Source organism: Blastococcus sp. SYSU D00868 (assembly GCF_054050575.1).
The window spans coordinates 1-42559 of record NZ_JBJGZO010000039.1 but is presented as its reverse complement, the minus strand read 5'-3'; the positions used below and the strand labels follow the sequence as shown (position 1 = coordinate 42559).

Here is a 42559-nt window from a genome sequence, read left to right as displayed (position 1 = left end):
CCGCTGACGCGTGCCGAGCGGAGACGCTCGAGCGCGGGAACCGCACTCGAGCGACCCGCTCAGGCGGCCGGGGTGGGCTGCAGCTGCTCGGCGTCCGGGTCGACCTCGGGGCCGGCGAACTGGGCGGCGTGCAGGCGGGCGTAGGCGCCGCCGCGGGCCAGCAGCTCCTCGTGCGACCCCTGCTCCACGATCGCGCCCGCCTCCATGACCAGGATCAGGTCGGCGTCGCGGATGGTCGACAGCCGGTGGGCGATGACGAAGCTGGTCCGGCCCTCGCGCAGCGCGCTCATCGCCCGCTGCACGAGCAGCTCGGTGCGGGTGTCGACCGAGCTGGTCGCCTCGTCGAGGATCAGGACGGCGGGGCGGGCGAGGAACGCCCGGGCGATGGTGATCAGCTGTTTCTGGCCGACGCTGAGCGCGCCGCCGTCGTCGCCGATCGCCGTGTCGTAGCCGTCGGGCAGCGTGTGCACGAAGTGGTCGACCAGCGCCGCCCGCGCGGCGTCCCGGATCTCGTCGTCGCTCGCGCCGGGCCGGCCGTAGGCGATGTTGTCGCGGATCGTGCCGGAGAACAGCCAGGTGTCCTGCAGGACCATGCCCATCCGGGACCGGAGGTCGGCCCGGCTCATCGTGGCGACGTCGACGCCGTCGAGGGTGATCCGGCCGCCGTCGAGCTCGTAGAACCGCTCGACGAGGTTGACCAGCGTCGTCTTGCCGGCACCGGTGGGTCCGACGATGGCGACGGTCTGACCGGGCTCGACGACCAGCGACAGGTCGCGGATGAGCGGCTTCCCCGGCTCGTAGCCGAAGGAGACGGCGTCGAACTCCAGCCGCCCGCGGGTGGGCCCGGACGACGGCCGGTCGACCGGCTCGGCCGACTCCTCCTCGGCGTCGAGCAGGTCGAACACCCGCTCGGCGCTGGCCACCCCGGACTGCGCCACGGCGGCGATCGAGCCGAGCTGGCTCAGCGGCTGGGTGTACTGCCGGGAGTACTGGATGAAGGCCTGCAGGTCGCCCAGCGACAGCGACCCGTTCAGCATCAGCAGCCCGCCGACGACGGCGATGCCGACGTAGACGAGGTTGCCCAGGAACATCGTCACCGGCATGAGCACGCCGCTGACGAACTGGGCGCCGAAGCCGGCGCGGAACAGCCGCTCGTTCTCCGCGGTGAACCGCGCCTCGACCTCGTCCTGGCGGCCGAAGACCTTGACCAGCGCGTGCCCGCTGAACGCCTCCTCGATCTGCCCGTTCAGCGCGCCGGTGCGCTTCCACTGCTCGCGGAACAGCGGCTGCGACCGCCGCGCCACCAGTCGCGCGGCCAGCAGGCTGAGCGGGACGGCGACCAGGGCGACCAGGGCGAGCACGGGCGAGATGACGAACATGATCGCGACGATGCCGACCACCGTGAGGACGGAGGTGACGGCCTGGTTGATCGTCTGCTGCAGGGCCTGGGAGACGTTGTCGATGTCGTTGGTGACCCGGCTGAGCAGCTCGCCGCGGGGCCGGCGGTCGAAGTAGCTCAGCGGCAGCCGGTGGATCTTCGCCTCGGCGTCGGCGCGCAGCCGGGACACCGTCCGCTGGGTGACGCCGTTGAGGACGTACGCCTGGGCCAGGGACAGCAGCGACGCGGTCACGTAGATCGCCAGGACCAGCAGCAGCACGCGCGCCAGCGCGCCGGTGTCGATCCCGTCGCCGGGGCGGAAGTCCAGCGGGCGCAGGAGGTCGGCCGCGGTGTCCTGCCCGCGCGCCTCCAGCGCGGCGATCGCCTCGTCCCGGCTCAGCCCGGCCGGGAGGTCCCGGGTGAGGGCGCCCTGGAACACGATGTCGGTGGCCCGGCCGAGCACCTTGGGGCCGATGACCATCAGCACGACGCTGCCCACGGCCAGGGTGAGCACGAGCGCCACCCACAGCCGCTCCGGGCGCAGCCGGCCCAGCAGGCGCCGGGCCGAGGGGAGGAACGCCTTCGGCTTCTCCACCGGGGCGCCGGAGCCGAACGGTCCGCCGCCGGGCCGGCCGCCGGGTGCCGGGCGGGCGGCCGCCGGCGCGGGACGGGGTGCGCTCATGCCGGCTGCTCCTCGGGCAGGGCCTGGCTGGCCACGATCTCGGCGTACTCGGGACAGGTCTCCAGCAGCTCGGCGTGGGTGCCGCAGCCCACCACGGCGCCGTCGTCGAGGACGACGATCAGGTCGGCGTCGAGCACCGTGGCGATGCGCTGGGCGACCACGACGACCGTGGCGCCGCCGACCTCGCGGGCCAGCGCCGCGCGCAGCCGGGCGTCGGTGGCGGTGTCCAGCGCGGAGAAGGCGTCGTCGAACAGGTACACCTGCGGCCGTGCCACCAGCGCGCGGGCGATGCCCAGCCGCTGGCGCTGCCCGCCCGAGAGGTTGGTGCCGCCCTGGGTCACCGGCGCCTCCAGCTGCTCGGGCAGGGCGCGGACGAAGTCGGCGGCCTGCGCGATCTCCAGCGCCGCCCACAGGTCCTCGTCCGGGGCGTTGGGCCGGCCGTAGCGCAGGTTGCTCGCCACGGTCCCGCTGAACAGGAAGGCCTTCTGCTCGACCAGCCCGACCCGCGACCACAGGTGCGCCGGCGCCAGGTCGCGGACGTCGACGCCGTCGACCAGGACCGCGCCGGCGGTCACGTCGACCAGCCGCGGGACCAGCCCGACCAGCGTCGTCTTCCCGGCGCCGGTGCTGCCGACGATCGCCGTCATCCGGCCCGGGGCGGCGGTGAAGGACACGTCCCGGAGCACGGGCCGCTCCGCGCCGGGGTAGGCGAAGGTCGCGCCGCGCAGCTCGACCGCGCCGGTCGGTTCGGCCGGCACCACCGGGGCCACGGGAGGCAGCACGGTCGGCTCCGTGTCCAGCACCTCGCGGATCCGCCCGGCCGACACGGCGGCCCGCGGGAGCATGAGCGCCAGCAGCGACGCGAGCATCACCGCGGTCAGGATCTGCACGAGGTAGCTGAGGAAGGCGATGAGCGAGCCGACCTGCAGGTCGCCGGACTGCACGCGGGCCGCGCCGAACCAGACCACGGCCACGCTGGTGACGTTCAGGACCAGGGTGACCAGCGGGAAGATGCCGGCGAACAGCCGCCCCGCCCGCAGCGCGGAGTCGGTCACCGCGGCGTTGGCGTCGGCGAAGCGCGCGGTCTCCTGCGGCTCGCGGACGAAGGCGCGGATCACCCGGATGCCCGTCAGCTGCTCGCGCAGCACCCGGTTGACCGTGTCGATGCGCACCTGGAGCCGCTCGAAGTGCGGCCGCATCCGGGACGTGACCAGCAGGACGGCGGCGAGCATCACCGGGACGGCGACGGCGATGACCCAGGAGAGCCCGGGATCCTCGCGGACGGCGAAGACGACGCCGCCGATCGCCAGGATCGGGGTCGGCACGAGCATCGTGCAGGCCATCAGCACGAGCATCTGCACCTGCTGGACGTCGTTGGTCGAGCGGGTGATCAGCGACGGCGCGCCGAAGGTCGCCATCTCGCGGCTGGAGAACGAGCCCACCCGGCGGAAGAGCGCCAGCCGGACATCGCGGCCGAGCAGCATCGCCGTCCGGGCGCCGAACCACGTGGCGGCCACGGCGGCGGCGATCTGCAGCAGCGTGACGCCGAGCATCAGGCCGCCCAGGGTGAGCACCCGGCCGATGTCCCCGGCGGCGACGCCCTCGTCGATGATGTCGGCGTTGAGGGTGGGCAGGTAGAGGTTGGCCACCGACTGGACCGCCTGGAAGGCGACCACCCCGGCGAGCAGGCCCCGCGAGGGGCGGAGGAACCGGCGCAGGAGCGCGATCAGCACGTCAGGACCCGCCGTCCCCGGGGGTGAGCACCCCGTGCGTGACGAGCCGGACCAGGTCGTCGACGGTGAGGCCGGCGAACTCGCCGGCCAGGTGCGGCAGCGTCGTGCCCAGGGCCACCAGCAGCAGGAACTGGCCGACCGTCTCGGCGGGGACGGCCAGGCGGGCGGCGTCGGGCGCCAGCAGGTCGGCGAGGGGCTCGAGCCACCGGCGGTCCCCGCGGTCGACGGTGATCTCCGGGCCCGGCTGCTCCCGGACGGCGGTCAGGACGCCGACCACCCCGCGCAGGCGCTCCTGGACCAGCAGGAGGACGGTGCGCAGCTTCTCCTCGACCGGCAGCGTCCGGGGCACCGCGGCCAGGGCGTCGGCGAAGCGCTGCGGCTCGAAGTACCGCTCGATCGCGGCCTGGATCAGCGCCTCCTTGGTGCCGAACGCCCGGAAGATCGTGCCCTCGGCGACCCCGCAGGCCTCGGCGATCTGCCGGGTCGAGATGGCGCGCCCGTGCGCCTGGACGAGGGGGATCACGCCGTCGAGGAGGGCCGCGCGCCGCTCGTGGGGCGCGAGCCGGGGGGCGCGGACCCGTGCCGGCGCGTTCGGGGGAGAGGACACGGGCGAAGCATAATGAGTGAACACTCATCACGGCCAGCTCCGGCCGCCCCGCGGGCGCGCCGGACCGTCGTCCCTCAGGGGACGGGGGACAGCCCCCAGGTCCCGGTGACCGACTCGCCGGGCTGCAACCGGCGGACGGCCTCGCCGGTGGCGAAGGCGTTCGGCGGGCAGGTCATGGGCTCGACCGCCAGTCCGCGGCGACGCCGCTCCCCGGGGATCGTGTCGCCGGTGTAGAGCTGGAGGTAGCCGTAGTACTCGTCCATCCAGAGGACGGCGCCCGTGCCGTCGGGGCGGGTGAAGCGGACCGTCGCCCGGCCGTGGGTGTCGCGCTCGAGGTCGGTGAAGCAGTGGTCGAGGACCAGGTCGCCGATGGGACGGGCGGCGCGCAGGTCGGCAGGGGTCCCGGCGACGGAGGAGCGGCCCGTCGGGATGCCGCGGGGGTCGGCCTCCAGGCGGGTGGCCCCGGGCGAGACGAGGGTGCAGTCGTCGACCAGCAGCCCCGGACCGCCGACGAGGTAGGGGTGGTGCCCCTCGCCGTAGGGCAGCGGCACCGCGCCGTCGTTCGTGGCCGTCGTCGTCACGGTCAGGCCGTCGTCGGTGAGCTCGTAGGCGACCTGCAGGCGCAGGGTGAAGGGATACCCCGGCTGCGGGTGCAGCAGGTGCTCCAGGGTGAGGCGCGCCGGGCCGCGGTCGAGCACCGTCCACGGCACGAACCGGACCAGCCCGTGGATGGCGGTCGCCCTCTCCGGTTCGGTGAGCGCGAGCTGCTGCTCGACGCCGTCCCAGCGGTAGCGGCCGTCGGCGACGCGGTTGGGCCACGGCGCCAGCACGTGCCCGCGGACGTGCTGTGCCATCTCGTCGGCGCCGTAGCCGTCGAGCAGCTCGCGTCCGCCATGCCGGTAGGAGCGCAGTCCTCCCCCGACCTCGACGACGGTGACCTCCCCGGCTCCGTGTGCGAGGACGAACTGCTCACCGGTGGGACGGACGGGCACGCGGGCTCCTCGATCGGCCGAGCTGGGGACGGTCGGCTGCCGGCGCCGACCGACCGCAAACCTAGGCTCCCGGCCTCCTGTCACGGCCCGGCGCGGACGCCCCTCGGCTCCTTGCGCCCGTCGCTACGCTCGCCAGCGCCACCCGGTGTGACCCACGTCGCAGGACCGCGCCGGTGCGGGTGGACCGGCTACGTCCGTGCTCGTGAGGAGTTCCGCATGAGGATCCGTGTCGACGGCGAGGTCTGCCAGGGCCACACGCTGTGCGCGATGTCGGCGCCCGACCTGTTCGTGCTGAGCGAGGAGGACGGCCACGCCTCCGCCGTCTCCGAGGAGGTCCCCGCCGGCGCGGAGGAGCGCGCCCGGGAGGCCGTCCGCTCCTGCCCGGAACAGGCGATCCTCGTGCTCAGCGACGAGCCGGCCGAGGCCGTGCGGTGAGCGTCGACGAACGGACGACGACCCCCTCCCGGACGCCCGAGGAGGACAAGGCGGCCCGGCGGATCGAGCTCAACCGGTACAGCCCCGACCTGCGGCTGCACTTCGAGGACTGGGCGCGGAAGCTGCACGCCGGCCCCCGGATCGCCTGGAACGACACCCACGGCGGGTACTGGTTCGTCAACGGCGCGCAGGAGGTGTTCGACGTCGCCCGCCGCGCCGACGTCCTGTCCAACGACGCCATCCGGTACGGCGGCATCGGCATCCCGGCCATGGACCCGGCCGCCCGCGGCGGGGTCATCGGCGGCTTCCTCGAGATGGACCCGCCCCGGCAGCGCTACCACCGCAACGCCCTCAACGCCTACCTCTCCCCGGCGGCCGTCGCCCGGTGGCAGCCGGTCATGGACGAGATCACCCGCGCCGCGATCGACGAGAAGATCGAGTCCGGCTCGATGGACTTCGTCGAGGACCTGGCCAACGTCGTCCCCGCGGTGCTGACCATGGGCCTGCTGGGCCTGCCGCTCGAGGACTGGGTGGTCTACAACGAGCCGTCGCACGCGGCGGTCTACACCCCGATCGACTCGCCGGACTGGCCGCGCGTGCAGGAGCTGAACGTGCAGATGGGCATGCGCACGTTCGAGCACATCCAGCGGGCGCGGACCGCCCCGCGGCCGGGCTTGCTGAACGCGGTGATCGAGGCCGACCTCGGCGACGGCCAGAAGGCCGACGACCTCGAGGTCGTCGGCGTCGTGGGGCTGCTCATCGGCGGCGGCTTCGACACCACGACCGCGCTCACGGCCCACGCGCTGGAGTGGCTCGGGGAGCACCCCGACCAGCGCGAGCGGCTGATCCGGGAGTGGGAGACGCTGCGCGACAGCGCCACCGAGGAGTTCCTGCGCTTCTACACCCCCGCCCAGGGCGACGGGCGCACGGTGACCCGGGACGAGGAGATCGACGGCGCCCTGCTCCGCGAGGGCGACCGGCTGTGGATCTCCTGGGCCATGGCCAACCGCGACGAGACCGTCTTCGAGGACGCGAACACCATCAGGCTGGACCGCACCGGCAACCGGCACACCAGCTTCGGCCTCGGCATCCACCGCTGCATCGGCTCCAACGTCGCCCGCGCGACCTTCAAGACGATGCTGAAGGCCGTGCTGGACCGGATGCCGGACTACGTCTGCGACCCGGCCGGCACCGTGCACTACGAGACCACGCAGGTGATCAACGGCATGCGGTTCCTGCCGGCCACCTTCACCCCGGGCAAGCGGCTCGGGCCCGGGCTGGAGGAGACGATCGCCGGCCTGCAGCGGGTCATCGACGAGCAGGGCCTGGCCGAGCCGGTGACCGCGCGGAAGGGGCGCACGGACGGCTAGGACCCGACGACCGTGTCGCGGTACGGGGACAGCACGACCGGGCCCATCAGGCCGGTCCGCTGCCAGTCCGGGGTCGAGTAGTTGCCGTTCCCCGTGGCCCGGACGGCGTTGAACATCGTCGTGGCCACCCGCACGGTCAGCACGTTCGGCCCCGGCCGCAGCCACCGGCCCAGGTCGATCCGGGCCCGATCGGACTGGTCCACGCCCACCGGGACGCCGTTCACCGCCACCCGCACGGTGTCGACGGCGTCGCCGAGGTCGAGGTGGGCGCCGTCGTCGTCGCCCCAGGTGGGCGGGAGGTCGACCGCGGCGGTGTAGACGCCGACCCCCGACGCGGTGGTCAGGTCGACCGGGTCGGCGATCTCCCGCCACGAGGGCAGCCGGCCGTCGTCGCCGGCCGTGATCGGGAACGCCGCGGCGTCGGTCTCCCGGCGGGTCCACTGCTCGTCGCCGGGCGTCCAGACCTGCGCCTGCAGCGTCCAGTCGGTCAGGCGGCGCGGCGGGGCCAGCCCGTCGAACTCGACGGTCACCCGGCGCCCGTCGCTCAGCTCGACTCCCGCGGTGCCGTCCCGGTCGCACCGGGCGACGAGCCGGCCCGCGTCGTCGACCAGGACCTCGGCGTCGCCGCCCACGGCGTGGACCTCCGGGGCCGGCCCGAGGCCGGCGGCCTCGCCGGCCAGCGCGACGACGACCGTGGCGTGCGGCGCGATCCGCACGGGCAGCCGCACGCGGTCCCCGTCGCGCACGTACCGCCCGGCGGGCGCGATCTGCCCGGTCCAGGCGTCCAGGACGTAGGGGGCGCCGTCCCCGGTCAGGGTCAGCTCGCCCTCGTACACGTCGGCCGACCGGTTGTAGACGACGTCGTACGTGACCCCGTCAGCCTCCCGGCGCACCAGCCCGAGCGCCGGGGTCGGCTCCTTCGGGGCGACCCGCGGGGAGATGCCGGCGGCCGCCAGGGAGCCGGGCAGCTCCGGCTCGGTGGCCACCGAGGTCACGGTCGGGAGGCCGAGCAGCTCGGCGGCGACGGCCCGGAGCCGGGCGCCGTCGGCGTCGGCCGGCTCCAGGCCCGTGCCCTCGGTCGGCGGCTCGCCCACGACGAAGACCCGCAGCCCCCGCCGCGCGAGGGCCAGCAGCTGCTCCAGGTCGCGCAGGGAGACGGTCCGCTGCTCGTGGAGCACCAACGCGCGGTGGGCGGAGCGGTCGGCGAAGACCCCGCCGCCGGGGTCCACCTCCGCGCCGTGCAGGAACGCCGGCGGCACGTACTCGTAGGTGTAGCCGGCGCAGGAGGTCGCCGAGTCGGTGCCGAGCATGTGCCGCGGCTCCTGCTGGTCGCTGACGGCCTGCCCGGCGAGGCCCAGGTCCTCGTACCAGACCCCGAGGTCCACGACGGCCCGCCCCTGGCGCAGCACCAGCTGGGTGCGGGCGAGGGCGTCGTTGACCCCGCGCTTGTCGGACCAGCTGGGCAGCCGGGGCCCGAAGTACTCGCCGGCATTGAGGACGCCGAAGATGTCCCACGGGTGGTAGCCCGGCCAGGAGCCGCCGCGGCCGTTCGAGCCCTCCTCCGCCTCGGGGGCGTCGCGGTAGGGGAACCCGTGCCACACGACCTGGTTCACCCCACCGGCGAACGCCTTGTACACGCTGTCCAGCAGCCCCTGCGCGTACTTGCCGCCGAGGGAGGACCCGTCGCCGCCCTCGGCCCAGCCGCCGGGGACGTTCGGGCCGGCCACGGTCGACCGGTACGCGCCGAAGAAGTTGGCGGCCAGCTCGGCGGAGACGATCGCCCGGCCGCCGAGGTGGGCCCCGGCGGACAGCACGCGGTGGTCCTGCTCGGCGCCGAACGGATTCGGGCTGCCGAAGTCCAGCGACTCGCCCTCGGGGATCCCAGCCGCCGCCGCGGCCACGCCCGAGGCCAGCGGCGGGCCGTACACCTGGACGCGGAACTGCAGTCCGTGGCCCTCCGCCCAGGCCTGCAGGGGGGCGACGTACCGCTCGACGTAGAGGTCGCTGAGCGTCTGCCGGTAGTCCTCCCGCAGCCGCGGGCCGAGGCCGGGGAGCTCGAAGGCCGGCTGCCCGGTCGCGTGGATGCCGGTGCCGAGCAGGGCGGGGAGGAGCGGCGTGGGGTCGTAGCCGCGCCGGGCGGTGAACTGCTCGAGCAGGTCCCAGGTCCACTTCTGCGTCTCGCCGAGCTCCAGGGAGTCCTCGAAGACGGCGCCGCGGCCGATCCGGCGCAGGTCGGCGCGCACCGCGTCGGTGAGGACGTGCGCGTCCCAGAAGTCGGCCTGGACGCGGACGCCGGCCTCGCTCCAGTGGTCGACGACGTAGTTGGGCTGGGTCGCGGTGAAGCCGTTGCGCTGGGCGACCAGGCCCGAGGCGGTGTGCAGCACGTCGATCACCACCCACGGGAGGTCGCCGTCGCCGGCGGGGACGGCGTGCTCCAGGGCGCCGTCCACCACCCGGCCGGTGACGTCCTGCACCGAGTCCGGGTCCAGGACCACCGGTCCACCCTCGGCCGGCGGCATCTCGGCGCACCGGGCGACCAGCGTGCGGACCCGGGTCGTCCGGGCGACGTCGACCACCGGCTCGTCGGCGAGGTGGGCGGAGGCGACGGGGGAGACGCCGAGCTCCGTGGGCTCCACCGTGCGGTCCCCGAGCGCGGTGACCGTGACCCGCTCGGCGTCCGGCCCCTCGCCGACGGTCACCGTGTCGCCCGCGGCGAAGCCGCCGACGTCGCGGACCACCAGGACCGTGTCGCCGGGCGACGCCGGCGCGCACAGCCGGGTGGTGACCGACGGCGGGTCCGCGGTGGGCGACGGGAGCGGTCCGGTGCGGGTGGTCCCCGGCGCGACCGTCTCCCAGCCGAACAGCAGCTGCTGTTCGGCCTCGGGTTGGTTGAAGCTGCACAGGGTCGGGACGGTCGGCGGGTACTGCGGCCCGAGGTTGAGGTCGACGGCCAGCCCCAGCTCGGCCGCCGCCGCGGTCACCACCTCGAGCGTGCGCGCCCAGCGTGGGGTGCCCCAGCCGTACTCGGCGAGGAACGCGTTGGTCTGGTGGCCCGCCCCGGCGACCACGAACGGCGCCACCTCGACGCCACCGGCACCGGCGTCGGCGAGCTGCTGCAGCTGCTCGCGCAGGACGGCGTGGTCGACGAAGGCCAGCGGCAGCCACCAGCGGTACATCGGGCGCACCACCGTGGGGGGCTGCGCGAAGGACTCCGGGGTCAGCGGCGGTCGGGACGGGTGTGGCGAGTCCGCCATCGGAGCGCTCCTGAGGGGTGGGGTCAGCGCGGGGGCATGCGGGAGCCGCCGTCGAAGCGGATGACCTCGCCGTTGAGGTAGGTGTTCTCGAGGACGGCGAGCGCCAGGTGCGCGAACTCCTCGGCCCGGCCGATGCGGTGCGGGAAGAGGATGTTGCGGGCCATGTACGCGATCGCCTCCGACGGTGCGGCGCCCATGATCGGGGTCTCGACGAGCCCGGGGGCGATGCAGCAGACCCGCACCCCGACGCCGGCGAGGTCGCGGGCGGCCGGCAGGGTCATGGCGGTGACGCCGCCCTTGGACGCCGCGTAGGCCAGCTGCCCCATCGCGCCGTCGAACGCCGCGATCGAGGCGACGTTGAGGACGACGCCGCGCTCGCCGTCCTCGCCCGGCTCCGTGGCGGCCATCGCCGCCGCGGCCAGGCGCAGCACGTTGAACGTGCCCGTCAGGTTGACGGCCAGCGTGCGCAGCCAGAGGTCGAGGCCGTGCGGGGTCCCGTCGCCGCCGACCAGGCTCTCGGCGCTCGCGATGCCGGCGGAGTTGACCGCGATCCGCAGCGGCCGTCCCTTGCCGGTGGCCTCCTCGACCGCCGCCTTCACCGACGCCTCGTCGGTGACGTCGGTGCGGACGAAGGTCGTGGCGCCGCCGAGCTCGGCCGCGAGCGCCTGCCCCCGCTCGGCGTCGAGGTCGAGGATCGTGACCGCGGTGCCGCGGGCGGCCAGCGCCCGGACGGTGGCCTCGCCGAGGCCGGAGGCCCCGCCGGTGACGACGGCGGCGACGTCGAGGTCCTTCACGAGCAGCTCCCCTGGTCGGTCCGGCGCCGGGCGGCACCCGGAGAGACCCTGGGCCGGGCGCAGGCCCCGGGCGACCGGTTGCCAGGAGTTGCCACCGCCGGTCGCACCCCCGGCAACTCGCGGCAACGCGTTGCCGTGCTCCGCGCGGCCGTGCGCGACTGCTCGCCACGGACACATCCGGCGAGACACGAGGAGGAACCGCGGTGCTGCGTCCCCAGGACGGCCCGACGAGAGAGCGCAAGGACCTGGACGGGCTGTGGCGGTTCGCCGTCGACCCGCGCGGCGAGGGGCGCGCCGCCGGCTGGCAGCGCGGTCTCCCCGCCGGCGCGCTCGAGGTCCCCGTGCCGGCGAGCTACAACGACGTCTTCGCCGACGCCGCCATCCGCGACCACGTCGGCGACGCCTGGTACCAGACGACCGCATGGGTCCCCCGCGGCTGGGTGGGGCAGCGGATCGTGCTGCGGTTCGACGCGGCGACCCACCGCGCCGTCGTCTGGCTCGACGACGTGGAGGTCGTGCGGCACGAGGGCGGCTACACCCCGTTCGAGGTCGACGTCACCGAGCACGTCCGGCCGGGCGCCGAGGTCCGCGTCACCGCGGTGGTCGACAACGAGCTCACCTGGCAGACGATCCCGCCGGGCGTGCTCCTGGACGGCCCGAACGGGCGCCGGCAGACCTACTTCCACGACTTCTTCAACTACGCCGGCCTGCACCGGTCGGTGTGGCTCTACAGCACGCCGGTGGCGCACGTCCGCGACGTCACCGTGGTGACCGGGCTCGAGGGCTCCACCGGCACGGTCGACTACCGGGTCGAGGCCGCGGCGGCCGACGGGCTGGAGGTCCGCGCGGTGCTCACCGACGGCGGGGCCGAGGTGGCGCGCGCGACCGGTGCCGTCGGGACCCTGACCGTGCCCGACGTCCACCCCTGGCGGCCGGGGGAGGGCCACCTGTACGACCTCGACGCCCAGCTGGTCGACGGCGCGGGGGAGGTCGTCGACACCTACCGGCTCGCCGTCGGCATCCGCACCGTGCGGGTGGAGGGGACCCGGTTCCTGATCAACGGGGAGCCCTTCCACTTCACCGGCTTCGGCAAGCACGAGGACCTCCCCGTCCGGGGCAAGGGGCACGACGACGTCTTCCTGGTCCACGACTTCGCCCTGATGGACTGGATCGGGGCCAACTCCTTCCGGACGTCGCACTACCCGTACGCCGAGGAGGTGCTCGACCACGCCGACCGGCACGGCATCGTCGTCATCGACGAGACCGCCGCGGTCGGGCAGAACCTCGGCGTGATCGCCGGGCGCATCGGCGGGCAGGCCCCGCCGACGTTCTCGCCGGACACCGTCGACGACGTCGCCCGGCAGGCGCACGCCCAGGCGATCCGGGAGCTGGTCGCCCGGGACAGGAACCACCCCTGCGTCGTGCTGTGGAGCATCGCCAACGAGCCCGAGGCCGACACCCAGGCCGCCGCCGCGTACTTCGAGCCGCTGTTCGCGCTGACCCGCGAGCTGGACCCGACCCGACCGGTCGGCTACGCGAACATGAAGCTGGCACCGCCGGACCGGGACCTGGTGGGCCCGTTCGCCGACGTCCTCATGCTCAACCGCTACTACGGGTGGTACGACCACACCGGCGACCTGGCGGCCGCGGAGGACGCCCTGCGGACCGAGCTGCTGGCGTGGGCGGAGAAGGGCAAGCCGATCCTCATGACGGAGTACGGCGCCGACACCGCCGCCGGCCTGCACTCCGTGCTCCCGCTGCCGTGGAGCGAGGAGTACCAGGTGGACCTCCTGGAGACCTACCACCGGGTCTTCGACGAGGTCGACGCGGTCGTCGGCGAGCACGTCTGGAACTTCGCCGACTTCGCCACCCAGTCCGGCGTGTTCCGGGTCGACGGCAACAAGAAGGGCGTCTTCACCCGGGACCGTCGGCCGAAGGCCGCGGCCGCGGCGCTGCGGCGGCGGTGGCGCGGACCCGGTCCCTGGCGGGCCTGACACCACTCCCCGCCTCCCCGATGTCCCCGACGTACCGTCAGTGGGCTCCGGGGACCGGCGGGGGACCGTCCGTGCGGCCCCGCTGTGACCGGCACTACAACGGCGGCAACTCGTGGCAACCGATTCTCCGGGCGTTGCCCGGCTGCTTCCCTCATCCACGTCCAGCGGACACCTGCACCGAGGGCGGTCCCCGTCCGAACCGCGGGTTGAATCGATTCGATCCCCGCGGACGTCCACAGGGCTCACACGGGCATCACAAGGGAGTGGTCCATTGCTCACCCAGTCCACGCGCCGCCTTGCGGCGACGCGACGCATCACCGCGGTCCTGGGCGCCACGGCGATCCTCTCCACCGCGGCCTGCTCCGGGGGCTCCGACTCGTCCGGCGGCCCGTCGGGCGGCGGCGAGACGGGGGCGACCGACGCCACCATCGCGCTGGCCATCCAGGCGCAGCCCGCGTCGCTGGACACGGCGCAGCTGCAGGAGGGCCAGCAGGCCTACATCTGGGGCTCGGTCTACGACACGCTGCTCTACCTGGACAACGACGGCGTGGTGCAGCCGAACGCGGCGGAGAGCTGGGAGTACTCCGAGGACCTCCGGACCCTGACGCTGACGCTGCGGGAGGGGATGACGTTCACCAACGGCGCCCCGGTGAACGCGGAGGCCGCCCGCGCGACGCTGGAGCGCACCCGCACCACCCCCGGCACCCTGCAGGCGCGTCTGGCCTCGGTGGCGTCGGTCGAGGCGCCGGACGAGCGCACCGTCGTCCTCAACCTGTCCGAGCCCGACGGCTCCCTCCTCATCGGCCTGTCCACCGGCGCCGGCGTGATCGGCGACCCGGCCACCTTCGCGGACCCGGCGAGCGCGCTGGACCCCGTCGGCTCGGGCCCCTACGAGCTCGACGACGCGGCGACGTCCGCCGGGTCGACCTACGTGCTGCAGCGGCGCGAGGACTACTGGAACGCCGACGCCTACCCGTTCCAGACGGTCACCGTCCGGGTGATCCAGGACGCCACCGCCCAGTTCAACGCGCTGCTGGCCGGCGAGCTCAGCGCCGGCCGGGTGAACCCGGACCAGGAGGCGCAGGCCCAGGGGGCCGGCTTCACCCTCTCCGACCCGGTCCCGACCGCCAGCGCCAGCCTCCTGCTGCTCGACCGGGAGGGCACCATCCAGCCGGCCCTGGCCGACGTCCGGGTGCGCCAGGCGATCAACATGGCCCTCGACCGCGAGGGCTTCGTGCAGGCGCTGCTGCAGGGCAACGGCCAGCCGACCGAGCAGCTGTTCAGCCCCGGCGGGCAGGCCTTCGTCGAGGACCTCGTGGGCGAGTACGAGTACGACCCGGAGGGCGCCCGGGAGCTGCTGGCCGAGGCCGGCTACCCCGACGGCTTCTCGATGACCCTGCCCAGCACGGTGCTGTCCGGCACCTTCGAGCCCACCATCACGCAGCTGCTCGGCGACATCGGGATCGACGTCACCTGGGAGCCGCAGCCGCCGCAGAGCACCGCGGCCTCCATGCAGTCCGGGCGGTACCCGGCGGTCTTCTGGTTCGAGGGGATGGACCCGGCGCCGCGCCAGGTGCAGGGCCACTACACCGCGAACGCGACCGTGAACCCCTTCGGCAACCCGTTCCCGGAGATCGAGGGCTGGCTGGCCGAGGCCTCCGGCACGACGGACGCTGACCAGCAGCGGGAGCTGTACCAGGAGATCGGCACCTTCGCCGTCGAGGAGGCGCTCGACGCACCGATCGCCTTCGTGAACACCACGTGGGCCACCGCGGACGGCATCGAGTACCTCCAGACCGGAGCCAACGTGTTCAGCACCGTCCGGGCGTTCGGCGTCACCTCCTAGTTCCGCCGGTCCCGGGCGGCGGCCCGACCCGCCGCCCGGGACCCGGTCCCCCCGTCGAAGGAAGCTGCGATGACCCTCTACGTGCTGCGGCGCCTGGCCACCGGCCTGGTGCTCGCGGTCCTGGTCACCTTCATCACCTACCTGCTGCTGAGCCCGTCCTTCGACGACGTCGTGACCAACCGGCTCGGTCCGGCCGGGGGGACCCCCGAGGCCGCCGCCGCGCTGAAGGCCGACCTCGGGCTGGACCGGCCGCTCGTCGTCCAGTACCTCGACTGGCTGGGCGGGGTGGTCCGGGGGGACTTCGGCATCTCGTACTTCACCAGCCAGCCGGTGGGCGACGCGGTGGCCTCGCGGCTGGCGGTCACGCTGTCGATCGTGCTCGTCGCCCTGGCGATCAGCGTCGTGGTCAGCGTGGCGCTCGGCGTCCTCGCCGCCTCCCGCGGCGGGGTCGTGGACCGGGTCGTGCAGAGCGTGTCGCTGATCGGGCACCTCGTCCCGTCGCTGCTCATCGCCATCGGGCTCGTCTACCTCTTCTCCGTGCAGCTGGGCTGGCTCCCGGCGACGGGCTACACGCCGCTGTCGGAGGACCCGGTCGGGTGGCTGAAGAGCATCACCATCCCGGTGATCGCGCTCGTGGTCGGCGGCATCGCCAACCTGTCGGCGCAGATCCGCGGCGCGATGATCGACGAGCTGCACAAGGACTACGTCCGGACGCTGCGCACCCGCGGGATCGGCGCCCGGTCGATCCTGCTGCGCCACGTGCTCCGCAACGCCGCCGGGCCGGCCCTGACGGTGCTCTCCCTGGAGTTCCTCACGATGCTCGGCGGCGCGCTGATCATCGAGAGCGTGTTCGCGCTGCCGGGCTACGGCGCGTTCGCCTTCGCGTCGTCGCTGCAGGGCGACATCCCCGTGATCATGGGCATCACGCTCTTCGGTGTGCTCCTGGTGGTCGGGGTCAACCTGGTCACCGACCTGGTGAACGGCTGGCTCAACCCGAAGGCGAGGGTCCTGTGACCGAGGTCGGAGTTCTCGACGCGGAGGTCGCGCCGACGGCGGGACCGGTGGTCCCGACGAGCCGCCGGTCGGCCTGGCGCCGGCTGCTGCGCGACCCGCAGGCGGTCGTCACCGGCGGCGTCATCCTGGCCTTCGTGGTCCTCGGGCTGCTCGCCGACGTCATCCCGACGCACGGCCCGAACGAGGCGTCCCTGCAGGCGTTCAACGCGCCGGTCGGCACCGAGGGCTACCCGCTCGGCGCCGACAGCAGCGGGCGCGACATCCTGTCGCGGCTGCTGCACTCGATCAACACGAGCATGGTCTCGGGCCTGATCGGGGCGGGCGTCGCGCTGCTGGTCGGCGTCACCTTCGGGCTGATCGGCGGGTACTACGGGCCGAGGCTGCGGTCGACCACCGAGTGGGTCTTCGCCCTGATCCAGACCTTCCCCGGCCTGCTCCTGCTCATCGTCCTCATGCCGGTGACCAAGGGCGACTTCCGCTTCACCATGCTGATCTTCGGCTTCCTGCTCGCCCCGGGCATCTACCGGATCACCCGCAACCAGGTGCTCGGCGTGAAGAACGAGCTGTACGTCGACGCCGCGCGCGTCTCGGGGCTCACCGACCGGCGGATCCTCGGCCGGCACGTCCTGATGGCCGTCCGCGGCCCGGTCGTCATCGCCGCGGCGTTCATGTTCGGCACGGGCATCGCCGTCCAGTCGGGCCTGGCCTTCCTCGGCGTCGGGTCCAACCAGGTCCCCAGCTTCGGCGCGATGATCTCCGAGGGCTTCAAGAACCTGTACTCCGAGCCGCTGCAGTTCCTGTGGCCGAGCCTCGCCCTCGGCATCCTGACCGCGGCGCTGGTGCTGCTCGGCAACTCGCTGCGCGACGTGCTCCAGGGGGCCCGCCGGAAGCCGGCGAAGATCGTCCCGCCTGCGGTCGCGCGGGAGGCGGGGGCCGCCGCCGCGGGGGAGCGCGGGGACGACGGCGCCGTCCTGGTGGTCGAGGACCTCGCCATCGCCTACCCGACGCCCTCCGGTGAGCTGCGTGAGGTGGTGGACGGCGTCTCCCTGCGCCTGGCGCCGGGCGAGACGCTCGGCCTCGTGGGGGAGTCCGGCTCGGGCAAGACCCAGACCGCGTTCGCCACCCTCGGCGTGCTCCCGCCGGAGGCGGTGATCACCCGCGGGTCGATCCGGCTCAACGGGCGCGAGGTGCTGGGGCTGCGGGAGAGCGAGCTGCGGACCCTGCGCGGCCGCTCGATCGCCTACGTGCCGCAGGAGCCGATGTCGAACCTCGACCCGTCGTCGACCGTCGGAGCCCAGCTGGTCGAGGGCCTGCGCGCCTCGTCGGGCGTCTCCCGGGCCGAGGCGCGAGAGCGGGTCATCGCGCTGCTGGCGCGGGTGGGCATCCCCGACCCCGAGCGCACCTTCCGCTCGCACCCGCACCAGATCTCGGGCGGCATGGCCCAGCGGGTGCTCATCGCCGGGGCGGTGGCCAGCCGGCCGGAGGTCCTGATCGCCGACGAGCCCACCACCGCGCTGGACGTGACCGTGCAGGCGGAGATCCTCGACCTCCTGCGCGACCTGCAGGCCGAGCTCGGCATGGCCGTCCTGCTGGTGACCCACAACTTCGGCGTGGTCGCCGACATCTGCGACCGCCTCGCGGTGATGCAGGAGGGGCGCGTCGTCGAGACGGGCCCGACGACCGACATCTTCAGCTCCCCGCAGCACCCCTACACCCGGATGCTGCTGGGCGCGATCCTCGACGAGGAGACGGTCCGGACCGACGGCCCCACAGCCGCCGCCGTGCCGCTCGGGACGGACGCCCGATGACCGCACCGCTGCTCGACGTCCGCGACCTGCGGGTCGCCTTCCCCGGCCGTGGCTTCCGGGCCAAGCCGGTCGAGGTGCTGCACGGGGTGGACCTGGCCATCGCCTCCGGCGAGTGCCTCGGCGTCGTCGGCGAGTCCGGCTCCGGGAAGACGACGATCGGCCGCGCCGTCCTCGGGCTGGTGAAGCCCAGCGGCGGCTCCATCTCCTTCGGCGGCCAGGACATCACCGCGGCCTCGGCCAGGGTGCGCCGGACCCTCGCCCGCGACATCCAGGTCGTCTTCCAGGACCCCTACACGTCGCTGAACCCGGCGATGGAGATCGGCGACATCCTGACCGAGCCGCTGGTCATGCACGGCGCCACCGCGAAGGACGCCCGCTCCCGCGTGCGCACGCTGTTGGACCAGGTCGGGCTGCCGTCCGACGCCGTGCACCGGCTGCCCCGCGAGTTCAGCGGCGGCCAGCGGCAGCGCGTGGCCATCGCCCGGGCGCTGGCCCCGGGGCCGCGGCTCATCGTCTGCGACGAGCCGGTGTCGGCCCTCGACCTCTCGACCCAGGCGCGGGTGCTGGACCTGTTCATCGAGATCCAGCGCCGCACCGGCGTGGCGTACATGTTCATCTCCCACGACCTGGCCGTGGTGCGGCACGTGAGCCACCGGGTGAGCGTGCTGTACCGGGGGGACATGGTGGAGAGCGGGCCGGCCGCCACGGTGACCTCGGCCCCGGACCACCCCTACACCCAGAAGCTGCTGCTGGCCGCGCCGGTCTCCGACCCGGTGGCCCAGCGGGCGCGCCGGGAGGAGCGGCAGCGCCGGGCCCGGCAGGAGGCCGCGCGGGCCGGGCGGGCGGACGCGCCGGCGGGGGTGGCCTGACCGCGTGGGCGACGTCCCGATCCTGCCGGGGTTCTCCCCGGACCCGTCCGTCTGCCGGGTGGGGGAGGAGAACTCCCTCGTCACGTCGAGCTCCGAGTACGCCCTGCGTTCGGGGTGGGCGACGACCGCCTCGAGGAGCCGCTCGCCGGCCCCCGTCGGCCGACCGCGCGGACGTCATCGCGAGCCGTCGGCCTCCTGGTAGTCGAACCAGTCGAACGCCGCGGCGCCACCGACCGCGTACAGCCCGAGGACCCGGCCGACGAAGCCGCCCGTGACCTCGGTGGAGAGATAGCGGCCGTCGAGCTCCGCCAGCACCCGGAACGTGCCGGCGCCGTCCTCGAAGCCCAGGCGGACCGTGTCGGGGCCGTGGAGGCCCTTCGCCGTCTCGACCCGCAGGACGACCGGGCCGTCGGGGGCGGGCGCGGCGCCGAACTCGGTGCGGAACGGGCCGGTGCGGCCGCTCGCGACGACCCGGTCGCCGACGACGGCGACGCGGTAGTGGGACAGCTCGTCGTCGTAGACGGTCAGGCCGGCCTCGGCGGCGGTGCCGCGGTCGAGGAGGGTGCGGGCTCGGCAGAGGTGGTGCTGCTGGCGGCGGCCGAGCAGGACCGGGTACTCGGCGTCGAGGCTGGCCTCCGTGCCGTGCAGGGTCAGCCACCCGGGCCGGTCGGTCGTGGACGCGAACTCCCCGGGGGAGCGGCGGACCGCGATCCAGCAGGGGCCGGGGGCGTCGCCGTCGAAGTCGTCGCGGCCGGTCCACTCGACCGGGTCGGGGTCGCCGGGAGGCCGGGTGGACACCTCCAGTTCGAGCGGCGCGATGACGGGCCAGCCGTCGACCCACTCGACCGGCGCGAGGAAGGTCTCCCGCCCGAGCACGTGGAAGGCCGGCGAGACCCCGCGGGGCCGTACGCCGAGCACCACCAGCCACCACGAGCCGTCCGGGGCCTCGACGAGGTCACCGTGGCCGACGTTCTGGATCGGCCGGCCGGTGCCGCGGTGGGTGAGGACCGGGTTGTGCGGACAGCTCTCCCACGGCCCGGCGGGGGAGGAGCCCCGGGCGATCGAGACGGCGTGCCCGTGCCGGGTGCCGCCCTCGGCGAGCAGGAGGTACCAGTCGCCGTCCCTCTCGAAGACGTGCGGCGCCTCGGGGTACTGGCCGCCGGTGCCCGACCAGGTGCGCTCGGGCTCGGAGAGGATCTCGCCGGTGGTGTCGTCGATCCGGAACCGCTCGATGTGGTCGAAGGCGGCGACGTGCACCCAGCACGTCCCGTCGGCGTCCCAGGTGAGGTCGGGGTCGCCGCCGTCCCGGTGGATGCGCACCGGGTCGCTCCACGGGCCGGCCGGGTCCTCGGCCGTCATGTAGATCGTCTCCCCGCCCGTGGTGAGCACGTTCTGCACGATCACGAAGAAGCGGCCGTCGTGGTGGCGGATGGTCGGGGCGTAGATCCCCATCGACGCCCAGCCCTGGCTGGCGCTCAGGTCGAGCTGCGACGGCCTGTCCAGGACGTGGCCGATCTGGTGCCAGTCCACGAGGTCGGTCGAACGGAAGACCGGGATGCCGGGGAACCAGGTGAAGGTCGAGGTGACGAGGAAGTACTCGTCCCCGACACGGCACACGCTGGGGTCGGGGTAGAAGCCCGGCAGGACGGGGTTGCGGTAGCCGGATGTCGCGGTCACGGGGGTCCTCGTCGGCGATGTCGCGGTCAGTGCTGGGGGAGGGGCTGCCGCGGGGACATGCCGGCGGCCCGGTAGACGGCGTCGACGACGCGCATGGTCCGCGTGGCCTCCTGAGCGTCGGTGACCACCGGGGCGCCGGCGGTGACCGCGTCGCGGAACGCCTCGAGCATGGAGGAGTAGGTCGTGCGCTCCTCGGGGCCCTCGGTCTCCGTGCCGTCGGCCGTGGTGAGGACCAGCTCGCCGTAGAGGTAGGGGTGGTAGGGCATGCGGACGGCGAGCGTGCCGGCCGTCCCGGTCACCCGCAGGTCGGCGCCCCAGTCGGCGCCCTCGGCCATGCTGGCCACCACGCGGCCCTCGACCCCCTCGGCGAACAGCAGGTCCGCGGTCATCGCAGCGTCCACGCCGTCGACGTCCTGTGCACGCGCGGAGCGCACCTCGGGCTCGCCGAACAGGTGCCGCAGCAGGGTCACCGGGTAGACGCCGAGGTCCATCAGCGCGCCGCCGCCCAGCGGCAGCTGCCAGCGGATGTCGCCGGCGCGGTCGGTGTGCGGCGTGACGAACGTGGCCTCCGCGGACCGGATCTCGCCGAGGGCGCCGGAGCGCACGATCTCCGCCATCCGCGCCCAGCGCGGGGAGAAGCGGGAGTGCATCGCCTCCATCACCACGAGGCCGCTGCCCTCGGCCAGGCCGGCGATCTCCGCGGCCTCGTCGGCGTTCGCGGTGAAGGGCTTCTCGACGAGGACGTGCTTGCCCGACTCGATGGCGCGGCGCGTCCAGTGCCCGTGCAGGGCGGCCGGGGTGGGCACGTAGACGGCGGTCACCCCGGGGTCCGCGAGGACGGCCTCGTAGCTCTCGAGCACCCGGGGGATGCCGTGCTCGGCCGCGTACCCCGCGGCCCGGCCGGCGTCCCGGGCGGCGATCGCGACGACCTCCACGCCGTCGAGCTCCGCCGCGGGGTCGAGCAGCCCGCCCTTCACGATCTTCGCGGCGCCGAGGACGCCGAACGCGACGGTCACGCGGTCAGCTCCGGCACGAGGTGCTCGAGGAAGGCGTGGACGGCGGCCGGCATGCGCACGGACTCCCGGTCGAGCAGCCACTGCGTCTGCACGCCGTTGATCAGGGACACGGTCATGGTCGCGAGGGTCTCCGGGTCGATCGGGGAGGAGAGCAGACCGCGCTCGGCGAGCGCGGCGAAGATGTCGCGGAAGAAGCGGCGGAAGGCCTGCGAGCGCTCCACGTAGTAGGCGTGCGCGGGGTGGTCGGGGGAGGTCGCCTCGGCCGAGAGGACCGTGTGCAGCTCGACGAGGCCGGGTTGCTGCTCGTTGCGGTCGAGGACGGCGAGCATGCCGCGCAGGGCGTCCAGGGGCTGCTCGGCCGGGTCGAGGGCCTGCGCCGACCGCAGGTGCTCCGTGCTCTCGTCGGCCCGCAGCTGCAGGACGGCGACCAGCAGGTCCTCCTTGCGGCCGTAGTGGTGCAGCAGGCCGGTGTAGCTGACCCCCGCGCGGCGGGCGACGTCCTTCATGGTCACGCCGTAGAAGCCGGTCTCGCCGAGCGCGTCGGCGCACGCCTCGACGATCCGGCGGCGGATCTCCGCGGACTTGGCGTAGGGCCCGCGGGCCGACGTCGCGGTCATGTGGACCCTCCCGACGAATCCCGTATCGCAGTTCGAGATTCATGCTAGCGTGACCGGGACCACGCGGGCCAGCGCGCACCGCGGTCCGGTCCCCACTCCCCACTCCTGCACCTGAGGACTTCCGACATGACGCGACTCCGGCCCGGGTTCCTCTGGGGCGCCTCCACCGCGCCGCACCAGATCGAGGGCAACAACGTCAACAGCGACTGGTGGGCCCGCGAGGGCCTCATGCCGGGCATGGAGCGCAGCGGCGACGCCGTCGACAGCTACCACCGCTACCGCGAGGACATGACGCTGCTGGCGGAGGCCGGGCTGAACGCCTACCGGTTCGGCATCGAGTGGGCGCGCATCGAGCCGGTGCCTGGCCGCTTCTCGAGGGCGGAGCTGGCGCACTACCGCCGGATGATCGACACCGCGCTCGAGCTGGGCCTCACCCCGGTCGTCACGCTCAACCACTTCACCCTGCCCCGGTGGTTCGCCGAGGAGGGCGGCTGGCTGTCCGACGGCGCGGTCGACCGCTTCGTCGCCTACACCCGCGAGGCCACGACGATCCTCGGCGACGTCCCGTGGGTCGCCACGCTCAACGAGCCGAACATGCTCGCGATGATGACGACGATGATGCGGGCCTTCGCGCAGGGCCAGCGGCAGGGTGAGGGCTGGCAGAGCCCGACGGTGGACGGCGAGGGCGAGGAGGGCGGCCGGCGGTCCGGGATCTCGCGCATCCTGCCCCTCCCGGACCCCGAGATCGGCCGGACGCTGATCGACGCGCACGCCGCGGCCCGCGAGATCGTGCGCGAGCGCACCGACGCCGGGGTGGGCTGGACCGTCGCCAACGGGGCCAACTACGCCCTGCCGGGCGGCGAGGCGAAGCTCGAGGAGGTCCGCTACGTCCGGGAGGACCTCTACCTCGAGGCCAGCCGCGGCGACGACTTCGTCGGTGTCCAGTCCTACTCGACGCAAGCCGTCGACGAGAACGGGCTGGTCCCGCACCCGCCGCACCCGGACAACACGCTCGTGGGCACCGCCTACCGTCCCGACGCCCTCGGCATCGCCATCCGGCACACCTGGGAGATCACCGGCGGCGTGCCGGTCATCGTCACCGAGAACGGCATCGCCACCGGCGACGACGACCGGCGGATCGCGTACACCGACGCGGCGCTGCGCGGCCTGGTCGCCGCCGTCGACGACGGCATCGACGTCCGCGGCTACCTGCACTGGACCGCGCTGGACAACTACGAGTGGGGCCACTGGGAGCCCACGTTCGGGCTCGTCGCGGTCGATCGGGAGACGTTCGAGCGCAAGCCCAAGCCCAGCCTCGGCTGGCTGGGCGAGGTCGCCCGCCGCAACGGCCTCCCCGACTGACCCCCTGACCCCGCAGCAGCAGGAGATCCCCCGTGCTCAAGCCCCGCCCCACCCCGACCCGCGAGCTGGTCAACCTGGACGGACTATGGCGCTTCGGCGTCGCCGGCCGCGTCCAGGAGGAGCCGTGGACCGGCCGCCTGGACACCGCGCTCGAGGCCCCGGTCCCCGCCAGCTACAACGACCTGTTCACCGACCCCGCGATCCGGGACCACGTGGGCTGGGCCTGGTACCAGCGCACCGTGCGGGTGCCGCGCGGCTGGGCCGGCGAGCGGGTGCTGCTGCGGTTCGACGCCGCCACCCACGCCGGCCGCGTCTACGTCGACGACCGGCTGGTCGCCGAGCACTCCGGCGGCTACACCCCGTTCGAGGCCGACGTCACCGACGCCGTCCGCGCGGGCGAGGAGTTCCGGCTCACCGTCGGCGTCAGCAACGAGCTCACCAACATCACGATCCCGCCGGGCACGATCACCGTCGACCACGCCGGCCGGCGCAAGCAGACCTACCTGCACGACTTCTACAACTACGCCGGCCTCGCCCGCTCGGTCTGGCTGTACAGCCGCCCGGCCACGCACGTCGAGGACGTCACCATCAGAACCGGGCTCGACGGGGCGGCCGGCACGGTGGACTACGCCGTCCGCACCAGCGCCCCGGTCGACGTCCGGGTGCGGGTGCTGGACGCCGGCGGGACCGAGGTCGCCTCCGGCACGGGCACCGAGGGCGTCCTGCGCATCGACGGCGTCACCCTCTGGCGGCCGGGTGCGGCGTACCTCTACGACCTCGTCGTCGAGCTGGTCGACGGCGACGCGGTCGTCGACAGCTACACCGAGCCGTTCGGCGTCCGCACCGTCGAGGTGCGCGGCACGCAGTTCCTGATCAACGGCGAGCCGTTCTACTTCACCGGCTTCGGCAAGCACGAGGACACCCCGGTGCGCGGAAAGGGGCACGACGACGCCTACCTGGTGCACGACTTCCAGCTGATGGAGTGGACCGGGGCCAACTCCTTTCGCACCTCGCACTACCCGTACGCGGAAGAGGTGCTGGAGTTCGCCGACCGGCACGGGATCGTCGTCATCGACGAGACCGCCGCGGTCGGGCTGAACCTCGCCGTGCAGGGCGGGCTGACCGGGATCCCGCCGCAGCCGAGCTTCTCGCCGGAGACGTTCGGCGACGAGACGCAGGCGGCCCACGCCCAGCACCTGCGCGAGCTCGTGGCCCGGGACAAGAACCACCCGAGCGTCGTGATGTGGAGCATCGCCAACGAGCCCTCGTCGAACGAGGACGGCGCCCGCGAGTACTTCGAGCCGCTGGTGCAGCTCACCCGGGAGCTGGACCCGACCCGGCCGGTCACCTACTCGGTGGTCATGTTCGCCAACCCGGGCAACGACCAGATCGCCGACCTGTTCGACGTGCTGAGCATCAACCGCTACTACGGCTGGTACGTCTTCTCCGGCGACCTGGCCACGGCCGAGCACTACCTCGACATGGAGATGCGGGCCTGGGTCGACAAGTTCGGCAAGCCCGTGATGATGAGCGAGTACGGCGCGGACACCATGCCGGGCGCGCACTCGGTCTGGGACGCCCCGTGGACCGAGGAGTACCAGGCGGGCCTCCTCGACACCTACCACCGGGTCTTCGACCGCATCGACGGCTTCGTCGGCGAGCACGTGTGGAACTTCGCCGACTTCATGACCTCCAACGGCATCCACCGGGTGGAGGGCAACAAGAAGGGCGTGTTCACCCGCGACCGCCGCCCCAAGGCCGCCGCGCACGCGCTGCGCCGCCGGTGGACGGGGCTGCAGGGACGCAAGCCCGGCACGCAGGCCTGACCCCCCGCCGGGCCGCCGCGGGAACGGCGGTCCGGCCGGGAGGCGGGGTCAGCGGGCGCCGGCCGGCAGCGCCGCGGCGGCCCGGGCGACGCCCTCCACGAGGGCGGGCAGCCGCGCGCGCAGGTGGGCGGCCCCGGCGACCTCGGCGTCGCCCGGCTCCACCGGCGGGGGCTCCTCGCCCGGGGGGACGAGGACGCCGGGGGCCTCCTCGAGCCGGGCGGTGTGGCCGAGGGCGAACAGGGCCAGGGCGGCCGCGCCCAGGGCGCCGCCCTCGGCGTCGGCGCCCACGTGCAGCGGCCGGCCCAGCGCCGCGGCCACCGACGTGCGCCACAGCGGCGCCCGGAAGGCACCGCCGGTCGCCCGCACCGTGGTCACCGGCGCGACGGTGTGCAGCACGTCGACGACCGCGGCCAGCTGCGCGGCCACCCCCTCCACCGCGGCCCGCACCAGGTGCGCGCGCGTGTGCTCCCGCCGCAGCCCGAGGTAGGCGCCGGGGACCCAGGGGTCCCACAGCGGCGCCCGCTCGGCGACCAGGTAGGGGAGCATGACCAGCCCGTCGCTGCCCGGGGGCACGGTCGCGGCGAGCTCCAGCAGGGCCTCGTCGGCGCCGTCCGGCCCGGCGAGCTCCGGGGCGAGGGCCGTCGCCGCCCAGCGGACGACGTGCGCCCCGTTGCTGATCGCCCCGCCGACGACCCAGTGGTCCTCGGTGAGGGCGTAGCAGAACAGCCGGCCGGCCGGGTCGGTGGCGGGCCGGTCGACGACGGTCCGCACCGCGCCGCTGGTGCCCAGGTTCAGCCCCGCGGTGCCGCGCGCCATGGCGCCGGTGCCGAGGTTGCCCAGCGGTCCGTCGGCCGCGCCGGCCACCACCGGCGTCCCGGCGCGCAGCCCGGTGCGCTCGGCCAGCGCGGGGGTGGAGCTGAGGATGGCGGTCGGCGGGAGGACCTCCGGCAGCTGCCCGCGGTTCACCGCCGCCAGCTCCAGGGCGCCGTCGTACCAGTCGCGGGCGACCAGGTCGAGCATCCCGGTGCCCGACGCCGAGGACAGCTCCGTGACCAGGCAGTCGGTGAGCCCCAGCAGGACGTACTCCTTGAGGCCCACCCACCAGCGGGCGGCCGCGCAGGTCGGCGGGTCGGACCCGGCGAACCACATGAGCTTGGTCAGCGGCGACATGGGGTGCACGGGCGTGCCGGTCACCCGGTGCAGCTCGGTGGCCAGGCCCGACCCGCGCAGCCACCGCGCCTGCTCGGCCGCCCGGGAGTCCGCCCACGTCAGCAGCGGGGTCACCGGCCGCGAGTGCTGGTCGAGGGCGAGCAGCCCGTGCATCGCGGTGCCCACCGACACGGCGGTGACCGGCGCCCCCGCGGTGGCGGCGACGCACTCGCGCAGCGCGTCCAGCGTGGCGGTCAGGACGGCGTCGGGGTCCTGCACCTGCCAGCCGGGGCGCGGCTGGGCGAGGGGGTACTCGCGCTGCGCGCTGTGTCGCCAGGCGCTGCCGGGGGAGAAGGCCACCGCCTTGGCGGCGGTGGTGCCCACGTCGAGCCCGATGACGACGTCCCCGGGCGGGGGCCCGCTCACCGGCGTCCCAGCAGTCCGGCGGCCTCTCCACGGACGGCGCTCACCAGGTCGGTGTCCTCCGCGAGGGCGGGGTCCAGGGCGCCGAGCACACGCGGCGCCGCGTCGGCCGGCGCGCCGGCGGCCAGGTCGGTCAGCTCGCCGGCGCGCACGTCCTGGACCGGCAGCCCGGCGCCGGCCAGGTGCGCCACCCAGGCGGCGAGGACGAGGACGGCCGGGCCGGGCAGCCGGCCGGCCGCCCGCTCCCGGCGCAGCACGGGCAGCAGCCGCACGGGCAGCTTCTGCGAGCCGTCGGTGGCGATCTGGGCCAGCGCGTGCCGTATCCGCGGGTTGGCGAACCGCTCCAGCAGCGCGGCGCAGTAGGCCGCCGCCTCCTCCCGCGGCACGGTCAGGTGCGGGGTGCACAGCGCCCACCACTGCTCGAGCAGCGCCCGGCAGCGCTCGTCCGCCACGGCCTCGGCCACGGTCGCGCGGCCGCGCAGCCCGCCGGTGTAGGCCAGCAGCGAGTGCCCGCCGTTGAGCAGCCACAGCTTGCGCTGCTCGAAGGGGGTGACGTCGCCGGTGAGGACGGCGCCCGCGGTCTCCCAGGCCGGCCGGCCGCCCGGGAAGTCGCCGGCGATCACCCACTCGCTGAAGGGCTCGGTGACCACCGGCGCGCGGTCGTCGACGCCCGTCGCCGCGGCGACCAGGTCGCGGTCGGCGGCGGTGGGCTCGGGGGTGATCCGGTCGACCGTCGTGGTCGCCGTGGCCACCTGGTCGGCGATCCAGGCGGGCAGCGTCGGGTCGACGGCCTCGGCGGCGCCGCGGACGACGTCGGCGAGAGCCGCGCCGTTGTCGGGGAGGTTGTCGCAGGGCACCAGGGTGAGCGGCCCGGCGTCGGCCGCGCGGCGGGCCAGCAGGCCGGCCACGAGACGCGCCGGCACCGAGCGCACCGGCGCCTCGGGGTCGGCGCGCAGGGCCGCCAGGTCGGCGGCGACCTGCGGGTGGCCGGCGTCCAGCCCGCCGGCGGGCAGCCGGGAGTAGCCGGCCTCGGTGACGGTCGTGGTGAGCACCCGGACCGCCGGGTCGGCGAGCGCGGCGAGCCAGGCGGCGGTGTCGTCGGCGGCGTGCGCCCGGACGACCGACCGCACGACGTCGAACCGGTCGCCGTCCGCCCCGCGGGTGACCAGCGTGTACAGCCCGTCCTGCGCGGTCAGCGCCTCGGCCAGGTCCGGCCGCCGGCCGGTGAACGCGGCGATGCCCCAGGGGTCCTCGCCCGCCGCCCGGTCGGTGTACCAGGCCTGGTGGGCGCGGGAGAAGGCGCCCAGCCCGAGGTGCACCGCGCGCACGGGCGGCGCCGCGCCGCGGCCGCGGCGCAGCGGTGCGCCCGTCACAGCTTGAAGACCTCGCGCGGCCGGCGGTCGACGAGGTCGACGGCGATCTCCAGCGCCTCGTCCTCGGGGAGGACGTGCTCGGTCACCAGGCGGGCCAGGTAGCCGCTGTCCAGGCGCCGGGACATGTCGTGCCGGGCGGGGATCGAGCAGAAGGCGCGGGTGTCGTCGATGAAGCCCGACGTCCGCCGGAAGCCGGCCGACTCGGTGACCGCGCCGCGGAACCGGCGGACGGCGTCGGGCGCGTCGAGGAACCACCACGGGGCGCCGACGTACACCGACGGGTAGAAGCCCGCCAGGGGGCCCAGCTCCCGCGAGAACACCGTCTCGTCGAGGGTGAACAGCACCAGGTGCAGCGACGGGTGGGTGCCGAACCGCTCGAGCAGCGGGCGCAGCGCGTCGGTGTACTCCACCCGCAGCGGGATGTCGTGCCCGGTGTCGGGCCCGAACGCCTCGTAGGTGGGGCGGTGGTGGTTGCGCCGCACCGCGGGGTGCAGCGTCATGACCAGCCCGTCGTCGCAGGACATCCGGGCCATCTCCAGCAGCATGTGCCGGCGCAGCGCGGTGCACTCGGCGGTCGAGGCCGTGCCGGCCAGGGCCGCCCGGTACACCCGGTCCGCCTCGGCCGGGGCCAGCGGCTCGGTGCCGACGTCCTCGTGGCTGTGGTCGGCCGAGGTGGCCCCGTGCGCGCGGAAGTGCGCGCGGCGCCGCTCCATGGCCGCCACCCAGCCGGCGTAGCTGCCGGTGTCCACGCCGCTGACCTCGCCGAGCCGGGTCACTGCCGCGGCCCAGCCGGGGGCCGCCGACTCGAGGTGGCGGTCGGGCCGGAAGGTCGGGATCACCCGGCCCGCGAAGCCCGGGTCGGCGGCCAGCTCGGCGTGCGCGGACAGGTCGTCGCACGGGTCGTCGGTGGTCGCCAGCACCTCGATGCCGAAGCGCTCGAACAGCGCCCGCGGCCGGTAGGCGTCCTTGGTGAGCCGCTCGGCGACCTGGTCGTAGATCGCGTCCGCCGTCGCCGCCGACGGGCGGACGGCGACGTCGAAGACCTCGGCGAGCTCCGCCTCCAGCCAGTAGCGCGTCGGGGTGCCGGCCAGCACCGTCCAGTGCTCGCACAGCAGCCGCCAGACCTGGCGCGCCTCCGCCTCGGGCAGCGGCCCGCGGCCGACCCCGAGCGCGGCCAGCGGGACGCCGCCGGCGTGCAGCAGGCGGGTGACGTAGTGGTCCGGCGTGACGAACAGGCTCGCCGGGTCGGCGAACGGGACGTCGTCGGCGAGCGTCCTCGGGTCCACGTGCCCGTGCGGCGACAGGATCGGCAGCCCGCGGACCGCCTCGTACAGCCGGCGGGCGACCGCCCGCGCGCCGGGCTCGGCGGGCAGCAGCCGGTCGGGGTGCCGGTCGAGGGCGGCGGGCGCGGACATGGCGACCATGCTGTGGATCGCGCTCGGCCACCCGGAACGGGTTGCCACGTGTTGCCGCCCCCTTCCCCCGCCTCTCCGGGAGTTGGGCGCCGGTGGTTGCCCGCGTTCCGTCCGGCGGCGCATGGTGCCGCCATGACGCAGGTGTCCTCCCCCCCGTCCCGCACGGCGGCGCAAGTGGTCACCGTCGGCGGCGCGGACGAGCTCCTCGACGACCGGCAGGTGACCGACTTCCTCGCCGAGTGCCTGGCCGCCCAGGACCTGGAGGGGCGCAGCGTCTGCGTCGTCGTCCCGGACGCCACCCGCAGCTGCCCGCTGCCGCTCCTGCTGTCCGCCGTGCACGGTGCCCTGGCCGGCCGGGTGAGCCGGCTGACCGTGCTGATCGCGCTCGGCACGCACGCGCCGATGACCGAGGCCCAGCTCGCCCGGCACCTCGGCTACCCGGCCGGCGACCTCGCCGCCCGCTATCCCGGCCTCACCGTGCTCAACCACGAGTGGGCCGACCCCGGCACGTTCGTCTCGCTCGGGACGATCCCCGCCGAGCGGGTGGCCGAGCTGTCGGAGGGGCGGCTGCGGCAGGGCGTCGACGTGCGGCTCAACCGTGCCGTCGTCGAGCACGACGTCGCGCTCGTCGTCGGGCCGGTGTTCCCGCACGAGGTGGTCGGCTTCTCCGGCGGCAACAAGTACTTCTTCCCGGGCGTCGCCGGCCAGGAGATCATCGACCTCTCCCACTGGCTCGGCGCGCTGATCAGCAGCGCCGAGATCATCGGCACCCGCGGCACGACGCCGGTGCGGGCGCTCATCGACGAGGCCGCCGCCCTCGTGCCGGCCCAGCGGCTGGCCGCCTGCGTCGTCGCGCAGTCGGGCAGCGGGGCGCTGCACTCGGTGGCGTTCGGCGACCCGCAGGCCGCCTGGGCCGCCGCCGCGGACGTCTCCGCGCGGACGCACGTGCGCTACCTCGACGCCCCCGTCCGCCGCGTGGTCTCCGTGGTGCCGGAGAAGTACGACGACATGTGGACCGCGGCGAAGGGCTTCTACAAGGTCGAGCCGGTCGTGGCCGACGGCGGCGAGGTCGTCGTCCACGCCCCGCACATCACCCGGATCTCGGAGATGCACCCGGAGATCGAGCGGATCGGCTACCACTGCCGCGACTACTTCGTGCAGCAGTGGGACCGCTTCTCCCACCTGCACTGGGGCGTGCTCGCCCACTCCACCCACCTGCGCGGCGCGGGCACCTACGACGCCGCCACCGGCGTCGAGCGGCCGCGCGTGCGGGTCACGCTCGCCACCGGCATCCCGGAGGACGTCGTCCGCGCGGCGAACCTGGACTACCTCGACCCGGCGCGGGTGGACCTCGCCGCCGCCGCGGCCGACCCGGACACCCTGCTGGTGCCGGAGGCCGGCGAGGTGCTGTACCGGCTGGCCCCCCGGTGACCGCCGAGCCGCTGCGGCGGCTGGAGGACGACCTGGTCGACGTGCTGGCGCGGGTGCCACGGCGCGCGGTCGCCTGCAGCGGCGGGGTCGACAGCCTGCTGCTGGCCACCGTGGCGCACCGCGCCGACCCGGCCGGCACCCTCGTCGTGCACAGCGTCACCCCGGCCGTGCCGGCGGCGGCCACCGCGCGGGTGCTGGAGGCGGCCGCCGCCCAGGGCTGGGCGCTGCGGACGGTCCGCTCGAGCGAGTTCGACGACCCGCGCTACCTCGCCAACCCCCGGAACCGCTGCTACGTGTGCAAGTCGCACCTGTACGACGCGATGTCGGACCTGGTCGCCGCGGTCGGGGGCACGCACGTGCTGCTGTCCGGCGCCAACACCGACGACCTGGGGGAGTACCGGCCGGGGCTGGTCGCCGCGGCCGAGCACGGCGTCCGCCACCCCTACGTCGAGGCCGGCATCGGCAAGGCCGGCATCCGCGCGCTCGCCGCCTCCCTCGGCCTCGGCTGGGCCGACCTGCCCGCCTCGCCGTGCCTGGCCAGCCGGCTGTACACCGGCACGGCGGTGACGCCCGTCCGGCTGCGGGCGGTCGAGGTGGGGGAGGAGCTGGTCACCCGGCTCACCGGGATCCGCGTCGTCCGCTGCCGGCTGCTGGGCGACGCGGTGCGGATCGAGGTGGCCGACGCCGATCGCGACCGGATGGACGGCGCGGTCGTCGCCGCCGTGCTCCGCGCGATGCGCGCGGTCGACCCGTCGATCGCCGGGGCCGCGCTCGACGACGAGGCCTACCGGCCCGGCCGGGCCCTCGAGCTCACCCCGGTCGCCCGGTGAGCGACCCCGGGTCCCTCGGCCCCGGCCACACCGGCCCCGGCTCCGTCGACCCCGGCTACGTCGACCTCGGCTTCGCCCGCGTCGACACCGACCGGCTCGGCCGCACCGGCGACCCCGAGGTCGTGTACGCCGCCGGGAAGGCGACCGACGAGGTGGTGGCGGTGGTCGCCACGCTGCGGGAGACCACCCCCGGGCGGCCGGCGCTGGTGACCCGCGCGACCCCGGAGACCGTCGCCGCCCTCCGTGCCCGCTGGCCGGACGCGACCGCCGACCGGACGACGGTCGCCGTCGGGGAGCTCCCCCCGCCGCGCGGCACCGTCGCCGTCGTCACCGCCGGCACCTCCGACGAGCCGGTCGCCGCCGAGGCCGCGCTCACGCTGCGGGCCTCCGGCGCCGGGGTGGTGCGGGTGACCGACGTCGGCGTCGCCGGGCTGCACCGGGTGCTCGACGCGCGGCCGGTGCTCGCCGCCGCCGACGCGCTCGTGGTCGTCGCCGGCATGGAGGGCGCGCTGCCCAGCGTCGTCGGCGGGCTGGTCGGCACGCCGGTGATCGCGGTGCCGACCAGCGTCGGGTACGGCGCCAGCTTCTCCGGGCTGTCGGCGCTGCTCGGGATGCTCAACTCCTGCGCGCCCGGGGTCGTCGTCTGCAACATCGACAACGGCTTCGGCGCCGGCGTGGCCGCCGCCCGCATCGCCCGCGGCCTGGCCGACGCGAGGGAGGGCCGGCCGTGAGCCGGATCGGCTGGCTGGACCTCTCCAACGGTGTCTCCGGCGACATGCTGCTGGGCGCGCTCGTCGACGCCGGCGTGCCGCTGGACGACCTGCGGGCCGCGCTCGCCCCGCTCGACGTGCCGGTGGCGCTGCGGGCGGAGGAGGTCCGCCGCGGCGGGCTGCGCGCCGTCCGGGTGCACGTCGACGCGCCCGAGGCCGGCCAGCCGCACCGCACCTGGGCCGACGTCCGCGGGCTCCTGGACCGGCTGCCGGAGCCGCTGCGGCCGTCGGCGGCCGCGGTGTTCGGGGCGCTGGCGCGCGCCGAGGCGGAGGTGCACGGGCTGCGGCCGGAGGAGGTCCACTTCCACGAGGTCGGGGCGCTCGACGCGATCGCCGACGTCGTCGGCGTGTGCGCCGGCGTCGCCGCGCTGGGCCTGGACCGGCTCGTCGTCTCGCCGATCGCGCTGGGCGGCGGCTCGGCGGCGACCGCGCACGGCCGGATCCCGGTTCCCGGACCGGCGGTGCTCGCGCTGCTGGCTTCGGCTGCCGCGCCCGGAGCCGGCGGGCCGGACGACGAGGAGCTCGCCACGCCGACCGGGGTGGCGCTGGCGACCACCCTGGCGAGCGGCTACGGGCCGATGCCGCCGATGCGGCCCGAGCGGACCGGCGTCGGCGCCGGCGGCCGGGACCCCGCGCACCGGCCCAACGCCGCCCGGCTGGTGGTCGGCGCGCCGCTGACCACCGCGGGCGCCGAGGAGCTGCTGCTGCTCGAGGCCACCGTCGACGACCTCGACCCCCGGGTGTGGCCGACGGTGATCGGCGACCTCCTCGCGGCCGGCGCCCTCGACGCCTGGCTGACCCCGGTGGTCATGAAGAAGGGACGCCCCGGGCACGTGGTGACCGCGCTCGCCGCGCCCGCGGCCGCCGACCGGGTGCGCGCCGTCCTCTTCGCCGGTACCACCACCCTCGGCGTCCGCGAGACGCCGGCCAGCCGGCACGCGCTCGCCCGCGCCTTCCGCAGCGTCGACGTCGACGGCCAGCCCGTCGCCGTCAAGCTCGGCCTCGCGCCCGACGGCCGGGTGCTCAACGCGATGCCCGAGTGGGAGGACGTCGCCCGCGCGGCCGCCGCGCTCGGCCGCCCCGTCAAGCAGGTGCTCGCCCGGGCCACCGGCCTGGCCGAGCGGTTCACGTCCGTGTCCGGAGTCCACTCCCAGGAGGTCCCATGAGCATCGACCAGGCCGTCCCCGCGCGGTTCGAGGACGACGAGGCCCGCCGGCGGCCCCGCATCTCCCTCGACCGGCACGGGCCCGCGTACAGCGCGGACTTCGTCCGGCTCAGCGACGAGCTGCACGCGTCGGCGCCGATCGCGTGGAACGACACCCACGGCGGCTACTGGTTCGTCAACGGCAGCCGGGAGCTGTTCGACGTGGCCCGGCGCGCGGACGTGCTGTCCAACGACAACGACATCCGCGGCGAGCGGCGCGGCTACTGGGGCGTGCAGATCCCGCCCTCGCCGCGCGAGGGGCACCAGACCATCGCCGGGTTCCTGGAGATGGACCCGCCGGCGCAGCGGTACTACCGGAACGCGCTCAACCCCTACCTGTCGCCGGCGGCGGTGGCCCGCTGGCAACCGGTGCAGGACGAGATCACCCGCGCCTGCCTGGACGAGGTCGTCGAGTCCGGGCGGATCGAATTCGTCGACGACCTGGCCAACGTCGTCCCGGCGGTGCTGACGATGGCGATGCTGGGGCTGCCGCTGACCGACTGGGAGCTGTACTCCGAGCCGATCCACGCGCAGGTCTACACCCGGCCCGACGACCCGGACATGGCCCGGGTGCACGAGCTGACGATGACCATGGCGATCTCCCTGTTCGGCCGGGTCGGGGAGATCCGCGCGAACCCGCGGCCGGGCCTGATCCACGCGCTGATCACCGCCGACATCGGCGGGCACAGCCCCGACGACCTCGAGGTCGTGTCGGCGGTGCTGCTGCTGATCGGCGGCGGCTTCGACACCACGACCGCGCTGACCGCCAAGTCGCTGGAGTGGCTGTCCCGGCAGCCCGACCAGCGCGACCGGCTGATCGCCGAGTGGGACACGCTGCGCGACAGCGCCACCGAGGAGTTCCTCCGCCACGTCAGCCCGCTGCAGGGCGACGGGCGCACCGTCGCCGCCGACGCCGAGATCGACGGCGTCGCCTTCCGGGAGGGGGAGCGGCTGTGGCTGTCGTTCGCGATGGCCAACCGGGACGCCGCGGTCTTCCCCGACCCGCACGAGGTCAAGCTCGACCGCACCGGCAACCGGCACGCCAGCTTCGGTCTCGGCGTGCACCGGTGCATCGGCTCCAATCTCGCGCGCGCCACCTTCAAGACCATGCTGAAGGCGGTCCTGGACCGGGTGCCGGACTACGCGTGCGACCCCGTGGGCGCCGTCCACTACGACACCACCGGCACGATCAACGGCATGCGGCACCTGCCCGCCACCTTCACCCCCGGCCGCCGGCTCGGGCCCGGCCTGGCGGAGACGCTGACCGACCTGCAGCGCCTCGTCGACGACCAGCGCCTCGCCGAGCCGGTTCCCGTGCGGCAGGCGCGCGCCTGATGGCGATGAGCGACCGCGACGCCGCCGCGCTCTCCAGCGGCGCGTCGTTCTGGACGACGGAGGCCGTCGGAGCCGCGGCCTCGTTCTGGCTGACCGACGGGCCGCACGGTGTCCGGCGGCAGGCCGGGTCGCCCGACCACCTGGGCCTGGGGGCCAGCGTGCCGGCGACCTGCTTCCCGCCGGCCGTCGGCCTGGCGCAGTCGTGGGACCCGGAGCTGGCCGAAGAGGTCGGCGCGGCGCTGGGCCGGGAGTGCCAGGCGCAGGGCGTGGGCGTGCTGCTCGGGCCCGGGGTGAACCTCAAGCGGGACCCGCGCGGCGGCCGGAACTTCGAGTACTTCTCCGAGGACCCGGTGCTGACCGGGGCGCTGGCCGCCGCGTGGGTGGGCGGCGTCCAGGGTGAGGGCGTGGGCACCTCGCTCAAGCACTTCGCCGGCAACGAGGCGGAGCACGACCGGATGCGCGCGAGCTCGGACGTCGACGAGCGGCCGCTGCGGGAGGTGTACCTGCGGCCCTTCCAGCGGGTGGTCGAGGAGGCGCGGCCGTGGACGGTGATGGCCGCCTACAACAAGGTCAACGGCGTGTACGCGACCGAGGACCGGTGGCTGCTCACCGACGTGCTGCGTGGGGAGTGGGGCTTCGACGGGGTCGTGGTCAGCGACTGGGGCGCGGTGGCCGACCGGGTCTCGGCGGTGGCCGCGGGGCTGGACCTGACGATGCCCGGCCCCGACGGCGACGGTGACGCAGCGCTGGTGATGGCCGTCGACGAGGGGCGGCTGGACGCCGCGGCGCTGCAGCGGGCCGGGCGGGCCGTCGCCGGTCTCGCGGGCCGCGTGGCCGCGAACCGCCGTCCGCACGCCGTGTTCGACGCCGACGCCCACCACGAGCTGGCCCGGCGCGCGGCGGCCCGCTGCGTGGTGCTGCTGAAGAACGACGGCGCGGTGCTGCCGCTGGCCCCCGGTGCCCGGGTGGCCGTCATCGGCGAGTTCGCCGAGCTGCCGCGGTATCAGGGCGGCGGCAGCTCGCACGTCAACCCGACCCGGCTGGACGTCCCGCTGGAGGAGCTCCGCGCCCGGCTGGACGACGTCGCCTTCGCCCGGGGCTTCACCACCGTCGGCTCCGGGGACGCCGACGCGCTGCGCGCCGAGGCGGTGGACGCCGCCCGCGCCGCGTCCGTCGCCGTCCTGTTCGTCGGGCTGGCCGCGGCGCAGGAGTCCGAGGGGTTCGACCGCGACGACGTCGAGCTCCCGGCCGACCAGATCAAGTTGGTCCGCGAGGTCGCCGCGGTGCAGCCGCGCACGGTGATCGTGCTCTCGCACGGCGGGGTCGTGCGGCTGGCGCCGGTCGTGGACCTGGTCCCGGCGATCGTCGACGGCGCCCTGCTCGGCCAGGGCGGGGGAGCGGCCCTGGCCGACGTCCTCACCGGCGTGGTGAACCCGTCGGGCAAGCTCGCCGAGACGGTGCCGCAGCGGCTGCAGGACGTGCCCGCCTACCTGGACTTCCCGGGCAGCTTCTCCCGGCACCGCTACTCCGAGGGCCTGTTCGTCGGGCACCGCTGGTACGACGCCCGCGGCATCGACGTGACCTTCCCGTTCGGCCACGGGCTGTCGTACACGACCTTCGACGTCTCCGGCCTCGAGCTCGCGGCGGGGGACGAGGGGATCACCGCCACGGTCACCGTGACCAACACCGGGGAGCGGGCCGGGCGGGAGGTCGTGCAGTTCTACGTCGGCGTCCCCGGCTCGGCGGTGCAGCGGCCGCCCCGGCAGCTGGCCGGCTTCGCCGGGGTCGAGCTCGCGCCGGGGGAGAGCCGCGCGGTGTCGGTCCTGCTGCGCCGCGCGGACCTGGCGTACTGGCACCCGCAGGCGCAGCGCTGGGTGCTCGAGCCGGGCGAGTACGCGGTCGCGGCCGGCGTCTCCAGCCGCGACCTACGCGCCACCGCGCTCGTCGCGGTGACGGGCGAGACGGTCCGGCTGCCGGTCACCGATGACACCACGCTCGGCGAGCTGATGGCCGACCCGGAGGCCGCTGCCGCGATCGCGCCGCTGATCGCCGCCTTCGGCGGCCGGGACGGCGATCCCGGCGAGACGCTCGGCACGGACATGGGCCGCATGATGGCGTCGCTGCCCGTCGGCCGGCTCCGGTCGTTCGGGATCGGCACCCCGGCCGCCGACGGCTCCTGACCGGGTCAGGACCCGTCCGCGGCCGCCGCCGGCACGTTGCGGCGGCGGCCGCGTCGCCCGGTGGAGCCGCGGACGACGAGCTTCACCGGCAGCACCGCCGACAGGCTGGTGCCCCGCTGACCGCTGGCCACCAGGGTGAGGAGGTGGCGGGTCGCCGTCGCCCCCTCGGTGTACAGCGGGGCGGCGACGGTGGTCAGGCCGGGGGTGATCAGGTCGGCGACGGGGATGTTGTCGAAGCCGACGACGCTGACGTCCCGCGGCACCCGCAGGCCGCGGGCCGTCAGCCCGCGGATGAGACCGATCGCCAGCTGGTCGTTGTAGGCGATCACCGCGGACGGGTAGCGGTCGCCGAACTCACCGGCCGCGCGGACGCCCCCGGCGAGGTCGGGGGCGAACGGGCCGGCCCGCCGGGCGCGCATCGAGAGGGCGGCGGTCGCCTCCAGCAGCGCCCGCCACCGGGCGCCGTCGGCCCACGACGCCTCCGGCCCGGAGAGGTAGGTGACCGAGCGGTGCCCCAGCCCGGCGAGGTGTTCGACGGCCAGCCGGATCCCCCGGGCGTTGTCGGGCACGACCGACGGGACGTCGACGATGGTCCGGTTGAGGACGATCACGGGCTTCTGCTTGCTCAGCATGCGGATGGCCGAGTCCGACAGCCGGGTGCCGGCGAGCAGCACCCCGTCGACCGACTGCAGGGCGCGCTCGAGGGTGGCCCGCTCCAGCCGCTCGGACTCCTGGGCGTCGATGAGCAGCAGCGTGTAGCCGGCGGCGGTGGCAGCCGCCTGCGCGCCGTGGATGACCTCGGAGTAGAAGGGGTTGGCGACGTCGGACACGACCAGCGCGAGCAGCCGCGTCCGGGACGACGCGACGGCGCGGGCCAGCGGCGCGGTGCGGTAGCCGAGCTCGTCGGCGACCCGGCGGATCTTCGCCGCCGTCTCCGAGTTGACCCGGCCGGGGCGGGAGAAGGCGCGGGAGACGGTCGACGGCGCGACCTCGGCGGCGCGGGCGACGTCGTAGATGGTGACCGCCGGCCGGTCCCGGTCGCCGGTCGTGCCGGTCACGGGCGCGCGCGGCGCGCGGAGCGACCCCTGGCCATGGCGACGATGCTAGGCCGCCCGCGACGCGGGTCGGCCGTGCCTCGCCCGGAGGAGGGGACTCAGGGCAGCCAGCGCACGGGGTCGGCGAGCACGCCGGCCAGGGTGCGCAGGGCGGCGCCCGTGGCGGCGGGGGCGGCGTCACCGCCCGCGGCCTCGACCCGGGGCCGGCGCCAGCGCGCGGAGAGCACCCGGCCGGCGAGCTCGTCCTCCAGCCCGAGCCGGAACGCGTCGCCCAGGCGGCCCAGGAACCCGCCGAGCACGACGGTCGGGACGTCGACGACGTTCAGCACCCCGGCCAGCGCGACCGCCAGCGCCCGGCGGCCGCGGTCGAGCGCGGCGACCGCCGCCGCGTCGCCGTCCGCCGCGCGGGCCGCCAGCAGCCCCGCGGCCGCGCCGGGCGGGAGCCCGGCGCCGGACAGCAGCGCGGACCGGCCGGCGTACCGCTCCAGGCAGCCGGTGGAGCCGCACCGGCAGGCCGGGCCGGCGGGATCGACGCAGACGTGGCCGACCTCGCCGGCCCAGCCGGCGCTGCCGCCCATCACCCGCCCGTCGAGCACGACGGCGCCGCCGATGCCGATCTGGCCCGAGACGTAGAGCAGGTCCCGGTGGGCGCCGGCCCGGCCCGGGGCCGCCTCGGCGACGGTCCGGGCGGCGAGGTCGGCCTCGTTGCCGAGCACCGGGGACAGGCCGGGCGGCAGGGAGGCGGTGAGCACGTCGGCCGGGCGGACGTCGTGCCAGCCCAGGTTGGGGGCGCGCAGCAGCACGCCGCGGTCGACGTCGACGATGCCCGGCAGCGCGAGGCCGGCGCCCACCAGCAGCACGCCCTCGGGCACGGCGCCCAGGACGCCGACGGCGAGCCGGCCGACCTGGGCCAGGGTCGTCCCCGGGTCGCTGCCGACCCAGTCGCCGTCCTCCGTGCGCTCGGCGACCACCCGGCCGCCCAGGTCCACCACGCGCGCGGCCAGCAGCCCGGCGTCCACCTGCAGGCCGAGCGCGGCGAACCGGCGCCCCGGCAGCAGCGGCGTGGCCGGCCGGCCCCGGCGGGGGACCGGGCTGCGCTCGGCCTCGGCGAGCAGCCCGCCGGCCACGAGCTCGTCGACCAGCCGGGCGGCCGTCGCGCGGGTCATCCCGGTGATGCCCGCCAGGTCGGCCCGCGAGGGCGGTTCCTCGGCGGCGCAGACCGTGCGCAGGACGAGCCCGAGGTTGCTCGCGCGCAGGGTCGACTGCCGCGCGCCCAGCGGCGCCGGCGTCGTCCCCGGATCATCCATGACGTCAGGCTAGTGCCCGGCGCCTGTTTGTTCTATGGTCGGACAAATCCGTACCACCCGAGGGGACACCACATGAGCGCGCTGCAGCCCACCCGCGAGGACAAGTTCACGTTCGGTCTCTGGACGGTCGGGTGGCAGGCCCGCGACCCGTTCGGCGACGCCACCCGCGAGCCGGTCGACCCGGTGGAGACGGTGCACCGGCTGGCCGAGCTGGGCGCCGCCGGCGTCACCTTCCACGACGACGACCTGATCCCGTTCGGCAGCGACGACGCCGGCCGGGACGAGGCGATCAAGCGGTTCCGGGCGGCGCTGGAGGAGACCGGCCTGGTGGTGCCGATGGTGACCACCAACCTGTTCACCCACCCGGTGTTCAAGGAGGGCGCGCTCACCGCCAACGACCGCGACGTCCGCCGGTACGCGATGCGCAAGATCATGCGGAACATGGACCTCGCCGCCGAGCTGGGCGCGGAGACCTACGTGCTGTGGGGCGGCCGCGAGGGCGCCGAGGTCGACGTCGCCAAGGACCTGGGCGCGGCGCTGGACCGCTACCGGGAGGGCATCGACACCCTCGCCCAGTACTCCATCGACCGCGGCTACGGCCTGCGCCTGGCGCTGGAGCCCAAGCCCAACGAGCCGCGCGGCGACATCTTCCTGCCGACGATCGGCCACGCGCTGGGCTTCATCTCCACCCTCCAGCACGCCGACCTGGTCGGGCTGAACCCCGAGGTCGGACACGAGCAGATGGCCAACCTCAACTACACGCACGGCATCGCCCAGGCGCTGTGGCAGGGCAAGCTCTTCCACCTCGACCTGAACGGCCAGCACGGACCGAAGTTCGACCAGGACCTGGTGTTCGGCCACGGCGACCTGCTCAGCGCGTTCGCCACCGTCGACCTGCTGGAGAACGGCTTCCCCGGTGGCGGCCCGCGCTACGAGGGCCCGCGGCACTTCGACTACAAGCCGCTGCGCACCGAGGACATGGACGGCGTCTGGCGGTCGGCCGCGGCCAACATGCGCACCTACCTGCTGCTCAAGGAGCGCGCGCAGGCGTTCCGCGCCGACCCCGAGGTCGCCGAGGCGCTGGCCGCCGCGCGGGTGGCGGAGCTGGCCCAGCCCACCCTCGGCGACGGCGAGACGTACGAGCAGCTGCTCGCCGACCGCTCGGCGTTCGAGGAGTTCGACGTGGACGCCGCCGCCGCCCGTGGCGCCGGCGCGGTCCGGCTCTCCCAGCTGGCCGTCGAGCACGCCCTCGGCGCCCGCTGACACCCCGGGCTGGAACCCGCTGATGACCCTCGTCGCCGGAATCGACACGTCGACCCAGGCCTGTAAGGTCGTCGTCCGGGACGCCGGGAGCGGCCGGCTGGTCCGCGAGGGCCGGGCGCCGCACCCGGACGGCACCGAGGTCGACCCCGCGGCCTGGGCGGCGGCGCTGGACGTCGCCGTCGCCCAGGCCGGCGGGCTGGACGACGTCGCCGCGGTCTCGGTCGGCGGGCAGCAGCACGGCATGGTCTGCCTCGGCGAGGACGGCGAGGTGGTCCGCCCGGCGCTGCTGTGGAACGACACCCGCTCGGCCGGCGCCGCCGCCGACCTCATCGCCGAGCTCGGCGGCGGGGAGACCGGGCGCCGGGCGTGGGCCGAGGCGGTCGGGCTGGTGCCGGTGGCGTCGTTCACCGTCACCAAGCTGCGCTGGCTGGCCGAGCACGAGCCGGACCACGCCGACCGGACGGCGGCGGTGTGCCTGCCGCACGACTGGCTGACCTGGCGGCTGGCGGGGTCCCCGGGGCTGGGGGCGCTGGCCACCGACCGCGGCGACGCGTCCGGCACCGGCTACTGGTCGGCGGCGACCGGCGAGTACCGGCCCGACCTGCTGGTGCGCGCCTTCTGGCGCACGCCGGTGCTCCCGCGGGTGCTCGGCCCGGCCGAGCCGGCCGGCACCACCCCGGCCGGGGCGGTCCTCGGGCCGGGCACCGGGGACAACGCGGCCGCGGCGCTCGCGCTGGCCGCCGAGCCGGGCGACGTCGTCGTCTCGATCGGCACGTCCGGCGTGGTGTCGATGGTGTCGTCGGTCCCCGTGGCCGACCCGAGCGGCACGGTCGCGGGCTTCGCCGACGCCACCGGGAACTACCTGCCGCTGATCGCGACGCTGAACGCCGCCCGCGTGCTGGACGCGACCGCCCGGCTGCTCGGGGTGGACCACGAGGAGCTCTCCCGGCTGGCGCTGTCCGCGCCGGCCGGGGCGGGCGGGCTGGTCCTGGTGCCCTATCTGGAGGGGGAGCGGACGCCGGACCGGCCGCTGTCGACCGGCGCGCTGCACGGCCTGACGCTGACCACGGCCGAGCCGGCGCACCTGGCCCGGGCCGCGGTCGAGGGGCTGCTGTGCGGGCTGGCCGACGGGCTCGACGCCGTCGCCGCCGGGGGGACGCCGGTGCGCCGGGTGCTCCTGGTCGGCGGCGGCGCCCGGTCGGCCGCGGTCCGGGCGCTGGCCCCCGCCGTCCTGGGAGTGCCGGTCCTGGTGCCGCCGCCGGGGGAGTACGTCGCCGACGGCGCGGCCCGCCAGGCGGCCTGGGTCCTGGCCGGCGGGGAGGCGCCGCCGGAGTGGCCGCGCCCGGGCACGCAGGTGCACGAGGCCGACCCGGTCCCGTCCGTCCGCGCCCGCTACGCCGAGGCCCGCGACCTCACCCTGCACCGCGCCTGAGCGGAGGGGGGGGGGGGGGGGGGGGGGGGGGGGGGGGGGGGGGGGGGGGGGGGGGGGGGGGGGGGGGGGGGGGGGGGGGGGGCGGGCGGGGGGCGGGGGGGGGGGGTCGGTCAGGGGG

At 75.3% G+C, this 42559-nt stretch carries 31 protein-coding genes; 17 read left to right on the top strand and 14 right to left on the bottom strand.

Annotated elements, in window-relative coordinates; genetic code table 11:
• Positions 1-59: 59 nt before the first annotated feature.
• From ACI79F_RS22275 to ACI79F_RS22260, 4 genes are all read right to left on the bottom strand, one after another.
• On the bottom strand, positions 60-2060 hold the full coding sequence (locus tag ACI79F_RS22275; RefSeq protein ID WP_456546881.1) for an ABC transporter ATP-binding protein: 2001 nt from the start codon (positions 2058-2060) through the stop codon (positions 60-62).
• A complete protein-coding gene (locus ACI79F_RS22270) occupies positions 2057-3793 on the bottom strand; it encodes an ABC transporter ATP-binding protein (protein ID WP_456546880.1) in 1737 nt (578 codons plus the stop codon). The genes ACI79F_RS22275 and ACI79F_RS22270 overlap by 4 nt, the downstream gene beginning before the upstream one ends.
• Position 3794: 1 nt before the next feature.
• Complete coding sequence (locus tag ACI79F_RS22265) at positions 3795-4400, bottom strand: TetR/AcrR family transcriptional regulator (RefSeq protein ID WP_456546879.1); 606 nt, start codon at positions 4398-4400, stop codon at positions 3795-3797.
• 74 nt (positions 4401-4474) lie between these two features.
• Positions 4475-5392, bottom strand: a complete 918-nt coding sequence (locus ACI79F_RS22260) for an aldose 1-epimerase family protein (RefSeq protein WP_456546878.1) — start codon at positions 5390-5392, stop codon at positions 4475-4477.
• Positions 5393-5608: 216 nt separating this feature from the next.
• On the opposite strand from ACI79F_RS22260, the gene ACI79F_RS22255 reads away from it, so the two are divergent.
• Both ACI79F_RS22255 and ACI79F_RS22250 read left to right on the top strand, forming a co-directional pair.
• The gene (locus tag ACI79F_RS22255) at positions 5609-5827 is read left to right on the top strand and encodes a ferredoxin (RefSeq protein ID WP_456546877.1); all 219 of its coding nucleotides are present in this window, start codon (positions 5609-5611) and stop codon (positions 5825-5827) included.
• Complete coding sequence (locus tag ACI79F_RS22250; RefSeq protein WP_456546876.1) at positions 5824-7197, top strand: cytochrome P450; 1374 nt, start codon at positions 5824-5826, stop codon at positions 7195-7197. The genes ACI79F_RS22255 and ACI79F_RS22250 overlap by 4 nt, the downstream gene beginning before the upstream one ends.
• Here ACI79F_RS22250 and ACI79F_RS22245 read toward each other — a convergent pair.
• Positions 7194-10451 (bottom strand): glycosyl hydrolase, encoded by a 3258-nt coding sequence (locus ACI79F_RS22245; protein ID WP_456546875.1) that lies wholly within the window; start codon positions 10449-10451, stop codon positions 7194-7196. The two genes, ACI79F_RS22250 and ACI79F_RS22245, sit on opposite strands and share 4 nt — an antisense overlap.
• Before the next feature lie 23 nt (positions 10452-10474).
• Positions 10475-11245: an SDR family NAD(P)-dependent oxidoreductase gene (locus ACI79F_RS22240; RefSeq protein WP_456546874.1), complete on the bottom strand. Its 771-nt coding sequence runs from the start codon at positions 11243-11245 to the stop codon at positions 10475-10477.
• A gap of 203 nt (positions 11246-11448) precedes the next feature.
• Here ACI79F_RS22240 and uidA (ACI79F_RS22235) point away from each other — a divergent pair, with 203 nt between their 5' ends.
• The 5 genes from uidA (ACI79F_RS22235) to ACI79F_RS22215 all read left to right on the top strand — a co-directional run bounded on the left by uidA (ACI79F_RS22235) (position 11449) and on the right by ACI79F_RS22215 (position 18776).
• On the top strand, positions 11449-13239 hold the full coding sequence (gene uidA, locus ACI79F_RS22235; RefSeq protein WP_456546873.1) for a beta-glucuronidase: 1791 nt from the start codon (positions 11449-11451) through the stop codon (positions 13237-13239).
• 271 nt (positions 13240-13510) lie between these two features.
• Positions 13511-15085: an ABC transporter substrate-binding protein gene (locus tag ACI79F_RS22230; protein ID WP_456546872.1), complete on the top strand. Its 1575-nt coding sequence runs from the start codon at positions 13511-13513 to the stop codon at positions 15083-15085.
• Positions 15086-15154: 69 nt separating this feature from the next.
• Positions 15155-16099, top strand: a complete 945-nt coding sequence (locus ACI79F_RS22225; RefSeq protein ID WP_456546871.1) for an ABC transporter permease — start codon at positions 15155-15157, stop codon at positions 16097-16099.
• On the top strand, positions 16096-17907 hold the full coding sequence (locus ACI79F_RS22220; RefSeq protein WP_456546870.1) for a dipeptide/oligopeptide/nickel ABC transporter permease/ATP-binding protein: 1812 nt from the start codon (positions 16096-16098) through the stop codon (positions 17905-17907). Before ACI79F_RS22225 ends, ACI79F_RS22220 begins: the two co-directional genes overlap by 4 nt.
• Entirely contained in the window at positions 17904-18776 is an 873-nt protein-coding gene (locus ACI79F_RS22215; RefSeq protein ID WP_456546869.1) for an ATP-binding cassette domain-containing protein, read from the top strand. Before ACI79F_RS22220 ends, ACI79F_RS22215 begins: the two co-directional genes overlap by 4 nt.
• A gap of 174 nt (positions 18777-18950) precedes the next feature.
• Here ACI79F_RS22215 and ACI79F_RS22210 read toward each other — a convergent pair whose 3' ends face one another.
• From ACI79F_RS22210 to ACI79F_RS22200, 3 genes are read right to left on the bottom strand one after another with little or no spacing between them, the layout of a single operon-like run.
• Complete coding sequence (locus ACI79F_RS22210; protein ID WP_456546868.1) at positions 18951-20453, bottom strand: glycoside hydrolase family 43 protein; 1503 nt, start codon at positions 20451-20453, stop codon at positions 18951-18953.
• 26 nt (positions 20454-20479) lie between these two features.
• A complete protein-coding gene (locus tag ACI79F_RS22205; RefSeq protein WP_456546867.1) occupies positions 20480-21469 on the bottom strand; it encodes a Gfo/Idh/MocA family protein in 990 nt (329 codons plus the stop codon).
• Positions 21466-22086 (bottom strand): TetR/AcrR family transcriptional regulator, encoded by a 621-nt coding sequence (locus tag ACI79F_RS22200; RefSeq protein ID WP_456546866.1) that lies wholly within the window; start codon positions 22084-22086, stop codon positions 21466-21468. Before ACI79F_RS22200 ends, ACI79F_RS22205 begins: the two co-directional genes overlap by 4 nt.
• Positions 22087-22212: 126 nt before the next feature.
• Here ACI79F_RS22200 and ACI79F_RS22195 point away from each other — a divergent pair, with 126 nt between their 5' ends.
• Positions 22213-23448, top strand: a complete 1236-nt coding sequence (locus tag ACI79F_RS22195; protein WP_456546865.1) for a glycoside hydrolase family 1 protein — start codon at positions 22213-22215, stop codon at positions 23446-23448.
• A 32-nt stretch (positions 23449-23480) separates the two neighbouring features.
• A complete protein-coding gene (gene uidA, locus ACI79F_RS22190) occupies positions 23481-25274 on the top strand; it encodes a beta-glucuronidase (protein ID WP_456546864.1) in 1794 nt (597 codons plus the stop codon).
• Between the two features lie 48 nt (positions 25275-25322).
• On the opposite strand, the gene ACI79F_RS22185 is transcribed toward uidA (ACI79F_RS22190), so the two are convergent.
• Genes ACI79F_RS22185 through uxaC form a run of 3 tightly spaced genes read right to left on the bottom strand, consistent with a single transcriptional unit; the run spans position 25323 to position 29634 of the window.
• Complete coding sequence (locus ACI79F_RS22185) at positions 25323-26849, bottom strand: gluconokinase (protein WP_456546863.1); 1527 nt, start codon at positions 26847-26849, stop codon at positions 25323-25325.
• On the bottom strand, positions 26846-28219 hold the full coding sequence (locus tag ACI79F_RS22180; protein WP_456546862.1) for a mannitol dehydrogenase family protein: 1374 nt from the start codon (positions 28217-28219) through the stop codon (positions 26846-26848). Before ACI79F_RS22180 ends, ACI79F_RS22185 begins: the two co-directional genes overlap by 4 nt.
• Complete coding sequence (gene uxaC / locus ACI79F_RS22175; RefSeq protein WP_456546861.1) at positions 28216-29634, bottom strand: glucuronate isomerase; 1419 nt, start codon at positions 29632-29634, stop codon at positions 28216-28218. The genes ACI79F_RS22180 and uxaC overlap by 4 nt, the downstream gene beginning before the upstream one ends.
• 132 nt (positions 29635-29766) lie before the next feature.
• Between uxaC and ACI79F_RS22170 the strand changes: the two genes are divergently transcribed.
• The 6 genes from ACI79F_RS22170 to ACI79F_RS22145 are packed head-to-tail and all read left to right on the top strand — an operon-like array spanning position 29767 to position 37384.
• A complete protein-coding gene (locus ACI79F_RS22170; protein ID WP_456546860.1) occupies positions 29767-31065 on the top strand; it encodes a lactate racemase domain-containing protein in 1299 nt (432 codons plus the stop codon).
• Positions 31062-31895 (top strand): ATPase, encoded by an 834-nt coding sequence (locus ACI79F_RS22165; protein ID WP_456546859.1) that lies wholly within the window; start codon positions 31062-31064, stop codon positions 31893-31895. Before ACI79F_RS22170 ends, ACI79F_RS22165 begins: the two co-directional genes overlap by 4 nt.
• On the top strand, positions 31892-32626 hold the full coding sequence (larB, locus tag ACI79F_RS22160) for a nickel pincer cofactor biosynthesis protein LarB (RefSeq protein ID WP_456546858.1): 735 nt from the start codon (positions 31892-31894) through the stop codon (positions 32624-32626). Before ACI79F_RS22165 ends, larB begins: the two co-directional genes overlap by 4 nt.
• Positions 32623-33831: a nickel pincer cofactor biosynthesis protein LarC gene (gene larC, locus ACI79F_RS22155; protein ID WP_456546857.1), complete on the top strand. Its 1209-nt coding sequence runs from the start codon at positions 32623-32625 to the stop codon at positions 33829-33831. The genes larB and larC overlap by 4 nt, the downstream gene beginning before the upstream one ends.
• Complete coding sequence (locus tag ACI79F_RS22150) at positions 33828-35204, top strand: cytochrome P450 (RefSeq protein WP_456546856.1); 1377 nt, start codon at positions 33828-33830, stop codon at positions 35202-35204. Before larC ends, ACI79F_RS22150 begins: the two co-directional genes overlap by 4 nt.
• Positions 35205-35209: 5 nt before the next feature.
• A complete protein-coding gene (locus tag ACI79F_RS22145) occupies positions 35210-37384 on the top strand; it encodes a glycoside hydrolase family 3 C-terminal domain-containing protein (RefSeq protein WP_456546855.1) in 2175 nt (724 codons plus the stop codon).
• A 5-nt stretch (positions 37385-37389) separates the two neighbouring features.
• Here ACI79F_RS22145 and ACI79F_RS22140 read toward each other — a convergent pair whose 3' ends face one another.
• Positions 37390-38442: a LacI family DNA-binding transcriptional regulator gene (locus ACI79F_RS22140; protein WP_456578948.1), complete on the bottom strand. Its 1053-nt coding sequence runs from the start codon at positions 38440-38442 to the stop codon at positions 37390-37392.
• 95 nt (positions 38443-38537) lie between these two features.
• On the bottom strand, positions 38538-39746 hold the full coding sequence (locus ACI79F_RS22135; RefSeq protein ID WP_456546853.1) for an ROK family protein: 1209 nt from the start codon (positions 39744-39746) through the stop codon (positions 38538-38540).
• A gap of 72 nt (positions 39747-39818) precedes the next feature.
• Here ACI79F_RS22135 and xylA point away from each other — a divergent pair, with 72 nt between their 5' ends.
• Together xylA and ACI79F_RS22125 are read left to right on the top strand one after the other, a co-directional pair.
• On the top strand, positions 39819-41009 hold the full coding sequence (gene xylA / locus ACI79F_RS22130) for a xylose isomerase (protein ID WP_456546852.1): 1191 nt from the start codon (positions 39819-39821) through the stop codon (positions 41007-41009).
• Between the two features lie 22 nt (positions 41010-41031).
• Entirely contained in the window at positions 41032-42441 is a 1410-nt protein-coding gene (locus ACI79F_RS22125; protein WP_456546851.1) for a xylulokinase, read from the top strand.
• The last annotated feature ends 118 nt before the right edge of the window (positions 42442-42559 follow it).

What these genes read in the sequence shown, in the direction of transcription:
- ACI79F_RS22275 (WP_456546881.1), bottom strand. Translation starts at nt 2,060, where the DNA reads ATGAGCGCACCCCGTCCCGCGCCGGCGGCCGCCCGCCCGGCACCCGGC.
- ACI79F_RS22255 (WP_456546877.1), top strand. Translation starts at nt 5,609, where the DNA reads ATGAGGATCCGTGTCGACGGCGAGGTCTGCCAGGGCCACACGCTGTGC.
- ACI79F_RS22245 (WP_456546875.1), bottom strand. Translation starts at nt 10,451, where the DNA reads ATGGCGGACTCGCCACACCCGTCCCGACCGCCGCTGACCCCGGAGTCC.
- ACI79F_RS22225 (WP_456546871.1), top strand. Translation starts at nt 15,155, where the DNA reads ATGACCCTCTACGTGCTGCGGCGCCTGGCCACCGGCCTGGTGCTCGCG.
- ACI79F_RS22215 (WP_456546869.1), top strand. Translation starts at nt 17,904, where the DNA reads ATGACCGCACCGCTGCTCGACGTCCGCGACCTGCGGGTCGCCTTCCCC.
- ACI79F_RS22200 (WP_456546866.1), bottom strand. Translation starts at nt 22,086, where the DNA reads ATGACCGCGACGTCGGCCCGCGGGCCCTACGCCAAGTCCGCGGAGATC.
- ACI79F_RS22195 (WP_456546865.1), top strand. Translation starts at nt 22,213, where the DNA reads ATGACGCGACTCCGGCCCGGGTTCCTCTGGGGCGCCTCCACCGCGCCG.
- uxaC (WP_456546861.1), bottom strand. Translation starts at nt 29,634, where the DNA reads ATGTCCGCGCCCGCCGCCCTCGACCGGCACCCCGACCGGCTGCTGCCC.
- ACI79F_RS22170 (WP_456546860.1), top strand. Translation starts at nt 29,767, where the DNA reads ATGACGCAGGTGTCCTCCCCCCCGTCCCGCACGGCGGCGCAAGTGGTC.
- ACI79F_RS22150 (WP_456546856.1), top strand. Translation starts at nt 33,828, where the DNA reads ATGAGCATCGACCAGGCCGTCCCCGCGCGGTTCGAGGACGACGAGGCC.
- ACI79F_RS22145 (WP_456546855.1), top strand. Translation starts at nt 35,210, where the DNA reads ATGAGCGACCGCGACGCCGCCGCGCTCTCCAGCGGCGCGTCGTTCTGG.
- ACI79F_RS22135 (WP_456546853.1), bottom strand. Translation starts at nt 39,746, where the DNA reads ATGGATGATCCGGGGACGACGCCGGCGCCGCTGGGCGCGCGGCAGTCG.
- xylA (WP_456546852.1), top strand. Translation starts at nt 39,819, where the DNA reads ATGAGCGCGCTGCAGCCCACCCGCGAGGACAAGTTCACGTTCGGTCTC.
- ACI79F_RS22125 (WP_456546851.1), top strand. Translation starts at nt 41,032, where the DNA reads ATGACCCTCGTCGCCGGAATCGACACGTCGACCCAGGCCTGTAAGGTC.